Raw genomic sequence first — 57,671 nt, forward strand, 5'->3', positions numbered from 1 at the left:
TATAAATAAACGTTTCAAATTAAGTAGATTTAATAAAGTGCAAAGCTATTTGCGGGATATTAAACCGTAATTTGATGTCTGTTAGAAACGAGTAAGAGTTGGATTAGAAAACGATTAGAGTTTCGGAAAAACCAGTGTTACGGTGGTTCCAACGCCTTTTTTGGACGTAATGGTAAACTCAATATTATTTTGTTTGAAGATCACATTGGCCAAAGTCAAACCGATGCCACTTCCTTTTATATCACTCACATTCTTACCTCTGTAAAAGGTTTGTTTGATAAATTGAAGATCGTCTTCGCTAATGCCTTTTCCCTGATCTTCAACGACAATTTTTAATTGCTCATTTTGTTCTAATAAACTGATTTTTATCGGATTTCCATCTGAATATTTAACGGCATTTTCGATGATATTGAATAAAGCGATTTTGATTTCGTTTGAATTTCCTTGTATCGAAAGCAGTTTGTCGTTGCCAACTTCTAAGGCAATTTGAATCTGACCTTTTAAATGATAACTCGCAGACAATTGATCGTTGATGTCCCAAACCAATTCGTCGACTCTGAAAATTTCGTTGAGTTCCATATTCTCGCGAAGACCCGAAAGCATCATCAAAGTATTCATCGTGTCTTCAATTTGATAGACGTTTTCTAACACTTTCTGAGACATTTCTTTGTATTCGGCACTAGTTCTGTCTTTTTGGGCAAAGACTTCGAGATTTCCAGAAATAGCCGTCAAAGGCGTTTTAAACTCATGCGAAACATAATTGATGAAGTTTTTCTGAATGATAAAAGTATCCGAAAGACGTTTCAGCAGATTGTTGTACGTTTCAATTAATTCCTGAACATCGTCTTTGGTATTAGGAGAAACAATTTGTTTGTCTAGTGACGAAGCCTGAATCTCATTTACCTGATTGATAATATTTTTAATCGGACTGTAAGCCAAATTAGAAAGCACTCGGCTAACCAAATAAATACTGACCAATCCCGAAATTAAAACCAAAATCATGATGATTAATAATCGATCGGTCATGGTCTTGAAATCGGTGTCATTTTTTTTAACGAAAACCACAAAATCTCCCTGATTGTCATGGTAATAACTACCGAAATAAAAATGATGTTTGGACTTGAAACTTAGTTTTCTGTTTTTTCTAATGTAATCTAGTTTTGAAGCATTGATATTGTTATCTGAAGTTTTATCGCCGTATACAATTTGGTTTTCTTTATTGTAAACGCGTGTTACGATTTCAAGTGAATTTTCTCGGAATTGCTGTCCAATAATTAAATGCTGATTTTCTGGAAGTTCGTCTTTTTCTAAATAGAAAATACCCGTCAACAAACAGGTTTTCTGCAATTCGTTATACACGATTTTTTCCGAATAGCTGTAGAAAGAAAAATACGTGATCAGCGAAGCAATGACAAACACGACGCTGAATGTCAAAGAAGAAATTAAAGTAAAGCGATTACGGATTTTCATAATTATTCTTTTAGCATGTAACCGATTCCTTTTATGGTGTGAATGAACTTATGATTGCGTTCGATTTTGTTTCTTAAATACGAAATATACACATCGACAACATTGGTGTTATTGTCGTAATTAATTCCCCAAACCGCAGTTAGAATCTGAGTTCGTGACATCACTTTATTTCGGTTTTCTAATAAATACAAAAGCAGTTTGTATTCTCTTGGCGAAAGATCGATCAGTTCGTTATTTTCGGTGACTTTATGTTCGTCTGGATTGATGGTTAAAGTTCCGCAGGTGTATAAAGTTTCGGGTTCGTTGTAATTGAATTTCGTTCTTCGCGTAAGCGCATTGACTCTCGAAATGAGTTCTTTAAAATGAAAAGGCTTTACGAGATAATCATCGGCGCCAGAATCTAGTGCAGTAACTTTATCATCGGTATTACTCAAAGCGCTTAGCATTAAAATTGGAGTATGAATCTTTTTAAAACGCATTAATTTCGTCAGCTGAATTCCGTCAATTCCCGGAAGCATAATATCCATAAGGATAATATCCCAAGTGTTTTCCTGAACAAGGTCGCGTGCCATTTCGCCCGTTTCGGCAAGATGCACGGTAAAGTTGTTTTCTTCTAAACCTTTTATAATAAATTCGCTAATGCGTTTATCATCTTCAATGAGTAAAACATTCATAAATGGTAAAGTATTATTGATTTTTGATTAAAATGGGGTGTTTTTAATCACAAGACGCTTTTGAAAGAGTAACAAAAATAGCATTTATTTTTGAACCATATAAGTTCAGGTAAGTAATTGAAGGTTTTTCTTATGTCTTTTGAATTATTGCAGATTAAATAATTCGATCCTATGGATCTTTTTTTCGGGATTCTTAGACCCGGGATTAAAATCCCAGATTACAAAATAAACCGAGCCAATGGCTCCTTAAAAATTCCGTTAGGAATGAAAAATATTGTAGCAACGGATTTTAATCCGTTGAAGGAAATGATTCGATTTATGGATTTTTTTTTCGGGATTCTTAGACCCGGGATTAAAATCCCAGATTACAAAATAAACCGAGCCAATGGCTCTTTAAAAATTCCGTTAGGAATGAAAAAAAATAATGTAGCAACGGATTTTAATCCGTTGAAGGATATGATCGATGTCAAGAATTAGTTCCATAGGAACGATACATATCACCAAAAGATTCAACAATTAAAAATTCCAGAGGAATGAAATATTTATAGATCCACAAAACGCGCCCCACCAAAAGCTCCAGCGGAGCGACACATTGTAGACACTATTTCACCCCGCTGGGGCTCTTTTGGAATGGGATGTTTTTTTCTATAAATATTTCGTCCCTCTGGGACTTAATTTAATTAAGATTAATGAAATAAACCTTACGTTGAAAATGACGAAATGTTTAATATACTTTGCGTTCCTCTGGTTGAAACCAGAGGCTATGTTTTAAAATAAAAACGTAAAAACTGAGATTTACACACCTAGTTTGTCATCCCGACGAAGGAGGGATCTCCCTAAGAAACTCTACAAAGATTGGCGACATTCTGTACGGAGCTACTTACGAAGATCCTTCCTTCGTCAGGATGACAAGATTGTCTATGAAATGACAAAAATGTAATAAATGCTCACCAAAATATAGTTTTAGTATATTTGTTAAAGAACATAAAGTATTTGTAGCAAAAAGACTATAAATTAAAGATTTTTCCTATATTTGAAGCTCTTAAATCTTCACATTTAAAATAAAGTAAAATTTGCCTTTATGATTTGGTATTAGCTTTCTTAGCAAGATATCTGATCAAAAATAGGCTTTAAATTCTCTAAAAAAATGGAAGATAAAAACACCCTTTCCAAAGAAGTCGAAACAAGGCTAATTGATTTTTTTAACCATATTATCGATCCAGAAGATATGGCTAAAATCTTAAGACAAGTAAACTGCATTTTAGCGCTCGGCGTAATGCGACAGCACGAAACCCTCCAAATTGGACTAACAAATTTTGAAGACAATTATTATTGGGTCAATGAATTGGCGGAGATTTTGAATCCTTATTTGAGTGAGGAGTAAGGTTTATAAAATGGAAAAACCTCGATTTTTAAAGTTGGGGTTTTGTCATTTTTGAAATAGGTTATAAAGCCTCATTATAACTTTATTAATTTAGTGATTGCGGAAAACCGTAATTAGACTTAGACTAAATAGTTAATTTTGTTAAAAATAATGCTCATTTGTATATTAATATCTATTTCAATTTTATATTATTGTAGTAATTTTACTATTTTTCAAACAACCAAAAAAGAATAGAATTAATTGTGATATAGCTTATAATAGAATGGAAAATCAAATAACTTTTTATGGCAAAAAATCATTTTAGAAAACCTTTTGATGATGGAACAAAAGCAAAACTAGAAATTTTTAGAAATTATTTAGTTGAATGGTTACCAGTCTTTATTTCTTCATATGAAACTACTCATTGGGAGAATATTTTTATATATGATTTTTTTTCTGGGGAGGGAAAAGATGTAAATGGTACAATAGGTAGCCCATTAATAATTTTAGATGTTTTAAATGAATATGAAGAATTAATCTCTAAAACTAAGGTAAAAATCAACATAATATATAATGAAAAAGATGAAAAAACATTTTCAATCTTGTCAAAACATATAGATGATTTTGGATACAATAAAGATAAGATCTTTGTTCATCTATATAACAAACCATTTCAGGACTTATTTCTTGAACTGTATCCCAAGATGATTATTCATAATAATCTACCTAAATTAATGATTTTAGATCAGTTTGGAATTAAAGAAATTACAAATGATATTTTTAAAAAATTAATAAGTTTCAAAAGAACTGATTTTATTTTTTTTATATCGTCTTCATTTGTCAGAAGATTTAATGAACTTCCGGAGTTTAAATCTTATTTGACTATCACAAAAGAAAATTTTGAAGATTCAAAACCATTTCATTCGCATAAAGTTGTTTTTGAATATTATAAATCTTTAGTTGACACAAATTATATGTTAGCACCATTTTCCATAAAAAAAGGTATAAATATATATGGACTTATTTTTGGATCAAACCATACTTTAGGATTGGAAAAATTTTTAAAAGTAGGTTGGAAAATTAATCCACACACTGGTGATGCAAACTATAATATTGATGAAGAAAAAATTATTGATGGACAATTGTCAGTCTTTGAAGAAGAGAATACGATAAAAAAGTTAGGACTTTTAGAATTGATGTTAAGAGATTTGATATTAAACACTAAAGAAACTTCATTGTATAGAATTTACTTAAGGACATTAGATTTTGGTTGTTTGCCTAAGCACTGTAATGAAGTTTTAAAAAAACTTGAAAAGGAGAATAAAATAACAAGCGTTAAAACTAAGACTGAAAAAATACATAACTTAGCAACTATAAATGATATCAAAATAAATTTAAAGTGAAATATTCTAAAATAGAATGGACTGATGCCACTTGGAACCCTTCAACAGGATGTAATAAAATTACATCAGGTTGTAAAAACTGTTATGCTGAAGTTATGGCAAAAAGACTTCAAGCAATGGGAGCTCCTGGATACGAAAATGGGTTTGAGTTTACTTTAATGCCAGATCGATTAGAGCTTCCAAAAAAAACAAAGAAGCCTACAAAGTTCTTTGTGAATTCAATGAGTGATTTATTTCATGAAAAAATGCCTTACGATTTCCTAGATAAAGTTTTTGAAACAATAGAAGTTACTCCAAAACATCAATATCAAATACTAACGAAAAGAGAGTATATTCTAGAGGATTATTTCAAAACAAGAAAAGTACCTAAAAATGTTTGGTTAGGAGTAACAGTTGAAAATGCAAAGTGCAAAAATAGAATAGATATTCTAAGAAATATTGATGCTGAAATTAGATTTTTATCTATTGAACCTTTGATTGGAAGTGTAGGTAAATTAAATTTAAAAAATATTCATTGGGTTATTGTTGGTGGTGAAAGTGGACATAAAGCTAGGCCAATGAAACCTGAATGGGCAATTGATATTCAAAGACAATGTGATGAACAGGGGGTAGCTTTCTTTTTTAAACAATGGGGTACATGGGGAGAAGATGGAGTTAAAAGAAGCAAAAAGGCAAATGGAAGAATTTTGCTTGGTAAAGAATGGAATGAAGAGCCAGAAGTAGAGCTAGCTTTATAATTCAAAACATTCAATTTTAATTAAAAAAGGACAGCTCCCCACAAATCAGAGGGAACTGTCCTAAGGCAAATTTTAGATTTGCACTCCGAAGAATGCGTACAGTAATTGGTAATCTACTAAAAAGAAGACTAAACGCAGGTTATTAATGCCGATATAGTATGAAAACAGTCTAATTTTTATTAGACTGTATTGAATACATAATCGGTATTATTCGTTTATGACATCGCCTTCTTTAGTTTCTTCGCTGGCAATTTTTACCAGTTTATCTTGTGGGTTTAAGTCACCGAAAATTTCGATTTTATCTTCGATTTCTCTTCCTTTTTTAATGTCAACTCTTGTTGCTTTGTGGTTTACTACTTTTACCACATACAAACCTTCCGCAGAATTCACCACCGCCGATTTCGGAACTACATAGGTGCTGTCTTTCGCGTTAAGCGGTAAAATAACTTCGGCAACCATTCCTGGCAATAAATTTCCTTTGGTGTTGTGCACGTCCATTTCGACTCTTTCAGAACGTAGTTTCAAATCTAAAGCGCCAGACATTCTGGTAATTTTAGCGGTGAAAGTATCAGGTAACGATTTTACATTAAAACTCATTTCGTCTCCTTCATGCAAATATCCGGTGTACAATTCTGGAACAGAAACCGCCAAACGTAATTTAGATTGTTCCTGAATCGTTAATAAAGGCAAATCTGAACCTTTTCCTGCAGGGCCAACAAATGTTCCTAAATTGACATTTCTAGCGGCAACAACACCATCAAAAGGAGCACGGATTTCTAAATATCCTCTTATTATCGCTACTTCTTTATGGGCCGCAATTGCAGCTTGTAATTGAGCGTAATCAGAATTCTTTTTTCCGCTTGCCATTTCTAAATCGTTTTTAGAAATCGTTCCTTCTACTTTGCTGGTTTCGTACAAACGATTGTAGGTACTTTTACTGGTTGCGTAAATCGCTTCCATAGATTTCAATCTAGATTCGGCAGCAGCCAATTGAGAACTGATTTCTGGTGCTTCTAAAACAATTAAAAGCTGTCCTTTTTTTACTTTAGTTCCAATATCAACTTTTAAAGTTTTTACGAAACTGCTCACTTTTGCATACAAATCAACTTGTTGGAAACCTGTTAATTCAGCTGGCAAGCGTAATTCTGTCGTTAGTTTTTCTTTCGATAAAAGGAAAGTTTCAACCTTAGGTTCGATTTCTGCTTTCGCAGTTTCTTCTTTTTTCTTTTCGCAGCTGCTTAATACAACTAGTGCTGTAAATAATAATGCGATTGATTTTATATTATTTTTCATTTTTTGGTTTTATATAATGAATATGTTTTAAGCTTTTGGATTAATTATTTTAACACATAGAATCATAGCTCTTCTTTACGAATAAAGGCGTTTCACTTGTTTCAATTCATCCCGATAGCTATCGGGACTATGTGTGAAAACTAGTTTTTTCTTTTACCTTTTTTTTTAATACTAAAATCTATGTTTCTATGTGTTAAAAAAATAATTACACTCAACGAGTTATGACTTTCGACTTACGACTTTCCAACTTTCGACTTATTGATCGATGAGATATAATGGATGCTTTCTTCGTCTTCAGGATCTAAAGAAACCGATTGTGTCGTTGTTTTTTCTTGTGCCCATGCAAATATTTGCGGCAAGATTAAGAGTACGGCAAAAGTAGAAAATAATAGTCCACCGATAACCGCTCTTCCTAACGGAGAAACCTGATCGCCTCCTTCGCCGTGTCCGATTGCCATTGGCAACATACCCATAATCATCGCAACCGAAGTCATGATAATTGGACGAAGACGTAACGCCGCGGCCTCACGAGCCGATTCTAAGGCATTACCGTTTATCTTACGCAACTGTTCGGCATTGGTCACCAAAAGTACGGCGTTGGCAATAGAAACCCCAACCGACATGATGATTCCCATATACGATTGCAAGTTTAGCGTTGAACCTGTAAGCGTTAGCATTAATAAAGATCCTAAAACTACGGCTGGAACCGTTGTTAAGATGACCAGCGAAACTTTAAAAGATTGGAAATTAGCAGCCAACATTAAGAAGATTACAAATACGGCAACCAATAACCCCGTTTGTAAACTGCTTAATGTTTCTGTCAATACAGTACTTAGTCCAATTGGCGTTATGAACAAACCACGTGGCAGTTCGCCAAGAGAGCTAATCGTTTTGCTTACATCTTTAGTAGCCGTCCCCAAATCGGTTTTATAGATGTTTGCTGTAACGGTAATGTATGGCATGGCCCCTAAGTTATCGTTTTCACCGCTTACAAAGCCTGGTGTAATTTTGGCAACGTCACTTAAAACAGGACGAAGTGAATTTTTCAGTACAGGAATTTCTCCAATATCGGTTTTACTTTTCATTTTGTTTAAAGGCACTTGTACCTGAACAGAATACGATAATCCTGCTTTTTCATCGACCCAGTTATTTTTTTCTGTATAACGAGAAGATGAGGTAGAAGCAACCAGTGAACGAGAAATATCATTCATATCAACTCCTAATTCGGCAGCACGCGTTCTGTCAATATCAATATTCATTGCTGGATAATGAATTGGCTGACCAATTTGTACGTCTCTGAAATACGAAATCGCTTTTAGTTTGTCAACAATTTGAGTCGCATACAATTCGTTTTTCTTTTTGTCTTTTCCGGCAATTCGAATCTCGATTGGAGTAGGAGAACCTTGGCTCAACACTTTATCGGTTAATTCGATTGGCTCGAAAGAAAGCTTAGTATCTGGAAGCACTTTTTTAAGTCTTGCTCTAAATTCATCTTTAAAGTCATCCATGTCTGCTTCATAGTCTTTTAAGCTCACTTGGAAAACCGCTTCGTGAGAACCTGCCATGAACAAGTAAATTGGGTTGATCGAGAATAGAGAAGGGTGTTGGCCGACATAAACAGAAGAAATTCCGATATGCTCTTTTCCAACCATTTTTTCCAATTCTTTCAAAACAATTCTTGCTTGTTCTTCTGTTCTTTCCAAACGTGTTCCGTCAACGGCGCGCATTCTCAATTGAAACTGACTTGAATTGGTTCTCGGGAAAACATCTTTTCCGATAAAACTAATAAACAAAACAGCTAGAATTATCGAACCTGTTAGATAAATAACAGTTGTTGCTTTTTTATGAACAAACAAACGATCTAAAAGTCGCATGAAACGATTTCTGAATCTTTCGAAACCACTTACTTTTCCATCATTATTGAAATCTTCTCTTTCAACAAGATCCTTTTTCTGACCAATTAAATTTTGTTCCGATTCAGGCGTTAATCCGCAAGCATTAAATTCTGCTTCGTCGTCAGTAATTTCAGGAGTATGTGCATGTTTGTCGTGTCCTTTCATCATCCAGTTGGCCATTACAGGAACAAAAGTTTGAGATAATAAGAACGAAATCACCATTGAGAAACCAATTGCTAAAGCCAATGGCAAGAACAATGCTCCGGGAATACCAACCATTGTAAATGCTGGCGCAAATACAGCTAGAATACAAAGTAAGATCAATAATTTAGGTAAAGCAATTTCTTTACAGGCATCCCAAATAGCGAGTGCTTTTGGTTTTCCCATGTCGAGATGCTGGTGAATATTTTCGATGGTTACAGTACTTTCGTCCACCAAAATACCAATCGCAAGAGCCAGTCCTGATAATGACATTAAGTTGATCGTTTGTCCGAATAATTTCAGGAATAAAACCCCAGAAATAATCGAAATCGGAATCGTCATAATTACTATCAATGCTGCACGGCGGTCACCTAAGAATAACAATACCATCAATCCAGTTAAAACCGCACCAATGATACCTTCTGTAATCAAACTTTTTACCGAGTTGATTACATAAACTGACTGGTCAAATTCATAAGATAATTTTACATCTTCAGGAAGTGTACTCTGAATTTTAGGCAATTCTGATTTTAATTTCTGAACCACATCCCAAGTCGAAGCGTCTCCTGCTTTTGCAATACTAATGTAAACCGAACGTTTTCCGTTTACTAAAGCATAACCTGCAGTAATATCGGCACCGTCTTTTACAGAAGCAACATCGCCCAGTTTTAGGTTTTGAACACCGCCTTTGAATAACGGAATCTGTTCAAAATCTTTAACTTCTTTAATAGTGTTGTTCGTTGGTGTAATAAAGTTTTTATCGCCCATTCTAACGTTTCCTGAAGGAGCCGTTTGATTGTTTAAACGAATGGCTTCTACAATCTGATCTGGTGTCATATTGTGCGAACGCAATAAGTCTGGATCTACGTTAACCTCTATCGTTCTTGGGCTTCCCCCAAAAGGAGCGGGAGATAATAAACCTGGAATAGAAGTAAAGGAAGCACGAACATAAACGTTGGCTAAATCCTGTAATTCGTTGTTAGATCTTATTTTACTGCTCAAAACCAATTGTCCGATTGGGAGTGAAGAAGCGTCAAAACGAATGATAAACGGCGGTTGTGTTCCTGGAGGGAAAACCGCTTGGATTCTGTTTGAAAGCGCACTTAACTCGGCAGCTGCCTGAGCCATGTTGGTTCCTTCATAGTAGGTTAATTTCATAATCATTAACCCTTGAATATTTTTAGTTTCTACCGATTTGATACCGTTCGAGAAAGGCAAAACGTTAACGTAGTTTTTGGCAAAATAAGCTTCCATTTGGTCTGGCGTATAACCTCCAAATGGGTGTGCGATATAGATAACCGGCAAATTCATTTTTGGTAAAATATCTACCTTAATGTCTTTGATGGCACCAATTCCGAAGAAAAATAGACCCGCAACCAGTACTAAAATGGAAATGGGTTTGCGGAGTGCAAAACGTATTAAATTCATTACGATTTAGAATTAAAATTCATTTATAAATAAGTCAAAATTTCCTGTTGCAGCAACTTTCAATAAGTACGACTGCCACACGTTGTTGTTGACAATATCTCGATCGATTTCAGCACGATTTAAGGTATAAATAGTCTGGGTTAAATCGGTTAAATCGGTTAAACCATTTTTGTATAATGCCGATTTTTGAGTGTAAGCTCTTTGCGCGGCATCAACTTGAATAGGTGCTTCGGCATAGTTTTCCAAAGTGATTTTGATTTTATCTTCGGCGAAAGCCAATTGAGACTTTAATTCGCGATCAGCTTGATTGTATTCTTCTTGCAAAGCTTGAGAAACAAATTTCTGAGCGCTTACCTGTTTGCTAGATCTAAAAGGTGTAGTCAAATTCCAAGTAATTCCAACTCCAACTAAGTAATTGGTGCGATCTGGATTTACGCCGTCCCAATAATTTCTGCTAAAGTTCGATTGATCAACAGAATAACCCGCTTCAAAACCCGAAGCTCTAGTCTGTAAAACCCCAAAGGCACTCATCGTTGGATAATAAAATCTCTTATACAATTTAACCTGCTGATTGCTGTAATCGATTTTCGTTTTATAGAATTGCAATAAAGGGTGAAGACTGTCTCCCACAATTTCTTTCGTTACTAATTCTTTTGGAATTTGCGTTACAAATAAAGTGTCGGTAACAAAATCTTGCGGAGCAACTCCCATTAAATCGACTAATTTGTTGTTTTGTTCCTTAACGAAGTTTCGCGCCAAGTTTAAAGCCATTTTAGCTTTAGAAACTTCAGCAGTTGCCAAGGTAGAATCAACTCCGGCCAATAAACCGTTTTTAACTCTTGCTACCGCTGTTTTCTTGAAAATCTCTGCACGTGAAAGATTCTTTTCTTGCGAAATGAGTAATCGCTGACTTGCCAATAGATTTAGATAAGCGGCAGAAATTTTAATTTCCTGTTGAAATTTTTCCTGCTCTAAATCTTTTTCTTTAGCCTGAACATCAATTTTAGATAAATTGATTTTTTCCTGTGTTTTTCCAAAAGTGAAAAAATCCCAGTTCATGTTGACTAAATAAAGTGCGCCAAAAGCTGAATTCCAATTCTGTTCTGGAAGAGGAAGACCAGATGAAGCAACTCCTAAACCTCCAAATCCGTAAAGCGGTCCGTTTTGTCCGTTTACGGTTCCGTAATCCTGCTGAGCCGATAAATTTAAGTTGGGCAGATAATCGCGGCGAGATTGTTTTAGAGTTTCTTTTGATGCATTGGCATAATTGTTTTTTGCTCGGATAGAACCGTAGTTTTCAAGACCTATCTTTAGAGCTTCTTTTAAAGATAGGGTTTGAGCATAACCGATTGAGGCAAAAATCAATAAAAATAAAAAGGTAATTTTTTTGAAATACATAAACTCAAGGTGTGATATAAAAATGTTTTTTGATGCGACAAATTTATTTCTCTTATGCTGATAAAAGTCAGGTTAAGTGATGTACTGCACTAGTAAATGACGAATTGAATTGGTCATTTTTTGAAAAAAATAATTAAATATTTGTTCGTACTTTGTAAACTATTTCACAATTAAGAATGAACAAAAGAATTGATAACATATTGGATAACAAATGGTGGCAGGAGGTTGCCGTTATCCTTTTCTCTTTTACAATTTATACCCTAAAAAACGATTGGATGTTGATTAGCTCATTCACTTCTATCTTAATGGGTATATTTTTCTATTGCATTTTGTACATGCATGCGCAGTTTAACCGCTTTTTTTTACTTCCCATTTTATTCAAAGGCAATAAACCGGTTACTTATATAATTCTTACGCTTTTTGGTGTTTTTGTCTTTTCTGTCGTTTTGTACGAGATTACCATGATGGACTTGTTTAGTAAATGCCTTTTGTACCAAAATTCACATCAAAGAAGTTATTTATACCAATTGGCAAGTGTTTTAGGAACTTTGGTCTGCATTCTCAGTCCGATTATTGTTTTTAAGTTTTATCGTATTCACAGAAAGCAAACCGATGCGGCTTTATTGTTCAATCAAATGCAATTAAATTCATTAAAAGGACAATTAAATCCGCATTTTTTGTTTAATACATTTAATACGCTTTACGGAATCAGCCTTCAGTTTCCAGACCGAACACCCGATTTGATTATGAAGGTTTCGCAATTGATGCGTTACCAATTAGAAAGCAACAGCAAACAATGTGTTTCTTTAGAAGACGAATTGGAGTTTATAAACAGTTATGTGCAGCTAGAAAAAGAGCGTGTGGGGTACCGATGCGAGATTGAGTTTGAAAGCAAAGTGGATGTCGAGTACACGTATAAAATTTCTCCGATGCTGTTAATTGCATTTATCGAAAATGCTTTTAAACATGGAACCTGCGCTATCGAAAATTGCTTTGTAAAAATCACTATTACCGTCGAAAATGGATTGCTGCATCTTCATGTTGCCAATTCTATTCCGAAGAAAAATGATGTGATTTCGACTAAAATAGGTTTAAAAAATACTATTGAACGTCTGAATTTAATTTATGGAAAAGATTATAAATTAGACGTTCAAGACGACAAACAAGTTTATATTGTTGATTTAGAAATACAACTTAAAAAGTTTGTAGGATGAGAGAAACAAAGAAATGCATTATTGTAGATGATGAACCCGCTGCGCATTATGTTTTGGCCAATTATATCAAACAGAATCCGCAGTTAGAATTGGTTTTTCAGGGCTATAATGGCATTGAAGCAATGAATTATCTTAGAGAAAATCCAGTCGATTTAATGTTTCTCGATATCAATATGCCTGAGATTTCGGGAATGGAATTGCTTAAAATCCTGCCGACGCATCCTAAAACAATTCTAACAACAGCTTATTCTGAATTTGCCTTAGAAAGCTACGATTATGGCGTAATTGATTATCTTTTAAAACCAATTTATTTTCCAAGGTTTCTAAAAGCAATCGACCGTTTTTTTGCCACTGAAAGCGTTAAACAAAAAACAGAAGAAACAATAAATTCTGTTAGCGTAAAAGTTGACGGTTATTTGATGGATATTGAGCTAGATCAGCTTTTGTTTGCCCAAAGTTTTGGAAACTATGTAAAGCTTCACACCACCAAAAGAACCTATTTGGCTTCTATAACAACAACAGAATTCGAAAAATGCCTGCCTGAAAAGAGTTTTATGCGTATTCATAAGTCGTATATCGTTGCGTTGGACAAAATTGATTCGACAGAAAAAGATTTTGTGGTCATTAAAAAGGAGCGAATCCCAATCGGAATTACCTATAAAAGAGAATTGACAGATCGACTAAAAAAGCTCGAATTGTAAATTCCATCTTAATTGAAGCTTAATTCTCAAAGAGTCTAATTTTTTTTACAAAATCATTTTCTCTTGCTGTTATTGTAATAAAAAAAGTATTAATTTTAATACGTTGTTTAAGTTTAATTAAAAAAATGAAACTATGAAAAACGTGCTTTTGTCTTTTACTTTTTTATGCAGTAGTTTTTTAATGGCACAAGAAGGAACCAATATGAAAAAAGTTGTCACTCCGCCAGAAGAGGTTAGACTAGCTTTTGAAAAAGAATATCCAGGAAAGGTGCCTGTTTGGTCTGAAGAATATGTTGGTGATGATGCAGATGAAATTAGATTTGAAGCGCGATATAATGTAAACGATACCACAAAAGCAGTTGCGATTTACGATAATCTGGGAAACATGAAAGCTTTTGAACTGCAGATTGCGTTTAGAGATCTTCCGGTTAAAGCTCAGTCTTATTTGAAAAAAAATTACAAAGCGAAAGCAATTCGAGAAATCGCAAAAGTAGTTGATGATAAAAACAAAACAACTTATGAAGTTGGTGTAACCAAAGACACTAAGTTTTATGACGTTGTATTTGATAAAGACGGAGGTTTTGATGTCTCCATAGAAAAGAATTAAAAGTTTACTAATTCAAATATTATTTGAAATGACAAACCCGATGAGTTTTTAAAGCTCATCGGGTTTTGTTTTTTATTTTTTTTGTTTCAGGTTTCAGGTTTCAAGTTTGAAGTTTGAAGTTCAAACCTGACAGGTTTTTAAAACCTGTCAGGTTTCAAAGTCCAAAAAGCTTTATGTAAAAAACTTTGCGAACCTTGCGTAAACCTTAGCGTTCTTTGCGGTTAAACTTGAAACCTGAAACTTGAAACGTGAAACCTCTTTTACAACATCATCCCACCAGAAGCTTCAATTCTTTGTGCGTTTATCCAGCGAGCATCTTCTGTACATAAGAAAGCTACAACGCCGCCAATATCATCAGGAAGACCAACTCTGCCTAGAGCCGTAACAGAAGCAATTTGCTGATTCATTTGTTCGTTGTCGCGAACTACACCGCCGCCAAAGTCAGTTTCTATGGCACCTGGAGCAACTATATTCGCTCTAATTTTTCTTGCGCCTAATTCTTTTGCTTGGTATTTTGTCAAAGTTTCCATTGCGCCTTTCATAGAAGCGTAAGCCGCATAACCTGGGAAAGAGAATCTAGCCAAACCAGTAGAAATATTTACAATTCCGCCGCCGTCGTTCATTACATTAAGCCCTTTTTGAGTTAAGAAAAACGGACCTTTGAATTGAATATTGGTCAATTGATCAAATTCGGCTTCGGTTGTTCCAATGAAAGAATTATGAATTCCGATTCCAGCGTTGTTTACTAAAAAGTCGAATCTGTCTGTTTTAAAAGTGTCTCTCAAAACTGTTTTTACTTGCTCAAAGAAAGCATCAAAAGTTCCTGAATCTGCCACATTTAATTGTAATGCTGCTGCTTTTTGACCCAAACCTTCAATTTCTGAAACCACAGCGTCAGCTTCTTCTTTTTTACTGTTGTAAGTGATAATTACATCTAATCCCTTTTTTGCAATTGCAATTGCCATATTTTTTCCTAAACCTCTGCTACCGCCTGTAACTAGAGCTATTTTTGTGTTTACTGCCATCTTTTTTAATTGTTTAATTTGTGAAATGTTAGTTGTAAAATGTGAAATGTGGATGTGAAATTTTTGTCATGTTTTTTATGTTGTCAAGGTGAAATTCTTTTTTTTTTACATTTCACATCTCACATCTCACATCAATCATTTTACATAGTTGGATGCATGGCATTAAAATGATTTCTCAAATCTTCTGCGCTTGCGTTTAGTCTGGTTTCGCTTGTTCCGAAAGTTAGTTCTTGTTTTCCTTCTTTCAATTGTTCGAAAATAGCTTCTATAAAACTGCTTACGCTTGGATGCGCGTCGTGAAGTCCGATTCCGCCTAAATCGGTGTTTAAGGCTGGAGGAATAATTTCGATTACTTCAATATTTTTTTCTTTTAATAAATGACGAAGCGAAAGTGTAAACGAACGGAAAAACGCTTTTGTAGCCGAATAAACGGGAACTTTTGCAAAAGGAGAAAATGCCAATCCAGAAGTGGTGTTCATTACCGTTTTAAGTGATGGTAATTGAATAAATAATGAAGTTAAATGCAAAGGAGCTTCGATATTGGTGGTAAGCTCATTTTTCATGTTTTCATAAAAATTAGCATCCGTTATTGTCATCCAATTTTGAATTCCGGCGTTGTTTACTAAAACATTTAAGTCAGGATGATTTACTTTTATCCATTCATAGAGAGCAATGCGTTCTGCTTCTACAGACAAATCGCATACTTTTGTAATAATCGAGGGAAATTTTGCTTTTACTTCTTCCAAAAGAGAAGCTCTTCTTCCGCAGATAATCACCGTATTATTTTCTTGAATGAATCGTTCCGCAAGTCCAAGTCCGATACCGCTTGCACCGCCAGTTATTAAGATTTTGTTGTTTGATAAATTCATTTTTTCGATCTTTTAATTTGATGAGACAAAGTTAGGAACGAAGCAGTGCTGGAGAATTGTAAATATCAAACCGATGTTTGCGAAATTCAAATCAAGTTGTAAAATTCCAATATTTAAATTCCAAATTCCAAAACTTTGTCAAAGTTTCGAACTTTGACAAAGTTCTGCTGAAACTTGAAACTTGAAACTTGAAACTTGAAACTTGAAACTTGAAACTTGAAACTTGAAACAAAAATTAACTCCTAAAAGCTAAAGGCGTATAAGTTGTTTGTTTTTTAAAGAAATTAGAGAAATGCGCCAGTTCTTCAAAACCAAGAGAGTAGGCAATTTCAGAAATATTCCAGTCTGTCTGCTTCAACAATATTTTGGCTTCGTTTGTTAAACGAGAACTAATTAATTCGGTGGTGGTTTTTCCGGTGTTTTCCTTTAAAACCTTATTTAAATGATTGACATGCACAGATAATCGTGCAGCAAAATCTTTTGCGGTTCGCAATTCTAATCGCTGATTTGGAGATTCTATGGGGAATTGCCTTTCTAACAATTCTGCAAATAAGGAAGAAACTCTCGCTGCCGAATTGTGCTTTGAATACAATGCCGTAATGGGCTGTAATTTTTGTCCGAAGTGAATTAGCTCTGCCACATAATTTCGAATCAAGTCGTATTTATAAATATAATCGGAGTTGATTTCTTTTTGTATTTTGTTGAAAATCAAAGAAACTTCTTCTACTTCTTCGTCGGAGAGTTGAAAAATAGGATAGCCGTCAGAAGCGAAAATAGGAAGTTCGTCTAGATCGATCCCGCTTTTGTTTTTAGATAAAAATTCGCTTGTAAAAACACAGAATTGCCCGCCTTGATTGGTGTCTTGAGGCAAATAGTTGTACGGAATTTTTGGCGTTGCAAATAATAATCCTTGCTTTTCGATTTCGATTACTTTATCGGCATATTCAGCTTTATTATGCCCTCTGATCAAACTTATTTTGTAATAAGCTCTTCTGTCATAAGGCATTCCAGGTTTTCCTTTCATACGCTCCAAAAGCTCTTTTATATCGAAAACATTAAAATGTCCGATTTCTTTCTGAATGTCATTTGGAAGCAAAGAATTCGGATCAACAGTAGATCCTTCTGTAATCTCTTTGTAAAACGAATCTAGGGATTTCATATTGCGGGTGAATTGTAAAATTCAAATATACGAAAAAATGAAGATTGGTTTTTGTTGATTTAAAGTTTAATGTTTCAAGTTTCAAGTTTCATGCTAGTTTAACCGCAAAGTTCGCTAAGAATTACGCAAAGCACGCAAAAGTTTTTATTGATGTGGATTGGCTCGCAAAGACGTGAAGTCGCTAAGTTTTTTATTCGCATTTTTTGTCATTTCTCATTCCGAAATGATAAAAAAATCTACTAAACCTTTGCGAACTTTGCGTTACGCTTGCGTCTTTGCGGTTAAAAAAAATCAAAACAAACTTCCCTGCACGAATTCAGGCTCTGGATTGTTTCCAAATGCAATTGAATCAATTACAAAAAACTGTTTTTTTATTGGATCAAATTCTCTTAGAATAATTTCATTGCATAGAAAATTAATATCTATAGTAGTGAAAAGTTGCGATGCGATTTTTAGATTTTCAGGAGTTAATCGTCGTCCGATTGACAGGTGAGGATCGTCACTTTTTTTGAGATTTAAAGATTTCAGGGTTTCGTGAATCTTTTTCATTATAGGTTTTAGATTGTTTTTAGATTCTTCGTTTGGAGCAATAAAAAAAGCTCCTACATTGTCATAAGAACCAAAATGATCTAAATATACTTGAGATGGTGTAAACGCATCGCAGATTTTAATAAGCTTTTGTTTAATGGAATCAAGTTGAGAATCGTCAATTTTGAATTCGCAAATTGTAATATGCGCTTCAGAATTACAGCTGTTGTACCAGTTGATTTTGCTTTTCAAAAAATCTTTCATTTTTTTGACCGTATCAACAACTGATTTCGAGTAGAATACTACAGAATACGTTTTCTCCATTTTTAAGGGCTTTGAAATACAAATTTAAAGTTTTCCCTTCAAATGCAATCGGTGCAGAATTTCAGATTTCAGCAAACCGCTTCCGCCTCCGAAATGCTCAATTACTTCCACGTCTGGCTGATGTTTTAGACAGAAAGAAGTAAATTCTTTTTCGACATGATCTTCGATGGCAGAACTCAAAAGAACAATATCGATTTTATTGTTTTGAAAGTATTCTTGTGCTTCTTTTTCGTTATTGAAAGCTACAGCATTCCAGTTTTCATCTGCGTTTACAAGACGAAGTAAAATAGCCAAAATAGCTTCGTTTTTTCCGAGTAATAAAAATTGTAGCGTTTTCATTTTTTGAGGTTCTAAGGTTCTGAGATTCTAAGATACTAAGTTCTGAGTTTTAATTGACATATTATCTAATTGCCACATTGTCTAATTCTCACATTCTCTAATTAGTTTCACTTGCAAAGGTACGCGCGGTTTGAGAAAAAGAAACTTAATCTAGGATAAGAAAGGAGTCTTTTTTTTCCTTTTTTTACTGAGGTTTTTGTTAATAATCTAGTATTTTCTTTTACAAAATTTCGTTAAAGTCAATTTCGACAATCTTGTGCGGTACAATTACTTAAGGTTTTTGGCTTCGCTTTAGGTTGTTAATTTTTTCATACAATGTGGAAAACCGTAAGGTTATCTCTTTTTAGGCTTTTAATTTTGGCCCGTTGAAACTGAAGAACAATGCTGTTTTTACCTTTTTTAGAATATCATTTTAAAGTTTTAACATGTTTTTGGAGAAACATTTTTTTTGAATTAAATTGACATATTCATTTGATCGTGGGTACTTGTATAAGAGTTTGCATTATACATTAATGTCTGTTTTTAGGGTTTTAAAAAGAAGTCGACGGACTGAATTTTAGAACCCTTTTTTAATTGTAACCGTTTGCTTTAAGCCATTCGGCACAATCTCTAGTCCAGAATTTGCTGGTATCGTTAACGCCTAATCCAAATCCGTGACCGCCTTTTTCGTAAATATGTAACTCTGCTGTAACTTTGTTTTTCTTTAAAGCTAAATAGTAATTGATACTGTTTTCTGGAAGAACAACAGTATCATCTGTAGCATGAACTAAGAAAGTGGGAGGAGTTTTTGACGTTACTTTTTTCTCATTCGAATACAGATCTATCAACTCTTTTGATGGATTTTCTCCAAGTAAATTGGTTTGCGAACCTTTATGTGTAATTTCATTTTCCATTGAAATCACAGGATATATCAATAGCGAAAAATCTGGGCGTGCACTCACTTTATAGGCAGATTCGTAAACATGATCGTCATAATGGGTTGACGCAGTCGAAGCCAAATGTCCTCCCGCAGAAAAACCTAAAATTCCAATCTTATCAGGATCTATACTCCATTTTGTCGCGTTATGCCTCACATAGCGAATAGCTTCTTGAGCATCTTGCAATGGTCCGATATTTTTATTTTTCATGGTTAAATCGCTAGGCATTCGATATTTTAATACAAAAGCGGCAATTCCTAAACTGTTAAACCATTCAGCGACTTTTGTTCCTTCTTTTTCAAAAGCCAAATGTGAGTAACCGCCTCCAGGACAAATAACTACTGCAGTCTGATTTGGTTTTGTCTCCTTTGGGATAAAAATACTTAATGTTGGAACCGAAACTTGGCTTGTACTCTGCATTTTACCCTCTTTTAAAATTTCTTTTTCTTGATAATTGGGTGCTTTTATTTCGTCTGGAATTTTATTCCAAAGCGGAATCACCTGATTCTGTGCGCTAACACTAAATACTCCAGAAAAAAGAAGAAAACTAAAGGCAATTCTTTGTAACGATATTTTTTTTGTTGTTTTCAATTTTGTTTTAATTAATTGTTTTACAGTTGTTTAGTTTTTATAAGGAAGAATTTCGAATGCTGGTCTTATAAGCTAATAATAAATAGAAACAGCTTTGTGGAACATAGGTCTCAGGACAATTTTACTCCAAAAAAGGATAAATTTCACCTATTAGCTTTTAACAAATATATTGTTTAATGTGTAATTTTGTATTCCTTTTTTTATGCATTATGCTTATTTTAGGAGGTAAAATATTTTTTTATATAATATTATTTGGATTGTACGGATTAAAAACTATATTTGTGCAATCGATTACATTGAGTTTCTTTAGAGGTGTTAATTTATTGATTATGCTATTTTTAGAAAGCAGTAAATATAGTCTTTTAAGGGAGTGCCAAAAATTACAAAACTATAATACCCACTTACTATGAATCAAACCGAAACTGTTGCAGTAAACCAGAACATAAAAACTACAGGAAAATACCGTTGGAGTATTTGCGCATTGCTGTTTTTTGCAACGACGATTAATTATCTAGACCGACAAGTACTTTCTCTAACTTGGAGTGATTTTATTGCGCCAGAATTTCATTGGACCAATAACGATTACGGAAATATTACGGCTTTATTTTCTATTTTTTATGCAGTTTCTTTATTGTTTGCAGGAAGGTTTGTGGATTGGATGGATACAAAAAAAGGATTCCTTTGGGCAATCGGAATCTGGTCTGTGGGAGCTTGTCTTCATGCATTCTGCGGTATTGCAACTTCAGGAATTATTACAGGAGAATGGTTTGTGAGTTTTCATGGTTCGAAAGAAATAATCAGTACAATAAGCGATACAGCATTGGTTATCAATGTTAGTGTGGCTTTATTTATTTTTGCTCGTTTTGTTTTGGCGGTTGGAGAAGCAGGAAATTTTCCAGCGGCAATTAAAACAACAGCAGAGTACTTTCCTAAAAAAGATAGAGCCTTTGCAACAAGTATTTTCAACGCAGGTGCAACGGTTGGAGCTTTAGCGGCGCCAATTACAATTCCGTTTATTGCAAAATCTTTTGGATGGGAAATGTCATTTATTATCATAGGAGCCTTAGGATTTGTTTGGATGGGATTCTGGATGTTTATGTATGATAAACCAGAAAAACATTCGAAAGTCTCACCAGAAGAATTAGCTTATATTCAGCAAGATGATATTGAAGATATTAAAATAGGCTTTAAGCCTGAAGCTAAAGGAAAAGTATCTTTGGCAGATTGCTTTAAATACAAACAGACTTGGGCGTTTGCCTTTGGCAAATTTATGACCGATGGGGTTTGGTGGTTTTTCTTATTCTGGACACCAGCTTATTTAAGTTCTGTTTACGGAATGGATTCTACAGAAGCAGCTTTGCCATTATTTGTGCTTTATTTAATTACATTATTGTCTATTATCGGAGGATGGCTTCCAACATATTTTGTGGAGAAAAAAGGCATGAACCCGTATGAAGGAAGAATGAGAGCGATGCTAATTTTTGCTTTTTTTCCTTTATTGGCATTAATAGCGCAGCCATTAGGTTACATTAGTTACTGGGTTCCTGTAATCATTATCGGAATTGCGGGTGCAGCGCACCAATCTTGGTCGGCAAACATATTTACAACGGTGGGAGATATGTTTCCTAAAAAGGCAATTGCAACCATTACAGGAATTGGAGGTTTAGCAGGCGGATTAGGTTCAACCCTAATTAATAAAGGATCTGGAGTTCTGTTTGATTACGCTAAAGAGTCAGAAATGGTATTTATGAGGTTTAAAGGAATTGAGGCTGGATATTTTATCATATTTTCTATCTGTGCAGTTTGTTACTTGACAGGCTGGATTGTAATGAAAACACTAGTTCCTAAATATGCTCCAATAACAGATCTTTAAAGAAAAGTTAGTTCAATTGAAATAATTTTTCCATTTCAATTATGCTATTTAAATATAAAAATATAATTTTGTGCAATCGATTACATTAATTTAAAATTATGACAAAATATAGTTCAAGATACGCGTCAAGCCCAGAAGCCGTAAAAAAATATGATACGCAGCAATTGAGAGAAGAATTCTTAATTGATGATCTAATGCAGGAAGATGAAGTGGTATTGGTTTATTCTCATTACGACAGGTACATTGCAGGTTCTGCAGTTCCTGTAAAAGGTGATTTGGCTTTAGAAACTATAGATCCGCTAAAAGCGCCTTATTTTTTAGAGCGTAGAGAGTTAGGGATTATCAATGTTGGAGGAAGTGGTTCTGTTGTGGTTGAAGGAACAGCTTATGCGTTAGGTTTTAAAGATGCTTTGTATATCGGAGCTGGAAATAAAGAAGTAATCTTCAAAAGTGACGACAGCAGCAATCCTGCTAAATTTTATTTGAACTCGGCACCAGCTCATACAACTTACCCAACTAAAAAAGTAAGTTTAGCTGAAGCTAATAAATTGCAATTAGGGACAATGGAAACGGCAAACCACCGTACAGTAAACCAAATGATTATTGGAAGCGTGGTTACTACTTGCCAATTGCAAATGGGAATGACAGAATTGAAACCTGGAAGTGTTTGGAATACAATGCCAGCCCACGTTCACGATCGTAGAATGGAAGTTTATTTCTATTTGGATATTCCAGAAAACCAAGCAGTTTGCCACTTTATGGGACAACCGCAAGAAACAAGACATATCTGGATGAACAATCATCAGGCTGTAATTTCTCCGCCTTGGTCTATTCACTCTGGTTCAGGAACTAGCAATTATACTTTTATCTGGGGAATGGCTGGTGAAAACTTAGATTACGGAGATATGGATGTTTGTAAAATCACTGATTTGAGATAAGATGGCAAATTTATTTGATATACAAGGAAAAGTTGCCCTTATCACAGGAAGTACACACGGTTTGGGAATGGCAATGGCAAAAGGATTAGGTCAGGCGGGTGCAACGATTGTGGTAAACGGAAATTCTTCTCAAGAAAAAATTGACAATGCTGTTAATGAATTAAAAGCGGAAGGAATCAATGCTGTTGGATATAAATTTAATGTAACGGAAGAACAAGAAGTAAAAACAGCTGTTCAGAAAATTGAGAGCGAAGTTGGACCAATTGATATCCTAATCAATAATGCTGGAATTATCAAAAGAATTCCGCTTCTGGATATGGAAGTTTCAGATTTCAGAGAAGTGGTTGATATTGACTTAGTAAGTCCGTTTATCGTTTCTAAACACGTTGCAAAAGGAATGATTGCAAGGAGACAAGGTAAAATCATCAATATCTGTTCGATGATGAGTGAGTTGGGTAGAAATACCGTTTCTGCTTATGCCGCTGCAAAAGGAGGTTTAAAAATGCTGACTAAAAACATGGCGACAGAATGGGCAAAGTACAATGTTCAGATTAACGGAATCGGTCCTGGATATTTTGCTACAGAACAAACAAAACCAATCCGCGTAGACGGACATCCATTTAATGATTTTATTATTAGCAGAACGCCAGCGGCAAAATGGGGAGATCCAGGTGATTTAGCTGGAGCAGCAATATTTTTATCATCAAAAGCAAGTGATTTTGTAAACGGTCACATTTTATACGTTGACGGAGGAATTCTTGCCACAATAGGAAAACCTTCAAACGAAGAATAATCTTCAAATTATATTAAAAAGACATGAGCCAGACTTTCATTAACGATAATTTTTTATTAGAAAATAAATATGCTGAAGAGCTATATCATAATTACTCTAAAAATCAGCCTATTATCGATTACCATAATCACTTAAATCCACAGTTTATTGCCGAAGATAAAATCTTTGAAAATATCACTCAAGTTTGGATTAACGGAGATCATTACAAATGGCGTGCAATGCGTACATTAGGGATCAACGAACAGTTTGTAACAGGAAACGGATCTGATAAAGATAAATTCTTAAACTGGGGAAAAACAGTTCCATACACTATGCGTAATCCATTGTACCATTGGACTCACTTAGAATTGGCTCGCTATTTTGATATTTATGAGTTATTGAATGAAAAGTCGGCGGAGAAAATTTATTTAGAAACATCTGAGAAAATCAATTCTCCAGCGTACAGCACGCAAAACCTTCTTAAAAAAGTAAACGCTGAATTAGTTTGTACTACAGAAGATCCAATTGACACGTTAGAATTCCACCAAAAATTCGCAAACAACTCAACTGGAATCAAGATGAGTACAGCTTTCAGACCTGATAAAGCCATCTTAATTGCTAATGATGGTTATAATGCATATCTGGACACATTAGGGGATGTGTCCGGACTTGCAATTAACACTTATGCCGATTTGCAGTCTGCTTTAAGAAAAAGAATCGAATTCTTTAATGCAAACGGATGCAAATTAAGTGATCACGGCTTAAACCAAATTGATTTTGAAAACTTTACAGAAAGTGAAGTAAATGCAATTTTCAAAAAGAAAAGAGAAAACGGCGAATTGTCTCCAGAAGAAGTTTTAAAATTCCATAGCGCTATTTTGGTTTTCTTGTCAGAAACCTATCATGAGTTTGGTTGGGTGCAACAATTTCATTTAGGTGCATTGCGTAACAACAATGCTCGTATGCACAGAATTTTGGGGCCAGATACAGGATGGGATTCTATTGGAGATTATCCGCAAGCACAAAAATTATCTGCTTTCTTAAATGCTTTAGACAGTAAAGATAAATTGACTAAAACAATCATCTACAACTTAAATCCAGCTGATAATGAAGTGATGGCAACGATGATTGGAAATTTCAACGACGGAAGCGTTCGCGGAAAAGTACAATTCGGTTCAGGATGGTGGTTCTTAGATCAAAAGGACGGAATGACAAAACAATTGAATGCGCTTTCAAATATGGGCTTAATTAGCTGTTTTGTTGGGATGTTGACAGATTCTAGAAGTTTCTTGTCATTTCCAAGACACGAATATTTCAGACGTATTTTATGTAATCTTTTGGGAGACGAAATCAAAAGAGGAGAATTGCCAAACGATATGGAATGGATTGGAAAATTAGTTTCTGACATTTCATACAACAATGCTAAAGAGTATTTCAAATTCTAACAAAAAGTTTTTTTGGAACCATTAAGACATTGAGAAAATTAAGTTTTTGGGGTAATAAATGATTGCTTAAATAAGGGTAATTAAGCAGGCAGGCTTAATAAGCTTAACTTTTACTAGCAAAGAAAACATATAGTAGAGCTTAATTTTCTTAATGCCTTAATGGTAAAATAAATATAAAAATAATATGAGTAGAGTAGTTGCATTTGGAGAAATCATGCTTCGTCTTTCGACAGAGAGACATTTACGTTTTTCACAATCTACAGCATTTGGTGCGACGTATGGAGGTGGAGAGTTTAATGTGTGCGTGTCGTTGGCAAATTATGGGATCAATGCTGAATTTGTAAGCCGTTTGCCTGAAAACGAAATTGGTTTTTCTGCATTGAAAGAAATGCGAAAAATGAATGTCGAATCTAAAAACATGGTTTTTGGAGGGGAGCGTTTAGGAATCTATTTCTTAGAAACTGGTGCAGGAACCCGTGGAAGTAATGTGGTTTACGACCGTGCGCACAGTGCCATGTCAACAATCCAGAAAGGTATGGTAGATTGGGAGAAAGTTTTGGCAGGAGCAGAATGGTTTCACTGGAGCGGAATTACACCAGCGATTTCTGAAAGTGCAGCAGAAGCTTGTTTAGAAGCAATTAAAGTCGCTCATAAATTGGGAGTTAAAATTTCATGCGACTTAAACTATAGATCAAAACTTTGGCAATACAGAAAAACGCCAAGCGAGGTAATGCCAGAGATGTTGAAATACAGCAATGTGATTTTAGGAGATATCGATACGGCTTATTTCATGTTAGGAATTCCAAAAGTAAACCCGAATTATCAGGACGAAAAATCACTTCCAACAGTGTACGATAAATTGTTTGAATTGATTCCGAACTTGAAAATTGCAGCAACAACACTTCGCTATTCTGTAAGTGCTTCACACCAAAGAATTGGCGGAATTTTATACGACGGAAAAGCAATTTATAGTGCAGCCGTAAAAGAAGTTACTCCTGTTGTAGACCGTGTAGGAAGCGGCGATGCTTTTATGGGCGGATTAATTTACGGTTTATTAGAATATCAAAACAACCACCAAAGAGCATTAGATTTTGCAGTGGCGGCTTGCTGTTTAAAACATACTATTGCTGGGGATTACAATTTGGTTACGCTAAAAGAAGTGGAGAATATGATTGATGGTGATGGTTCTGCATTAGTATCAAGATAAAAAAATAAAAATGGCAAAATATTCAAGAATTGAAGTGGCTCAGACAATGAAAGACAACGGAATGGTTCCTTTGTTTTTTCATTCGGATATTGAGCTAAGTAAAAAAGTTTTAAAAGCGTGTTACGATGGAGGTTCCAGATTAATGGAATTTACAAGCAGAGGCGATTTTGCTCACGAAGTTTTTGGAGCTTTAAACAAATATGCTTTAGCAGAACTTCCGGGAATGATTCTAGGAGTCGGTTCTGTAACAGATGCAGCTTCGGCTTCGTTATACATGAGTTTAGGAGCAAATTTTATTGTAACACCTGTTTTTAGAGAAGATATAGCAATTGCCTGTAATCGCAGAAAAGTGCTTTGGTCACCTGGCTGCGGGACTTTGACAGAAATTGCAAGAGCAGAAGAATTAGGTTGCGAAATCGTAAAATTATTTCCAGCTGATATTTATGGTCCAGAATTTATTAAAGCAATAAAAGGCCCGTGCCCGTGGACAAACATTATGCCTACAGGAGGAGTTTATCCAACGGTTGAAAGTTTGAATTCTTGGCTGAATGCTGGAGCAACTTGTGTTGGTTTGGGTTCGCAATTAATCTCAAAAGACATATTAGAAAAGAAAGATTTTGAAGGACTGACTGCAAAAGTGAAACAGGTTCTTGACATTATAAAAGATATTAGAAAATAGATTAAGGAGTAATCATGCCGACTCCTTATTTTATAAGTTTTTTAGATTTTTAGAGATTGTAATAGAACATTGCGCTTGAAAAATAAAGTTCGCCATTCCTCACAGCAGACTTTGTTTTACTCAATCGGGTGTGATGTTTCTTTTACAATTTTAAGGCAGAAATGAAGGAATAAGGTTTGTAAATGGTTATTTATAACGCATTAAAGAAAATTTAAAATGAAAAAATTAAATAGAATAAATACAGGATTAGAAAAGTTACAGCCAATTAAGGTAGTTCAGTTTGGAGAAGGTAACTTTTTAAGAGCCTTTGTTGATTATGCTTTTTACAGACTAAATAAAGAAGTTGATTTTAATGCCGGTATTGCAATAGTTCAACCTTTGAAAGACGGTATGGTAAATATGATTAATGATCAGGACGGTCTTTATACCTTATTTATGAACGGAATTAAAAAAGGTGAAAAAATACAAGATATTGAGTTAATTAATAATATCGTAAAAACTGTAAACCCATATACTGATTTTACAAATTATTTGGCTTTAGCTAAAGAAGAAGAACTTCAGTTTATTGTTTCTAATACTACAGAAGCTGGAATTGAATTTATTGAAAGTGATACTCCAGAGATGCAGCCACCAGTATCATTTCCTGCAAAGTTGACGGTTTTATTATATGAAAGATTTAAACATTTTAAAGGAGATGCTTCTAAAGGAGTTACAATAATTCCTTGCGAATTAATTGATTATAACTCTGAGACACTTAAAAAATATATTTTACAATATGTTGATTTATGGAAATTAGAAGATGCATTTAAAGCTTGGTTATCAGATGCTTGTACCTATCATAGTACTTTGGTTGACAGAATTGTTCCTGGATATCCAAGAGCTGAAATTGAAGAATACAATAGTAAATTAGATTATGAGGATAATTTAATTGTTGCGGCTGAACCTTTTTTCCTTTGGGCTATTGAAGGTGGAGATGATTTAAAAGCAAAATTGCCTTTTCACAAAACAGATTTGAATGTAAAAATCGTTGATGATATACGTCCTTTTAAAATGATTAAAGTTCGTATTTTAAACGGTGCTCATACGGCAATGGTTCCTTTTTCACTTTTGCATGGTAATAAATTAGTAATGGAAACTGTTAACGGAGATTTTACTGGAAAATTTGTAAATAGTGTTATCAGTGAAATTAGTGAAACTCTTGATATGGACAAAAATGAAATTACGGCCTATTCTGAGGAAGTAATGGACCGATTTAAAAATCCATTTATCAAACATGCACTTGCTGATATTGCATTAAATTCTGTATCGAAATTCAAAGTAAGAGTTTTGCCTAGTTTATTAGGATATTTTAATGCTAATAAAAAACTGCCTGTTAATTTGACTTTTTCATTTGCGAGTTTAATTCGTTTCTACAAAGGAACTTGGAATGGTCAAAGTTTACCGGTTAAAGATGGTGAAGATATTACAGCATTCTTCAACGGACTTTGGAAGTCTGATGATTATGAGAAAATCGCTCGTTTAACATTACAAAACAAAGGTTTCTGGGATCAGGATTTAACTGAAATTCCAGGATTAACTAAAGCGATTACAATTGCTTTAGAAGAAATAGATTCAAACGGAATTGAAACTGGTTTTGCTAAGTTTCAAGAAAGAATAAAATAAAAAAGAACAACACACAAAAAGAACAAAGGTTAATTATGGCAACGCAGAAAAAATTAATAAAAGTGCACCCTACAGACAATGTAGCGGTGGCTTTGGTAAATCTGTCAGCTGGCGAAGTGATTGATTTTGAAGGACAATCAATTACTGTTGAGTCTGATGTGAAAATGAAACATAAGATTGCAATGGTTCCTTTTAATGTAGGAGACAGAATCATTATGTATGGTGTTTTAGTAGGTAAAGCAAGTGCAAGAATCGAAAAAGGAGGATTGCTTTCTACTGCAAACGTAAAACACGAGAGTGATAAAGTTACAGGTAAAACTGAAACTATTGGCTGGACAGCTCCAAATGTAGATAAATGGAAAGATAGAACGTGGCAGGGCTATCACAGAGAAGATGGACAAGTTGGAACAGAAAATGTTTGGTTGTTTTTTCCATTGGTTTTTTGTGAAAACAGAAACATCGAAATCTTAAAAGATATTTTTGAGAAAGAATTGATGAAACCTAAAGAAAACGATTATCAATTATTGTTGCGTTCTTTAGTGAAATCAGAAACTGGTGGAGCAGGAAATCAAGAAGCTTCAAACGATGCTAACTTGTTCAATAATATTGAAGTTAAATTTATTACACACCAAGGTGGTTGCGGCGGAATTCGTCAGGATTCTCACAGTTTAGCGAAGCTTTTGGCGGGTTATGTAAACAATCCAAACGTGGCTGGAGCAACGGTATTGAGTTTAGGATGTCAGAATCTTCAAATTTCAATTTTCAAAGAAGCTTTAGATGCAATTAATCCAGACAGCAAAAAACCTGTTTTAATTTACGATCAGCAATCTATCGGAACAATTGAAACGATGTTGAGCAGTGTTGTAAAAGATACTTTTGAAGCGATTAAAAAAGCAAACGAAATTAAGAGAGAACCCGCTCCATTGTCTAAACTTAGAATTGGTTTAGAGTGCGGTGGATCTGACGGATTCTCTGGAATTTCTGCAAACCCAACTTTAGGAGTATTGTCTGATAAATTAGCGGCATTAGGAGGAACGACAATTCTTTCTGAGTTCCCAGAATTATGTGGAGTAGAGCAGGAGTTAGTAAACCGTTGTGTTGATGACGAAGACGGAAAACGTTTCTTGGATTTGATGAAATGGTACGAAAAAACAGTTGTTGATGCAGGTTCAGGATTTGATATGAATCCTTCTCCTGGTAACATTAAAGACGGTTTGATTACTGATGCCATGAAATCTGCAGGAGCAGCTAAAAAAGGAGGAACTTCTCCAATTGCTGGTGTTTATGATTACGGAGAGTATATTAACGAACCAGGATTAACCTTGCTTTGCACGCCAGGAAACGATGTAGAGTGCACAACCGCAATGGTAGGTTCGGGGGCAAATATGGTATTGTTTACAACAGGTTTAGGAACTCCAACAGGAAATCCGATCGCTCCAGTTGTAAAAATATCTTCTAACTCAGAGTTAGCGGCAAAGATGTCTGATATCATCGATATTGACACTGGAGGAATCATCAAAGGTGAAAAATCGATCGAAGAAATGGCGGATGAAATGCTTGAAACTATTATCGATATTGCTAGCGGTACGGTAAAAACTAAAGCAGCAATATTAAACCAGAACGATTTTATTCCTTGGAAAAGAGGGGTTTCTTTGTAAGTTTTTAAGTTACAAAGTTACAGAGAGACAAAGTAACAAAGGTTTATATGAAGAGGCGCACAGTAGTGCGTCTTTTTTTTTGAACCATATAAGTGATATAAGTTCATTTAATTTTTTTTTAGTTGCAGAGTTGCAAAGAGAAAAAGGTCTATTAGAAGATACACTTTATTGCATCTCTTGTTTTTGAGAAAGCTTCGGAGAAGCGAAATATTTATAGCAAAAGGTTAGGGGTTACAACATAAAGCTCCAGCGGAGCGACATATTTTTTGCAACCTAAATACATGCCACTCCGCTGGAGCTATATTCTTAATGAATAATTTTTATCTATAAATATTTCGCTTCTCCGAAGCTTGCATAAAAAAAGCCCATTCTAAAATGGGCTTATATGACTTATATGGTTTAAAGAGGATAGGATATACGGTAATGTAAAAGCTCCAGCGGAGCTGAATATTGGTAGAAACGATATCGCATCAAGATAAAAGCTCCGTAGGAGCGATATATTTTACGTTACAATAAAAAAAATAAGCTCACCTTTAAATGAGCTTATATGACTTATATGGTTTAAAATTAAACGGTTTTAAAATGCTTTTTTGTTGGCTAGAAATTGGTTCTTGTAGAAGATTTGCGAATATGCAATTCTGGGGCAAGGACTACCTTTTTTTCAATTTTAATGGCATCTGTTTTGTCTACTTGCTCTAAGAAAACTCGAGCAGACATTCTTCCCATTTCTAATGGCGACTGATCTACAGAAGTGATAGACAATTCCATGAATTTTGTAAAAGGTTCGTTACTAAAACCAGCAACACAAAACTCACTTGGAATACTAATATTCCTTTCTTTTAATTCTTGAATTGCTCCCAATGCTGCAAAATCACTTGATGAAAATATAGCATCTGGAGGAGTTTGCAATTGCAAAAGCTTATCCACAGCATCTTTACCAGCTTCTACGCTACTTTTAGTAAAGATAACATATTCTTCATTAAAAGTAAGTCCGTTGTCTAAAAGAGCCTGTTTGTATCCTAAAAACCTGTTTTTAAAAATATCCAGCGATTGATCTCCAGAGAAATGAGCAATGTTTCTGCAGCCTTCATCAATTAAATGTTTTGTGGCTAAATAACCGCCTTTAAAGTCATTAATCGTCACAGAACTTACGCCATCGATATGTTTGCTTCTATCAAAAAATATCAGCGGTACATTTTTTTCTAATACATTTCTGAAAGCACTATCATTTTCATCTGAAATACCCGTAACCGACATCATGATTCCGTCTACTTGTGCATCTACCAAGGTGTGGAGATTTTCATTCTCTCTTTTAATGCTTTCATGCGTCTGACAGATAATTACTTGGTAGCCGTGAGGATAAAGCTCTTCTTCGATTCCTCTAATTACTGAGGCGAAAAAGTTGCTGTCTATACGCGGAACAATAACTCCGATATTATTGCTTCGGCCACTCTTTAGTGCCAACGCCAATTTGTTTTGCTTGTAGTTCATCGCAGCGGCAGTCTTGATAACCAATTCGCGCGTCGCTTCCTTTATTTTAGGATTATTGTTTAACGCTCTGGAAACCGTTGCAGCTGTGATGTTTAATTTTTCAGCAATATCATAAATAGTTACTTTTTCACTCATTCAAAAAAAGTTTTTCGGATTATTTTAGACAAAAGTACATTTTTTTTCATTATGTAATAAAAATTGTTATCGATTACCATAATTATAATCTCTAACGTTTTAGCTTTTACAATGATAATAAATTATCAAAATTTTTGCATTAAATGTAATTAAAATTTCTAATAAAAATTAAATATATAATTTTTTTCTAAATTAATTTGGTCTCTTAGAACTATTTTTCTATTTTCGTGTAATCGATTACATAAATCAAGATGTTTTTAACACTGAAACAAGAAAAATCTGCGCAAATGATTACAAATAAGATAATCACACTTAAAAAGATTCTTTTTTTAGCCGCTTTAGGGTTGCTAATCTCATCATGCGTACGACATCTTTCTACTGCTTCTACAGAAAATCCGTGGCAAAGAATGGATCTGATTGTAAAAAATATTCCTCAGACGCATTTTACAAATAAAGTCTACAACATAAACGATTTTGGAGCTGTTGCCGATGGAAAAACGTTAAACACTTTGGCTTTCCAAAAAGCGATACAAGAATGCGCAAAAAATGGTGGAGGGCAAGTTTTGGTTCCAAACGGAAAATACCTAACAGGAGCTATCCATTTAGAAAGCAATGTCAATCTGCATTTGGAGGATAATGCTGAAATTCTTTTTAGCTTAAATCCGAAAGACTATCCTATTGTTCATACTTCTTGGGAAGGAACAGAAGTAATGAATTTCTCTCCGCTTATTTATGCAAAAAATAAAACCAATATTGCTGTTACGGGAAAAGGGACTTTAAACGGTCAGGCAGACAGCACCAATTGGTGGATTTGGTCTGGCGGAAAAGATTATGGCTGGAAAAAAGGCATTCCGTCTCAGAATGATCCAACCAATCGAGAGGTTTTGGTTGATATGGCAGAAAAAGGTGTTCCAGTATCAGAAAGAGTTTTTGGAGAAGGACGTTATTTAAGGCCAAATTTTATAGAGTTTTTTGAATGCAATACCGCTTTAGTAAAAGATGTAAAAATTATTAATTCCCCTTTTTGGATTTTACATCCAATAAAAACCAACAATATGATTATTGACGGAGTAACGGTTAACAGCCATGGTCCAAATAATGATGGCTGTGATCCAGAGTATTCCCAAAATATTTTAATTAAAAACTGCACTTTCAATACAGGAGACGATTGCATTGCGATTAAAGCGGGCCGTGATGCCGACGGAAGAAGAGTAGCCATATCAAGTAAAAACATTATTGTGCAGAATTGCAAAATGATTGATGGTCATGGCGGTGTGGTAATTGGAAGTGAAATTTCGGCAGGCGTAAATAATGTTTTTGTTGAAAATTGTGTAATGGACAGTCCGCATTTGGATCGTGCCATTCGCATTAAAACCAATTCCAGAAGAGGCGGAATCATTGAAGATATTTATGTGCGAAATCTGGAAGTGGGAACGGTAAAAGAATGTGTCTTAAAACTAAACATGTTCTACAATGTATACGGTTCTCAAACAGGCAACTTTATTCCAGTGATCAGAAATGTAAGCTTAGAGAATGTAACGGTAAAAAATGGCGGAAAGTACAGCGTTTGGGCCGAAGGTTATGCTGCATCTCCTGTGGAAAATATTACACTTAAAAATGTAAAAATCCAGAAGGTAGATTCGCTCTATTTATTAAAAAACGTAAAGAACATAAATTTTATTAATACCTATATCAATGAGAAAAAAGTAAAATCTATTAACAACTAAACACTATCAATTAACCAAACATTAAACCACATGAATATTAAACAATTATCTGAGAAAAAAGATAAATACGGCTTCGTGTTTTTCTTTTTCCTGAATTTTTTGCTGTGCAGTTCTATAAATGCTCAGACAACCACAATAGAAGGCAAGATTACCGATGCGACGGGAATGTCGCTGCCAGGGGTAAATATTAATGAAAAGGGAACTAAAAACGGAACTTCGACAGACTTTGAAGGAAGTTTTAAAATCAATGTATCAAATAGTAAAGCGATTTTAATAATTAGCTATTTAGGATTTCAAACACAAGAAGTAAGCGTTGCAGGAAAAACTAAAATTAACGTAAGTCTAGCCGAACAGTCAAACACATTAACAGAAGTTGTTGTAGTTGGATATGGCTCTGTAAAAAAGACCGACCTTACAGGATCTGTTAGTACCATTAGCGCGGCAACTATCACTGAAAGAAATACGACAAGTCCGCTTGAAGCAATTCAAGGAAGCACGCCTGGGGTTCAGATTTCATCTAGTTCAGGACGTTCTGGCGACGGATATAAAGTGGTAATTAGAGGAAACAATTCTTTGGTTGGATCATCACCTTTATATATTGTAGATGGCGTGCCAGTTGATAATATTGACTTTTTGAATCCGCAAGACATTTCAAGAATGGACGTTTTAAAGGATGCTTCTTCGGCAGCAATTTATGGTTCTAGAGGAGCAAGCGGTGTTATTATTGTAACTACAAAAAGTGGTGCCAATGCAAAATCTGGAATCAATGTAACATTTGATACTTCTTACGGAAATAAAACGGCTACAAGAATGCCGAAAATGATGTCTGGAGAAGAATGGTGGAAATTCCATCAAGTTGCTTATATGAGTGCAACGCCTCTTACGCAAACTCCAGCACAATTGGCTGCTTTAGCCGGAAATCAAAGCCCTTTACTGGTTTCTCGCGCCAACAGCGGTTACAGTTATGACTGGGCCGATGCTGTTCTTAAGCCAGGTATGACACAAAACAATTACTTAAATGTTACAGGACGTTCAGATTCTGGATTAAGCTACAATTTAGGATTTGGTGTTCAAAGCGATGAAGGACTTATCGAAAACGATTCTACTGATAAGTACTCTTTCAAATTAGGGTTAAACCATAAAATCAATGATAAATTTACTACTGGCGCGAACATTACAGTTGCACGTCTTGATACACAATTAGGAAGTGATTTAGCCATGCAGGATGCTTTTAGATTAAGTCCGCTAATGTCTCCATGGGCAGTTGATGCACAAGGAAATGAGAAAGTAGGAACATTGTTTTTTCTTCCAGGAAAACTAACTTATCCTGATGGTTCTTGGGCTATCAATAAAACATCAACCGTAAACCCTTTAATGGAAATTGCCAATTCTTCTCAAACAGAAAAAACATGGCAGACTGTTGGAAATGTTTTCTTCCAGTATCAGCCTTTAAAATGGCTTTCGTTTAAAACAACATTTGCAGGTGGTATAGAAAATACGGTTACTAGTACAGCTTATAAAGCACAGACTAATGCAGGTGTTACCTTAAATGGTAAAAACTCAGCATCGATTAAAAACTTCAACAACTTTAATTATACTTGGGATAACCAAATCGATTTAAAACATACTTTCAACGAAGTGCATGATTTTAGTGTTTTATTATTACAAAGTTTGTATTCAAACGTAGATGAAACTTCGTATCTGTATTCTAACAATCAGCCTTTTGATGTTGGGTCAAACAATATGGGATCTGGTGTTCAGACGAGTTATAATATAAGTTCAGGGTATCAAAAAAATACATTGAGTTCTTATGCTGTTCGTTTAAATTATGCTTTTAAAGACAAATATCTATTAACGGCTTCTACAAGATGGGATGGTTCTTCTGTTTTATCTGAAGGCAATAAATGGCAAAGTTTCCCTTCTGTAGCTTTAGGATGGAAAATTAGCAAAGAATCTTTCTTAGCAAACAGTACTGTAGTTTCAGACTTAAAACTTCGTGCGAGTTTAGGATATACAGGAAACGACAATGTTGCACCTTATACTTCTCAAGCGTTATTAAACCAGCAGACTTTTTACGCCAACGGAGCCAATGTGGTTTCGGGCTGGCAGTCTGAAAATTTAGCCAATCAAGCTTTAACTTGGGAAAAAACAAGAGAGATTAACCTTGGTCTTGATTACGGATTCTTAAAAAATAGAATTTCAGGAACAATAGATGTTTACGACAGATTATCTGATAAGCTAATTTATAAGCAAGAATTGCCTCTTGAAACAGGATATAAAAATACTTTTGCAAACGTTGGTTCTGTGAGCAACAAAGGGGTAGAAGTGCTGTTGACTACAAAAAATATTAAAAGTGCAAAAGTGAATTGGGAAACTACTTTTACATTCACTAAAAACGTAAACAAATTAGAGTCAATTTACAATCAAGATCAAGTAAGCGATATTGGTAATAAATTAATTTTAGGTTCTCCTTTAAATCCTAATTATAATTATGTTTACGATGGCGTTTGGCAAGAAAGTCAAGCGGCAGAGGCAGCAAAATACAATATGCTTCCAGGTCAGGCAAAACCAAAAGACTTGAACGGAGACGGCAAATTTAACAACGATGATAGAACAGTAATTGGTAATCCAAATCCAGAATGGCAAGGAAGTTTATATTCAAAATTAACTGTTGGACAGTTTGATTTCAACTTCTCTGTTTTAACCAGTCAAGGGCAAACCGTTTTGAGCACTTTCCACCAAAACTTTGCTGATGTAAGCGATAGAGGACGCCAAAAGTTAGCGATGGATTACTTTATTCCAACAAACGGAGCAGGAATCGAGGCTAATGCAAACAATACAAACCCAAGACCTGGACCAGTGGCAACAGGAGCAGGAGCTTATTGGACTTCATTATTTGCCTACTATAGAGACGTTTCTTACGTGAAAATTAAAAATATATCTTTAGGATACACATTAGATTCTGAATTACTAAAAAGATTAAAAATCAGTAATTTAAGAATTTATGTGAATGTTTTAGACCCATTTGTATTTACAAATTTTGATGGATATGATCCAGAATGGGCAGCTTCGCCTTTTGGAGTAAACCGTCCAGCATCCATAACAACGCAATTGGGATTAAGTGTTAAATTTTAATAAAGATATCAAATGAAAAAAATCATAATAATGTTAGGAATGATTGTTACAAGCTTAAGTTCTTGTAGCAATTATATTGAGGAGGAAAGTTTATCAAACGTACCTGCAGACGAAACTTATAAAACAGCATCTGGATTTCAGTTATTAATAAATACCAATTATGCTTGGCTTAAAAGCATTTACGGAGGAAATCCGTGGCTTTTTGAAGCAGGAACCGATATGTATGCCGAAGGAAGAACTCCAGAACCAGCTGGTTTGAGCCAATATTCGCTATTGATCCCGACATCAGATAACGTAGCCGATTTGTACCGACCTTGCTATCAGCTCATTCAATCGGTTAATAAAGCAATTTACTATTCGAAAGTCACAGAACAAACAGCTAATTTAAATACATTATTGGGGGAAGCAAGATTTTTAAGAGCTCAAGCTTATTTTCTATTAGTGCAAACTTATGGAGGCGTTCCAATTGTAGACGAGAATATTACCACTCCAGTTTTATCTTTTACAAGAAACAGTGCCGAAGAAGTGTATACGCAAATTATTGCAGATTTAGATTTTGCTTTAGCTAATGTTGGCACAGGAGCATATGCAACAAATGGAAAAGTAAACAAAAGAGCCGTAAACGATCTTTTGGCAAAAGTGTACTTAACAAGAGGTTATGAAACTTTTGCAAAACCAGACGATTTTTCAAAAGCAGCAGCTTACGCAGATGCAGCAATTGGTGGTCAGACTTTAGCATTGGCATTCGATCAATTATTTAAACCTGGAAATGATTTAAACGCAGAAACTATTTTTTCTGTTCAGTACGATAAGGCTTCAACAAGTACAAGTCCTACAACATTAGGAAACAATCAGTTTTACTATTTCAGTTCTTACTTAGGAGGTGCAGAAACAGGAGCGCCATTAAGAAGCTACAATTTATGTCCTACAGATTATGCTTTAGCTTTATACGATAAGGGCGATGCAAGATGGAATGCTACTTTTATGACAGAAATTTTAGAAGGGCCTGAAACTACAAACGGAGTTACAAAAACTATATTATATTATCCGTATTACAGAAGTTCAAATCCGGCTTCGTTAAAAGTGAGACATTTCTACGAACCAAAATGGTTTACGCCTGCAGATAAAACAGCTTGGATGACTGCAAACGCTTCTAGATTATCTTCTACATTTGTTTATCATCCTTGGGGAGAGTATTCTGCAGCTCACACCCTAATTAAAAACTTAGACTGTTACACTATTCCAGTTAAGAAATTTGACGATCCGGATCCAACTACACCATCAAGTACAGGACCTGTAAGCACAAGAGATATTATCGTAGCGAGATTAGGAGAAACCTATTTAATTGCTGCAGAAGCGTATTTAAAAGCAGGACAGCCTTCAATAGGATTAGACCGTTTAAACGAAGTGAGAAGAAGAGCTGGTGTTGCCAATGCGACTTTAGCTCAATTTAATATCGACTATATCTTAGACGAAAGAGGACGCGAACTATTAGGAGAATACAAACGCTGGTTCGACTTAAAACGTACAGGAACATTAGTAGCGAGAGCTTCGGCTTATAATTATAAAATTAAAGAAGCAAATTTTGTAGGTGTTGATGGTAAACTTAAAATTTTAAGACCAATTCCGCAATCTGCTTTAGATTTAAATCAGAATAAAGATTTCCCTCAAAATCCTGGCTATTAGTTAGTGGGTTAGTTTTTTGAGAACTATGTTTTTTGAAGTTGTTAAAAAGGGGTTTGACTATAAGTCGAACTCCTTTCTTAACTAAAAAGTAAAGAATAGAAATGCAAAAATTGAAATTAATCTTAGTGTTGTTTTTTAATGTTCTTGTGATGCAAAGTCAGCAATACAAGGTCGATACTTCGTATACTATCAAAAGCACTTACACTAAATTAATTAAGAAATATCCGTTTATCACAATTCCAGAAATAAAGGCAAATTCAGAGGTTAAAGAAACATTCGATCTAGTTTACAATCAAGATCAGGATCGTGTTTTGCATTTTGATGCATTTGTCAATACCAAAAAGAAAAAAAATCCTGCCGTAATTATGATTCATGGCGGAGGATGGAGATCAGGGAATAAAAGCCAGATGCAGTTTATAGGAAAAGAAATTGCAGCAAAAGGCTATTCTTGTTTTGCAATAGAATACAGATTATCATTAGAAGCAAAATATCCAACAGGAGTTATTGACGTAAAGAATGCCATAAAATTTATAAAAGACAATGCGGCAAAGTTTAATGTAGATCCAAACAAAATTGCGGTTCTAGGCTGTTCTTCGGGAGGGCAAATGGCAGCTTTGATTGGTACAACAAATAACAATCCGCTTTTTGAAGATAAAAGTTTTAAAAGCCGTTCTACTTCAAAAGTCCATGCGATAATAGATGTAGATGGTGTTTTGGCATTCAAACATCCAGAATCTTCAGAAGGAGATATGGCCGCATTTTGGTTAGGAGGAAAATCAGATGAAATTCCTGAAAATTGGAAAAATGCTTCGGCGTTGAGCCATACAGATCAAAATACGCCGCCAGTGTTATATATCTGCAGCAGCATTCCGAGATTTCATGCAGGACGAGACGATATGATTGCGATTTTGAATAATTATAAAATCTATAATGAAGTGCAGACTATTCCAGATTCGCCACACTCATTTTGGTTTTACAATCCTTGGTTTACACAAACAATCTCGTACAGCGTACGATTTTTAGATAAAATTTTTAAATAAATTAGAATAATAATGAAAGCAAAAATCACCACAGCAATTTTATTTTTCGCAGGTTTAGCCACTGTAAATGCACAAAAATATGATATTAAAAAAAATAAAACTTACGCCGAAATATCTGCAAAAACAGACGGAAAATGGGAAGGAAGAAAATATAAAGGCGGTACAGTTTTTAAAAATGTGGACCGATTAAAGCTGGCTCCAGAACATACCGATCACTCTTTTGACATTCGTTACGAGGGCCCAGGATGGGAGAATAACAGAATTGGCTACCGTTTGTATTTAGACTGGAGAAATGCGATTGATATCTTCGGAAAAAAGACTTCAGAAAATATTTTGCCAATCGTAGGGCAAGACGGATTCGATTCGTACCACAACATGAGCGATTGGGGAGCTGATATTTTGAAAGCGGGTAAAGGAATCGGAATTGGTTCTATCGACCGTTATTTAAACAACGAAAAATTACACTTCCGCGAAGTAGATTCGACAATTGCGACAGTGGCTAACAAAGCAAATGAATCGACGGTAAAAGTAAATTATTACGGATGGAAAACCGCTTCTGATAAAATTGATCTTGTTTCAGAATTAACGATTAAACCAGATCAATTATACACGCAGCATACCATTAAAGCATCGCAAGCAATACAAGGAATTTGTACGGGAATTGTAAAACAAAAAACGGCTGAATTGCTTAAAAAGGAAAGCAAAAATAAAAAATGGGCTTACTTGGCCACTTATGGAGAGCAATCTTTGGTGCCAGACAAGTTAGGAATGGCAATTTTTTATGAAATTAGTACTATCGAAAATAGTGCAGATACAGATCTAGATTATCTCTTAGTTTTTAAACCAACTACAAAAGCGGTGACTTTTTATCTTTTAGGCGCTTGGGAACAAGAAGTAAACGGAATTAAAACAAAAGAAGAGTTTACGAAATATTTAGACAAACAATTGGATGTGTTAAATAAAAAAGGCAAAATGTAAATTGATTTTGTCACAAATTATAAGACTTAAAAGATTTAAAAGATTTAAAAGATTTAAAAATAGTAGAATTTAAATATTTGTTGAAATGAAAAGTAGTATAAAGCAAAGTTATTTGATGTCGGTTTTAATGGCTTGCGTTTTGACCATTACAAGTTGTAAAGTAACCTCGCAAGAGCCAGCAAAAAAAGATATTGTAATTGGAAAAAACCTGAAATGGTCTGATAAAATGGCCTTAACCTTGATGAAACGCCATCCAGAAGCCTATATGATCGACGATGCTAAAAAGCCAAAGTGGGATTATGTTCATGCTTTAGTATTGCACTCTATCGAAGAACTGTACAAAAAAAATCCAGCCCCAAGATACAAAGCCTATATAAGGGGGTATGTAGATAATTTGGTTCAGGCTGACGGAAGCATTAATACGTATGAATTTGACAAATACAATATTGATTTAGTATTGCCGGGCCGTTTGCTTTTTGATGTTTATGCCACTTCAAAAGAAGACAAATATTTAAAAGCACTGCAATTAATTCGTAAGCAGTTGGCAGAACAGCCAAGAACACAAAGCGGCGGATTCTGGCACAAACAAATCTATCCAAATCAGATGTGGTTGGATGGCTTGTATATGGGAGAGCCATTCTATGCCCAATACACAGCTACATTTGAAAACGGAAAAAGCTTTGATGATATCGCAAAACAGTTTGAAATCATTCAATTAAAAGCTACAGATCCAAAAACAGGATTATTGTACCACGGATGGGACGAAAGCAAACAGATGCCTTGGGCAAACAAAGAAACAGGAAACTCGCCAAACTTCTGGTCTAGATCTTTAGGATGGTACGTAATGGCTTTGGTTGATGTTTTAGATTACATGCCGAAAGAGCATACAAAAAGAAAAGAGTTGATAAAGTATTTAAACAACGCTTCTGAGGCTATCCTGAAATTTCAAGATAAATCATCTGGTTTGTGGTATCAGGTTACAGACAAAGGTGGTGAAAAAGACAATTATTTAGAAGCTTCAGGTTCGGCTATGTTTGCGTATGCTTATGCAAAAGGAGCAAACAAAGGCTATTTGCCAGCCAAATTTAAAAAAGCAGCCAACAAAGCTTTTGACGGATTAACGACAATTTTGATCAAAAAAGTGGATGAAGATGGCGGAATCACTTTGACAAACTGCTGTCAAGTAGCCGGTTTAGGAGGAACTCCTTACCGTGACGGATCGTATGAATATTACGTAAACGAAAGAAAAAAAGACAACGATCCTAAAGCAACAGGACCATTTATTTTGGCAGCTGTAGAATTGAATAGATAATTGTTAATGGTTGATAGTTGATTGTTGATTGTTAATTGTTGATGGTTTGTCTTCCTGAGCGAAGTCGAAGGACTGCGCCAAAATTCTGAAAAAGCAAACATTAAGCTTACAAACCCGGCAGGTTTTAAAAACCTGTCTGGTTTTACTAAAAAGTAATAATTTCAAAAATGAAAAACATAAAAATCATCCTATTTCTGTTGCCTATTTTTTGTTTTCAGAAGAATACCGCACAAGTCTGGACATCAGATAATGGAGACGGAACTTATACCAATCCGATTCTTCATGCGGATTATTCAGATCCAGATGTTGTTCGCGTAGGCGATGATTATTATATGACAGCTTCTTCTTTTAACTGCATTCCGGGGCTTCCTATTTTGCATTCTAAAGATTTGGTAAACTGGAAAATTATTGGTCATGCTTTGGTAAAACAGCCGCCGTTTGAAACTTATGATAGTGTACAGCATGGAAATGGAGTTTGGGCACCAAGTATTACCTATCATAAAAACGAATTTTACATCTACTATCCCGATCCCGATTTTGGAATTTATATGATTAAAACTAAAAAAGCAGAAGGACCATGGTCTGAACCGCTTTTGGTAAAAGCAGGAAAAGGCTTGATTGATCCAAGTCCGCTTTGGGATACCGATGGTAAAGCATACTTAACTCATGCTTTTGCAGGAAGCCGAGCGCAGATTAAAAGTCTTTTAGTTGTCTGCACGATGAATCCAGAAGGAACCGTTGTCAATAACGATGAAGTAATGGTAATTGACGGACATAAAGGCGAAGAAACAATTGAAGGCCCGAAATTCTACAAACGAAATGGCTATTATTATATTTTTGCTCCTGCAGGCGGTGTTCCAACAGGTTGGCAGACGGTTTTAAGATCGAAAAATGTTTTCGGACCTTACGAAAAAAAGAAGGTGCTAGAACAAGGTTCGACCGCTATAAATGGTCCGCATCAAGGTGCTTGGGTAACGACTCAGACGGGCGAAGATTGGTTTTTTCATTTTCAAGACAAAGGCGCTTACGGGCGAATTGTACATCTGCAACCTATGAAATGGGTAAATGACTGGCCAGTAATGGGCGAAGATTTTGATAAAAACGGAATTGGCGAACCTATTACAACGTATAAGAAACCAAATGTTGGCAAAAAATATCCAATAGAAACTCCAGCAGAATCTGATGAGTTTAATGAGCCAAAATTAGGTTTGCAATGGCAATGGCAGGCAAACAGACAAATCAATTGGGGATTTCCAACCAGTTTAGGTTATCTGAATTTGTTTTGCAATACCACTTCTCAGAATATCTTTAATGCTCCAAATTTAGTATTGCAAAAATTTCCAGCAGAAGAATTTACAGCGACAACAAAACTGACTTTCAATTCGAGATTAAATAAAGAATCTACAGGTTTAATTGTAATGGGATTGGATTATAGTTTGCTGAATTTTAAAAATAATGGCGGGAAATTGTACTTAAGTCAGAAAACAGGAACGTTTGACAAAACGGTTTCGGAAACAGAAACTACTCCAATAGCAGTAGAAAGCAACACGATTTACTTGAGAGTACAAATAAGCAAAGGCGGAATGTGCAGTTTCTTTTACAGTCTTGACGATAAAAATTATCAAAAAGTTGGAAATGATTTTAAAGCTAAAGAGGGAAAATGGATTGGTGCTAAAGTTGGACTTTTCGCTTTAGGCGAAGAAGTGAAAAATGATTCTGGGAATGTTGAAGTAGATTGGTTTAGGGTTACAAAGTGACAAAGTGACAAAGTTGCAAAGTGAAATGTAAAATGTGAAATGTAAAATGTGAAATGTAAATGTGAAATGTAAATGTGAAATGTAAATGTGAAAAATATTGTAAAAAGTTTTTTTGACTTTTACTAAAAAACGGCTTTCATAATTTGATTCTATCAAGCGAAATAAAAAAAGTAATATCAAAATACATTTGCTAAGAAAAAGATGTTTTAAATAGGTGTTTAAATGATTTTTCTTACAATTTGTAAAAAAATAGGCTTGTTTTTCGCTTTTGAAAGTGGAGAATAAGGAAGCATTAAAACAAATAAAAAAATGGTGCAGTTAAAAAAAATAGCTTTTATCCTTCTTGTATTTTCAAGTATTGGACTTCATGCGCAAACTTCGTATAAAAAATGGTCTGAAATTATCAGAAAAAGCGATGCTTCTTGGTTTGCTTCGGCGGAAGCTAAAAAAATAGCAGAAAATGTACTATTGTACCAAAGAGATATTGGAGGTTGGCCAAAGAATATCCAGATGCAGGATGAACTGACCGAAAAGCAGAAAAAAGATTTAATTGCGCTCAAAAAAACAGCTGCAGAAACCACAACAGACAACGGAGCGACTTGTCAGGAAATGCTTTTTATGTCGAGAATGTATGCGCAGGTCAAGGACGAACGCTACGCAGCATCTTTCTTAAAAGGATTGAATTACCTTTTGGAAGCGCAATATTCCAATGGAGGTTGGCCACAGTTTTACCCGTTAAAAAAAGGATATTACACCCATATTACCTACAATGACGATTCGATGGTAAACATTATGAATGTTATAAAAGCTGTTGCAGACCAGACAGATTACTATAGCATAAAACCTTCGGCAGAAATGGTTGAAAAATGCAAAAAAGCATTTAATAAAGGAATTGATTGCATTTTAAAAACACAATATAAGCAAAACGGAGTTTTAACTGCATGGTGCGCACAGCATGATGAAGTTACACTTGCTCCTGCAAATGCGAGAGCTTTTGAACTCGCTTCTTTAAGTGGTTACGAATCGGCAAAAATTACATTGCTTCTAATGTCAATTGATAAACCTTCACCCGAAATTGTGACGGCTGTTAAAAGTGCTGCAACATGGTTTGAAAAAACTAAAATCACCAATTTAGAAGAGAAAAGAGTTCTAAACGAAGCTGGAAAAGTGGTAGACAAAAAGATGATTCCTGCCGTAAATGCAAAACCAATTTGGGCAAGATTTATGGATTTAGAAACCAACGAACCTTTCTTTTGTGATCGTGATGGAATCAAAAAGAAATCTTTAGATCAGATTGGTTCAGAGAGAAGAAATGGGTATTCTTGGTACTCAGATGCGCCTGAAGAAGTTTTAAAAAAATACCCTGATTGGGCAGTAAAAAACGGAACTAAAGTAGGAGCAGCAGAAAAGAAAAATGTAAACTATATTACAGTAGCGCAAGACGGCTCTGGAGATTATACCAAGATACAAGATGCCATTTATGCAACGCCTGCATTTCCGTATGAGAAGGTGACCATTTATGTTAAAAATGGAATTTATAACGAAAAAGTCCGAATTCCAGAGTGGAATACCAATGTAGTTTTGCAAGGTGAAAGCAAAGAAAAAACGATTATTACTTACGATGATAATTTCTCTAAAATTGGTTTAGGAAGAAACAGTACTTTTTATACCTACACACTTTTGGTGGAAGGAGACGATTTTGCAGCATCAAATCTGACCATCAAAAACACTTCTGGCGAAAACGGACAAGCAATTGCATTATCGGTAGTGGCAAATCGTGTCAAGATTTCCAATTGCAATCTTTTAGGCAATCAAGATACTTTGTATTTATCTGGAAAAGATGCCAAACAATATTTTAAAGATTGTTATATAGAAGGAACAACCGATTTTATTTTTGGTGGAGCAACTGCCTTATTCGAAAACTGTACCATTCACAGCATAAAAAGTTCATACATCACGGCCGCTTCAACGCCTGAAGGAACACCTTTCGGATTTGTTTTTAAAAATTGTAAACTCACTGCAAATCCAGATGCAAAAGACGTTTATTTAGGAAGACCGTGGCGCATTTATGCTAAATCCGTTTTTATGGACTGCGAAATGGGAAAACAGATTAAACCAGAAGGTTGGGAAAACTGGTCGAAACCAGAAGCAGAAAAAAAAACTTTTTATGCCGAGTATAATTGCAGTGGAGAAGGATTTCAGCCTTCGAAAAGAGTAAAATGGTCGCATCAATTAAGCAAAAAAGAAGCAGTACAATATTCAATCGAAAATATCCTTAAAGACAAGATTGCAAATTGGTATTTTTGATAAGGGACTAAGGTTCTTAGGGACTAAGATGCTAAGCTTCTATACTAAACCTAAAATACCACACAGTCTCGTCTCAAAAGAAAACCTCAGAACCTAAAAAAAATGAAATACCTCTTCATAATATTCCTTTCATGGGCTTCATTTGCACAGAATAGCGATTTTCCTTCTGCTAGAGTCGATTCTATTGTAAAACGAATTCAGCTCCCTGTAATTCCTAAATATCAAATCAATATATTAAAATTAGGAGCAAAAGGTGATTCTATTACCGACAACAAAAAGGTTTTTGATAAAGCGATGGCATTGTGTAAAAAGAACAATGGCGGAACGATTATAGTACCAAAAGGAATCTATAAAACCAACGGACCAATTCATTTTGTGAGCAATGTAAACCTGAAAATAGAAAAAGAAGCCAAAATTAAATTCAGCGACAATCCGAAAGATTATCTGCCAATGGTTTTAACAAGTTGGGAAGGAACAATGTTGTATAATTATAGTCCGCTTATTTATGCGAATAACTGTACCAATATTGCCATTTCGGGTGAAGGAACTATTGATGGAGAAGGGGGAAAGACTTGGAAAACCTTTAAAGCAAAAGAAAACGAAGGCAAAAACCGAAGCCGTGAAATGAATCATAACAACATTCCATTAGACGAAAGAAAATTTGGAGAAGGTTATTTCTTAAGACCGCAAATGATTCAGTTTTTAAGCTGTAAAAATATATTAGTAGAAAATATCAGAATAGAAAACTCGCCATTTTGGTGTCTGCACCTTTTAAAATCAGAAAGCATAACGGTTCGTGGAGTAAGCTATAAGTCGCTCAATCACAATAATGACGGCATCGATCCAGAATATGCAAAAGACGTTCTAATTGAAAATGTCACTTTCGATAACGGAGACGATAATGTAGCTATAAAAGCAGGAAGAGATCATGAGGGAAGATCCAATACAGCGACTCCAAGTCAGAACATTGTCATCAGAAATTGTAATTTTAAAGGTCTGCATGGCGTTGTAATAGGCAGTGAAATGTCGGCAGGCGTACAAAATGTATTTGTAGAAAACTGCAAAACAGTAGGCTATCTAAAACGTGGTATATATTTAAAAACCAATGCAGATCGAGGCGGATATATCAAAAATATATTTGTGAGAAACATTCAGTTAGATGAAGTCGAAGATTGCCTATACATCACAGCCAATTACCACGGAGAAGGCAAAGGCTTTCAATCGGATATATCAAATGTACATTTTTCGGATATTAGTTGTAATAAAGCATCAGAATCTGGAATCGTAATTCAAGGATTTCCAGACAAAAAAATCAGAAACATAACATTAAAAAACATAGAAATCAAACAAGCAAAAAATGCTCTATCTAACGAAAACGCAGAAAACGTGCTAATGACGGATGTTTTTATAGGACAAAAAGCGAGTGTGCCTACAGCGGTATCGAAGCACTAGAATTTACCGCAAAGCACGCAAAGTTTTTTTTTAAAGTAAAATGCCCATAGAAAACGCAAAGGACGCAAAGCTGTATGTACAAATATTTGCCGTGGAGGCACACTGCGTAACAGGTTCTGAGGTTCTAAGATGCTAAGGTTCTAAGGTTTTTAGGAACAAAGGGACAAAGCTTTTTTGCCAAAGATTTGCCGTAGAGACGCACTGCAGTGCGTCTAACACAAAGAATATCCACAAAGCTTAGCGCTCTTACGTCAAAGAATTAAAAAAAGAAAAACTTAGCGCTCTTTGCGTAGCCTTTGCGCACTTTGCGGTTAAAAAAATAAACTTTGCGGTTAAAAAAAACGAAAAAAAAAAATGAAAAAATACATTCTTCTAGCACTATTAATCAGCACAGCGGCAGTAGCCCAAAAAACAACCCTATACTGCATTGGTGATTCTACAATGGCAAACAAAAAAGATCCAGATAAAAATCCGGAACATGGATGGGCACAAGTTTTACAGCCTTTTTTTACCAATAATGTAACGGTAGTGAACAAAGCCGTAAACGGCCGAAGCACTAGAAGCTTTATAGCAGAAAAACGCTGGGATTCTATTTACACTAAACTTAAAAAAGGAGATTACGTTTTTATAGAATTCGGACATAATGACGCTAAAATAGAAGACCCAAGCCGATACACAAATCCGCACACTGCTTACAGATACAACCTGATAAAGTTTGTAAAAGAAAGCAGAGCAAAAGGAGCTATTCCCGTTTTGCTGACTTCGATTTCGAGGCGTAACTTTAATGAAAAAGGAGTTTTAGTGCCAACACATGGTAATTATCCATTAGAAACCCGTTTGGTGGCACAAGAATTAAATGTGCCTTTTATAGATTTGGAGTATTACACCGAATTGCTAGAGCAGTCATATGGACCAGAAAAATCAAAAGAACTGCATTTGCATTTCAAAGCAGGAGAAAATCCTTATTATGATAAAGATAAAGCAGACGATACACATTTATCTTTATTAGGAGCAACTAGCATTGCCAAGATTGTAGTCAATCAAATAAAAGAATCGAATGAGCCTTCTTTAAAAACGCTGCAAAAAGAAATCAAATAAGCAAATGTCTTAAGTTGATAGTATAAAACCCTTTTAGGGATATGTACAACTACTATATGCCATACATTTGCCGAAGATAATTCTCTTAAATATTACTTGGTTGTTAATGTTTAAGGAATTGTAATAGATAATTCATCTTTAGAAAAGAGAAAACTCCAGTTTTCTCTTTTTTTCTTGTAAAAACCCTTTTTGCCCACATAAATTTGTAGTTGGATAAAGAATCCCTATTTTATTGAGTTCTTATTTTGAGATTTGATTCAATGAAAAAAGGGATTCTCATCCAGACACACGCAGATTATCTTTTAGAAAACTGTTTGATGGCATAAAAAAGAATGAAGTTTTAATTATCCCTAGAAATGTACAAATACCCACTTTTCTCAATTGTTTCATTATCTTTTTTATATTTCAAAATGTAGAAATAAGTCCCACTCGGCAAACCGGCATTTCTATTCACTGTAGTTCTGCCATCAGAGTATCCTTTAAACATGACATCACTTTCATTATAAGAATCGGCCTCATAAACCTTAACTCCCCAACGATTATAGATCTCCACTCTGTTATCAGGATAATTGTCAATTCCTTTAATATGAAAACTGTCATTTATGCCGTCTCCGTTTGGTGAAATTGCATTGTAAATTATTAAATCACCCGTTGGCACATTATTTTGTTTTTCTACTATAGCAATTGTAAATATACCATAGCCACTAACTTGAGTAGTTACTATTTTGGTATAGTCGGCTCCATTTAATAGATCAGTTGTAGAGCCTTTTTCATTTATCCATTTTGCTGTACTATCGTCCCAACGTACGATGCCAAGCGTTGTATTTTCAGTTTCCTGAAAAAACAGTGGAGGAGTTGTATTGGTATCTAAAGTAAGAGTTAGAACTATTTTTTCGGTTCCTTTATTTTGACTGAGGTTCCAATATTCTTTTTCATCAATAATTAAAATGCCAGTTTCTTTACTGGTATAAGGATGTTGCGGTCCCGCATTTTTTAGAAAATATTGCGTGGTATAAGCATTTTGTATGTCGGCAGCCTTTTCATGTAAGGATGGTCTGAAATAAAGATCATCACCAATAGGAAATTCAAATTGTAGGTTTCCTAAGTTTTCTACCTTTCCGTCAACAAAACTAAGATTACTGGCATCAGTATGAAAAGCATTTTCTTCAAAAACCATTTTGCCGTTAAAGCTTTCGGCATCAATTATTCCTTTTTTGAATGCAGAATTTTTCCCGATATTAATGATAGTTGCCAGATGAAAAGGAACGGTTGACGAAATGTTATCGAAAACGACATTTTGAAAGTGAGCAGTTTGAGTTCCATTTATTAACTGAATTTGTTTTCCAGAAAAAAAAGTTGTGCCATTTGTAGTATTGGTATAGGTTATTAATCCATCGTTTTTGAAATTGGCGTAGGCGTAAAAATTCCCGTCCTGTAAAAGATCTCCGTTTATAGTATTTTCAAAATCAGATAAAGTTGAAAACTGTGTGTTGGGTGCAACAGTTAATTCGCCAATATTCACGGTTTGAGAAGCTAATTTGTTTATCAAAAAGATTAGCAATACAATCGATATTAAATTTTTCTTAGCCATATTTTTTAAATTAAACGTAGGTTAGCTTTTTACGGAATCACATAACTAGAGTCTGTATTATTTTGAACATATTGAATTGCCCAAGCGATTGTATTGGCATAAAAAATACTATTATAAACAGTTGTACTTGAAGTATAAGCTTTTGATAATGGTAATCCTGTTGCTGAAATTTTAGCAGGGTAAATTGTTGTTGAGGTATCGGTAGAATTACCAGCTACCATTCCGCCATCTCCACAAAACAGATAACCTAAAGTGTTATGCCTGAATGTACTTATTCGAGAGGTGTTGCCGCTTATTGTGGCTAAACTCACGATATTTGAGATTGTAGGAACATAATAAGAATTATTGTTATCGCCACCTATACTTAATCCTTGAATGTTTCCAAATGGGCCATTTAAAATTGGATCGGCAATATTGGCAAGAGGGTTTATGTATGTGGCACCAGAACTATTAATGTCGGAGGCAGTCAAAGCGCTACCGCAAATAGAATTTATTAGTGTTGCTAAGCCAGTATTTCCATTTTCCTGAGCCTGAATTAATACTCCTTTTTTGTTTTTAACAAAATCGCTTAATATAGTCAAGGTTGTGGCATCATTAGTATTATAGTTATAACCGATGTAAATGATATCAATATTATTTGAATTGATAAGATTTTTTAAACTTGTGCCGGTATTATAAGCCCCATTAATAATAGTTATTCCTTGTACTTGTACAGTACCTGTAGGGCCAAAATTTGCTGCGGAAGCTAATATTGCTCTTCCCGCTTGTGAAGTGCTTGCCGTAGCTGGTTGATAGAGATTTTCACCAAGCCCTAGAAGTTTCATAGTTCTAAAAGCAAACACTATGCTTTTATTGCAGGCAGTGCTTCCATTTGTGCTGTTGGCAGTAATGGCATAGGAGAATGTTCCACCACTTGTTGGTGTACCTGTTGCAGTAAGAATTACATTTTGAGATCCTGTTGAGGCAAATGTCCCGTTTCCAGAAAAGCTTATGCCGTTTACAGAATTGGTTGAAATATTATATGCGCCAACATAGGTCACATTAACAGGAATGGTCATCGTATTTGAAGCTGTCATTGCAGTTCCAGGCGCATAGGTTCCGCTGGTAGTTATTCCCGCACAGTTTGTAGTATAAGATACAGGCTGTGCAGCGATCGTTATGTTTAGTGAACAAGTTGCTGCAGCACCTGGAGCTCCAGTCACTGGGATTCGGATTGTAAAAATCGATCCGTTAGGAAAATTATCTTGGAGCGTAATTTCTCCATTATGATTTTTAACGATGCCATGAACTACGCTCAAACCAAGTCCGCAACCATAATTGACGGGTTTGGTTGAGAAAAAAGGCTCAAATATTTTTTGCTTTATAGAATCTGGAATTCCAGTTCCGCTGTCCTCGATTTTTAGATATAAATTACTTTCGTCGTTATCTACAATTATTTTGATAGTGCTTTTTTCTGGCGAAGCATAAATTGCATTTATAAGCAGATTGAAAAGAACCTGAGTAATTTGAACAGAATCTATTTTAGCTATAATATTTTCATCTTTGAAGACTAGTTCATGTCGGATTGATTTTTTTTGAAAATTGGATTTTAAAAATGACAAAGCAAAAATGATGATAGGTTTTAACTTCTGTAATTCCAATTTCTGAGGCATTTCGCAAGAAAAGTACATGAGCTTTTTGACAATTTCTCGAGCATAAATAACCGAATTGATAACAATTGAAATATCAGCGTCTATTTCTGAATTTGAATTTTCTTCTTTAATAAGTTCAGCAAAGCCTAATATATTCCCTAGCGGAGTATTTAATTCATGTGCAATTCCAGCAGTCATTTCGCCAAGCAGAGATAGACGTTCTATACGCTCTATAGTTCGTCGTAAAGCGGCCTTTCTTTCTAAAATTTGATATTTGTCGACATAATTTCCTATTTCTATAGCAATAGTATCCAGAAGCTGTTGCTCATCGCTACTAAAGTCACTCAAATTGTATTTTGTTGCAGGATAATGCACTTTAATGTGGCCATAGTTGGTTTGGTTTACGATTATGGTGCTAGACTGAAAAACGGTTTTATCCATTTCTTCTGAAGTGGACAAATGGTAATCTTTAATATGAAGTTCAACCACGCAATCGGCACAATAACGCCATGCATTTTTTACGCTTACAATAATATCGTATAAGGTTTGAATATTTATAGAGCTGGATTTTGAGATAGTTTTAGAGATCTCATAAAGGCAAGAAAGTTCCTTAATTTTTTCTCTTAATTCTTCTTCTGTTGACTGTAAATTCATTGTAGGAAAATATTCTCAATAACTTAGATTAGTCGCAAAAATAGATAAATAATTTCGGCGAATAATTAAAACTTTTGTTAATGTTAACTATTTGAAAATAAAATAAATAAGTATTGGTTTTTGTGTCTTATACTGTTGTTTATTTGTCTTTTTGAAGCTTTTTTAATGATAATTTTTCATATAAAAAAAGGTAATTTTCTCTTTTAAAAAAACCTACAAAATAAAGTTTTTAAAAAGTCTTATTTTGATAGTTTAAAAGCTTAGAGGTCTTCTCTACTGGAAATCTTAAGAATAACTTTGTGTTACGATTAAAATCTGAAACAAAATCATGAATGCCACAAATTTTTCTTTAGAATTTCCGTTAAACCTTTCAGAAATAAGAAAGCTAAACAAAATGTACTTTAAACATTTATTTAGGCAGCGAATTGTTTTTATTTCAGTAGGGATTTTGCTTTCCGTCATTTTTTTTGATTTTACCAATAGTAATTTAGAAGATGATTTTTTTCTTTGGATAATAAGAAGCCTAGTTGTTGTTGTCTTTTTTATTATTATCGAAAATTCTTTTGTTGATGTGGTCTCAAAAGCGACATTTCAGTTAGCTAGGAAATTTTTAAGGTTTAAAAAATTAAACAATAGATATAAGTTTGTTTTTACGGGTTCTAAAGTCTGCATTAGATTTCCGTTAGGGAGATTAACTCATAAATGGACAACAATAGAAAAGGCAATTTTAACCAAGAACTTTTTATTCTTATACATAAAAGAGCAAAACAATTATATTATTTCGATTTCTAGAAAAGATTACGATCGCAGAAAAATGGAAGAACTTTTGAGATTTGTGGAACAGAATGTCACGCATATTATAAAAGTTTAAAGTTTACCTTATAATATCAGTTTTATGGCATTTTAAGGCTATTCCAGATTATTTGCCAATTTAACTTTGTAATGTTTCTAAAATTACGAGTTATGAAGAAGGAAAAAGTTTTGGTATTTGATAGTAAAGGGGCATTCTTAAAGATGTTTAAGAGAAGATATAAAGAAACATTCGATTTTATTGAAGATTCATTTTTTAATGAAACAGTAAAAGAAGCAGACCGCATAGTTTATGTAATACACAATCATAGCGAGTTGCTTAACTTTTTATCTCATGGCAAAAAAGGCTCAAATATTTTAGTTTGTTTGTTTAATACTCAGTTTTACAGAAGCCTTTCGTTTTTAGAAGTGACAAAAAATCTGATGCTTTTTGATGAGTCAAAAACAAGAACTGAAATTTTAAAAGAACTAAACACCTTTTTTAACAGTAGGTTGGAATTTAAAATAGAGAATAAATCTTTTAGAACTTCAAAAATTTCTCAAAAAAAATTTCAAGAGTATTACAAAGCTATGTACTTTTTAATGTAATATATTTTATTTTTTTATATTTTTTCGCAAGCACATTTTTAGCAGAAAATGTGGCTCCTTAAAAGCAGGATAAATGTTGTTCTTTATCCTGCTTTTTTATTGATGTTTTGGATAATGCTTTTTGAACAAAGTTCTTCTCTTAAAGTGTTATTATAACAATTAAAACACTTAAATTGTTCAGAAAAAATAAAAAATGAAAAAAAGAGTATCATTTTATCTTCCCATTACTTTAGTAGTCACTTTATTGGTAAGTTGCAAAGTTTCTCAGAATAAGTCAGAAAAAACGATTGTTTTAAAAAACAGCAGTTCTCTAGCGCTTTCGCAAAAGGCATTTTCTATAAAAAGAGAGAATATTGGCGAAAGCAATATAAAAGGAGATTTTCCGATTTTGCTGTTTAAAACAGATACAATTCCAGCACAGACAAATGATCTTAACGGTGACGGAAAATGGGACGAACTTTTTTTTACTGCCGATTTCCAGCCTAAAGAAGAGAAAATAGTGCAATTAAAATGGTCAAATACAGATCCTAAATTTACAGTAAAGACCAGTGTTCGTTTTGGGAAAAGAGAAGGAAAGAATCTTCCTGTTCATCCTGATACGCAAGAAATTTTAATGGCAGATCAAGTTCATAAAAAATTAGGTTACCAAAAATACCAAACTGATGGACCAACTTGGGAAAATGACAAAGTTGGCTTTAGACACTATTTGGACGGAAGAAATTCTAAGGATGTTTTTGGAAAGAAACTACCGGGCATAACTCCAGAAAATGTGGGTATAAATAGCAAAGGAGCAGTCGAAGATAACTATCATGTCATGTACGATTGGGGACGAGATATTTTTCCGGTTGGAAATTCTGTTGGGTTAGGAGGTTATGCTTTATTAATCGATAATAAAATAAATAGACTTGGAATTCTAGGAAACGACACGATCAATACTATTGAAAGGACGACTTTTAAGATTGTTGCAGAAGGTCCTGTAAATTCCGTTTTAAGTTACCACTACCAAAATTGGAATGCTTCTGGAAACCTTTATCAAGTGCAGGAAACTACTTCGATTTGGCCAGGAATGTATGGCTATAAAAATACAGTTTCGATAGATGGTATTAAAGGAAAAGAAACTTTTCTGGCTGCGATTTCTAATTTAAACAATAAGAATCCGCTTCAGGTTATTAAAGCTGGAGATTGGATTTGCTTGATTCAGCATGATTATCTGACTTATGAGCGCCAATGGATTTTAGGAACAGCAATTTTAGTTCCGGCAAACATATATCAAGGCTGCATTGAAGCTCCTAAAACAGGACAGCTGACCGATTCGTATTTGGCAAAATTAAAAGTAGATAACAAAAAAGAAATTAGCTATTATGCAATTGCAGCTTGGGAGTTGAGCGTAGATAAAGGTTTCAATGATTCGGCTTTTTTTACCAATTATGTGACCAATTTAGCCAAACAGCTTTCTGCGAAAGTTAAAGTCGAAATTAAATAGAAAATAGACGAATTCATAATTTAATAGACATAGAGAATTTAAATCAAGCGATTTTACTTTACAAGTTTCTCAATTCTGTGGTTAAAATTGAGGAGTTTTAAGCAAACTGCTGAGGATTTTTTCCTTTTTAGAACGTGGTTTTTCTGTCAGAAATTAACAAATAGAAGTACTTTCAGACAACATTAGAAAAAAAATAATAGTAGGCAAAACTTTTCTACAAAGCTTTAAAACAGGTGTGGTAAAAACACTTTTGTTAATAAGTGTTTGATTGTTAATGTATTGTGTTTGTTGGGGATTTTAAAAAAATAGAAGTCAATTTATTGTAAAGGAATTGAATGAAAAACTGCATTAAATTTAACAGCAAAATTGTTGTAACTATCACACAAACTTTTATTTTTGTGGCTTAATTTAACAATATATAAGCATGAAAGATTTATTAGTAAAAATCAACGCCGAAATTGAAACATTCAAAGCTGAAGCTGAATCTTTGACTGAGAAAGGAATTAAAGCTGCTGGACCAAGAGCACGTAAATCAACTTTAGAAATTGAAAAACTTTTAAAAGAGTTCAGAAAAGTTTCTATCGAAGAATCAAAAAAATAATACAACTAAACCCTGCTTTATAGCGGGGTTTTTTTATTTTACCAAAGTGCAAAGTACAAAGTACAAAGTACAAAGAATATAACTTATAAGAGCAAAGTTTAAGACAAAGAGAAAAAAACTTAGAACCTTAGCATCTTAGAATCTCAGCATCTTAAAAAAAAACTATATCCACTTCAATTTTGTAGCAATTGAGCAGGCTTCGGCCGTATTGCTAACTTTCATTTTCTCAAGAATATTTTGTCGATGTCGGCTAACAGTATTAACGCTAATAAATAGGAGAGATGCGATTTCTTTGCTTTGTTTGCCTGCTTGAAGCATTTTAAGAATTTCTTTTTCCCTTACCGAAAGAAAAAACTCATTCTCTTTTTCGTTTTGTTTAATAATATTTCCAGTTGCAGTATTTAGAATTGCACCTTCATATTGCTGTGCCAGAGAAAAATCAAAATTATAAAGGCAAAGCGCTAATTCTACATCTTGATAGTCATTTGAAAAATAAAACATTTTGTGCAGTAAAGATTTTGTAGCTGTTTTATCGTTCATTCTTAGTTTGCTAATGACACAAAAGTCTTTTCTGTCTTCTACTGGAATTGTTTTTATAAACTGAAAAAAATGAAGTTCTAAAAGATATTTCTGCAATACATCATCAGGATTTAATTTGCCAAAAAGTTCTTCTTCCCAAATACTTTCAATTTCTTGAATCTGATCTTTTTTAAAAATAGCAAGCTCATCTGCAATTTTGCCTGAGTATATATAGCTTTTATTGTTATATAAATCGCTTAGAACAGCAATGCCGTTTTCTAAATGGGCAAAATTTTGAGCAATTTCTTGGCATGTTTTTAAGACTTGCTTATTATTTAAGTTTCCCGAGTTTTTTTGCTCCAGAAGCTTTTTGCTCAAATCATCTTTTATGTCTTTCATAAAAATGGTTATTTATAAGTATTGTCTTGTGCTTTTATGGCGAATATATTTGTATGGTTATATGGACTGAAATATAATAAAAAATGGGATTTAAAATCATTATAAAATTCTTGATCATTTTACTTGACTTATTATCAAGCTGTTTTGCATAAAATGAATGCATAAAGAAGTTTGATAAAAGCAGGAGTAGCTTAATAATTGTTGAATAAACGTAAACTATGAAAAACCTACTTTTAATTATTTTTTTGATTAGTGCCATCTCTGCTCAAGGACAAAATTCTATTATAAAAAGGCTTGATGGAAGCACAATCTCGTCAGATAGTTTGACAAATGCAATCGAAAGTCTCATAAGTAAAGCAGATGTAAAAGGATTGGCTATAACGGTTTTTAATGCTAAAAAACCTGTTTACATGAAAACTTTTGGCTATAGCAATGTCGAAGCCAAGAAGAAGTTAGAATTGCAGACCAATCTTTATGGAGCTTCTTTAAGTAAAGCTGTTTTTGCAGTTTTGGTGATGAAATTGGTAGAAGAGGGTGTAATAAGTTTAGATAAACCGCTTCAAGATTATCTTCTTAAACCTATTTACGAATATGATTTTAAAGTCTGGCACGAAGATTTTAAAGAATTAAAGTCCTATCCAGAATATAAAAAAATTACGGCGAGAATGTGTTTAGACCACACTTCGGGATTACCTAATTGGCGCTGGTTTGAATCTGACGAAAAACTGAAGATTAAGTTCGAACCAGGAACAAGATACAGCTATTCTGGCGAAGGGTTAACTTACCTTCAGGTTGTGTTAGAAAAAATTACAGGCAAGACTTTGGAAGAAATGGCACAGGAAAAGATTTTCAGGCCACTTGGCATGACTGCGTCGAGTTATAAATGGCAGGAAAAATTTGAAAAAGA

The 57,671-nt window shown here is 34.4% G+C and carries 46 protein-coding genes (2 of these 46 cut by a window edge); 30 read left to right on the top strand and 16 right to left on the bottom strand.

The window, feature by feature from the left end:
* From J7574_RS19350 to J7574_RS19360, 3 genes are all read right to left on the bottom strand, one after another.
* Positions 1 to 18, bottom strand: partial view of a TolC family protein gene (locus J7574_RS19350; protein ID WP_290972534.1) — the start only. 1,266 nt of this gene lie to the left of the window's left edge; 18 of the gene's 1,284 nt are visible here — the first part of the coding sequence; it begins with the start codon at positions 16 to 18; the stop codon falls past the left edge of the window.
* Between the two features lie 96 nt (positions 19 to 114).
* Positions 115 to 1,470 (bottom strand): HAMP domain-containing sensor histidine kinase, encoded by a 1,356-nt coding sequence (locus J7574_RS19355; protein WP_290972536.1) that lies wholly within the window; start codon positions 1,468 to 1,470, stop codon positions 115 to 117.
* A 2-nt stretch (positions 1,471 to 1,472) separates the two neighbouring features.
* Entirely contained in the window at positions 1,473 to 2,144 is a 672-nt protein-coding gene (locus J7574_RS19360) for a response regulator transcription factor (RefSeq protein ID WP_290972538.1), read from the bottom strand.
* Between the two features lie 171 nt (positions 2,145 to 2,315).
* Between J7574_RS19360 and J7574_RS19365 the strand changes: the two genes are divergently transcribed.
* The 4 genes from J7574_RS19365 to J7574_RS19380 all read left to right on the top strand — a co-directional run bounded on the left by J7574_RS19365 (position 2,316) and on the right by J7574_RS19380 (position 5,647).
* Positions 2,316 to 2,621: a hypothetical protein gene (locus J7574_RS19365; protein ID WP_290972540.1), complete on the top strand. Its 306-nt coding sequence runs from the start codon at positions 2,316 to 2,318 to the stop codon at positions 2,619 to 2,621.
* A gap of 670 nt (positions 2,622 to 3,291) precedes the next feature.
* The gene (locus J7574_RS19370; RefSeq protein WP_290972542.1) at positions 3,292 to 3,528 is read left to right on the top strand and encodes a hypothetical protein; all 237 of its coding nucleotides are present in this window, start codon (positions 3,292 to 3,294) and stop codon (positions 3,526 to 3,528) included.
* A gap of 284 nt (positions 3,529 to 3,812) precedes the next feature.
* Complete coding sequence (tcmP, locus tag J7574_RS19375) at positions 3,813 to 4,910, top strand: three-Cys-motif partner protein TcmP (protein WP_290972544.1); 1,098 nt, start codon at positions 3,813 to 3,815, stop codon at positions 4,908 to 4,910.
* The gene (locus J7574_RS19380; protein WP_290972546.1) at positions 4,907 to 5,647 is read left to right on the top strand and encodes a DUF5131 family protein; all 741 of its coding nucleotides are present in this window, start codon (positions 4,907 to 4,909) and stop codon (positions 5,645 to 5,647) included. The genes tcmP and J7574_RS19380 overlap by 4 nt, the downstream gene beginning before the upstream one ends.
* Before the next feature lie 207 nt (positions 5,648 to 5,854).
* On the opposite strand, the gene J7574_RS19385 is transcribed toward J7574_RS19380, so the two are convergent.
* From J7574_RS19385 to J7574_RS19395, 3 genes are all read right to left on the bottom strand, one after another.
* Positions 5,855 to 6,940 (bottom strand): efflux RND transporter periplasmic adaptor subunit, encoded by a 1,086-nt coding sequence (locus J7574_RS19385; protein WP_290972547.1) that lies wholly within the window; start codon positions 6,938 to 6,940, stop codon positions 5,855 to 5,857.
* A gap of 233 nt (positions 6,941 to 7,173) precedes the next feature.
* Entirely contained in the window at positions 7,174 to 10,464 is a 3,291-nt protein-coding gene (locus tag J7574_RS19390) for an efflux RND transporter permease subunit (RefSeq protein ID WP_290972549.1), read from the bottom strand.
* A 12-nt stretch (positions 10,465 to 10,476) separates the two neighbouring features.
* Positions 10,477 to 11,862 carry a TolC family protein gene (locus tag J7574_RS19395; protein ID WP_290972551.1) on the bottom strand — a complete coding sequence of 462 codons (1,386 nt, stop codon included), beginning with the start codon at positions 11,860 to 11,862 and terminating at the stop codon, positions 10,477 to 10,479.
* 176 nt (positions 11,863 to 12,038) lie between these two features.
* Here J7574_RS19395 and J7574_RS19400 point away from each other — a divergent pair, with 176 nt between their 5' ends.
* From J7574_RS19400 to J7574_RS19410, 3 genes are all read left to right on the top strand, one after another.
* Positions 12,039 to 13,076 carry a sensor histidine kinase gene (locus J7574_RS19400; RefSeq protein ID WP_290972553.1) on the top strand — a complete coding sequence of 346 codons (1,038 nt, stop codon included), beginning with the start codon at positions 12,039 to 12,041 and terminating at the stop codon, positions 13,074 to 13,076.
* The gene (locus tag J7574_RS19405) at positions 13,073 to 13,777 is read left to right on the top strand and encodes a LytTR family DNA-binding domain-containing protein (RefSeq protein WP_290972555.1); all 705 of its coding nucleotides are present in this window, start codon (positions 13,073 to 13,075) and stop codon (positions 13,775 to 13,777) included. Before J7574_RS19400 ends, J7574_RS19405 begins: the two co-directional genes overlap by 4 nt.
* 133 nt (positions 13,778 to 13,910) lie before the next feature.
* Positions 13,911 to 14,384, top strand: a complete 474-nt coding sequence (locus tag J7574_RS19410; RefSeq protein ID WP_290972557.1) for a hypothetical protein — start codon at positions 13,911 to 13,913, stop codon at positions 14,382 to 14,384.
* Between the two features lie 260 nt (positions 14,385 to 14,644).
* Here the strand turns inward: J7574_RS19410 and J7574_RS19415 are convergent, their stop codons facing one another.
* The 6 genes from J7574_RS19415 to J7574_RS19440 form a co-directional block, all read right to left on the bottom strand.
* Positions 14,645 to 15,409 (bottom strand): SDR family oxidoreductase, encoded by a 765-nt coding sequence (locus tag J7574_RS19415; protein WP_290972558.1) that lies wholly within the window; start codon positions 15,407 to 15,409, stop codon positions 14,645 to 14,647.
* A gap of 140 nt (positions 15,410 to 15,549) precedes the next feature.
* Positions 15,550 to 16,278 carry an SDR family oxidoreductase gene (locus J7574_RS19420; RefSeq protein ID WP_290972561.1) on the bottom strand — a complete coding sequence of 243 codons (729 nt, stop codon included), beginning with the start codon at positions 16,276 to 16,278 and terminating at the stop codon, positions 15,550 to 15,552.
* A 235-nt stretch (positions 16,279 to 16,513) separates the two neighbouring features.
* Positions 16,514 to 17,437, bottom strand: a complete 924-nt coding sequence (locus J7574_RS19425) for an AraC family transcriptional regulator (protein WP_290972563.1) — start codon at positions 17,435 to 17,437, stop codon at positions 16,514 to 16,516.
* Positions 17,438 to 17,728: 291 nt separating this feature from the next.
* On the bottom strand, positions 17,729 to 18,289 hold the full coding sequence (locus J7574_RS19430; protein ID WP_290972565.1) for a 2'-5' RNA ligase family protein: 561 nt from the start codon (positions 18,287 to 18,289) through the stop codon (positions 17,729 to 17,731).
* Between the two features lie 24 nt (positions 18,290 to 18,313).
* Positions 18,314 to 18,628 (bottom strand): hypothetical protein, encoded by a 315-nt coding sequence (locus J7574_RS19435; protein WP_290972568.1) that lies wholly within the window; start codon positions 18,626 to 18,628, stop codon positions 18,314 to 18,316.
* Positions 18,629 to 19,197: 569 nt separating this feature from the next.
* Positions 19,198 to 20,136: an alpha/beta hydrolase gene (locus J7574_RS19440; protein ID WP_290972571.1), complete on the bottom strand. Its 939-nt coding sequence runs from the start codon at positions 20,134 to 20,136 to the stop codon at positions 19,198 to 19,200.
* Between the two features lie 406 nt (positions 20,137 to 20,542).
* On the opposite strand from J7574_RS19440, the gene J7574_RS19445 reads away from it, so the two are divergent.
* From J7574_RS19445 to J7574_RS19480, 8 genes are all read left to right on the top strand, one after another.
* The gene (locus J7574_RS19445; protein WP_290972574.1) at positions 20,543 to 22,009 is read left to right on the top strand and encodes an MFS transporter; all 1,467 of its coding nucleotides are present in this window, start codon (positions 20,543 to 20,545) and stop codon (positions 22,007 to 22,009) included.
* Positions 22,010 to 22,107: 98 nt separating this feature from the next.
* Positions 22,108 to 22,947, top strand: a complete 840-nt coding sequence (gene kduI, locus J7574_RS19450; RefSeq protein WP_290972577.1) for a 5-dehydro-4-deoxy-D-glucuronate isomerase — start codon at positions 22,108 to 22,110, stop codon at positions 22,945 to 22,947.
* A 1-nt stretch (position 22,948) separates the two neighbouring features.
* Positions 22,949 to 23,740: a gluconate 5-dehydrogenase gene (locus tag J7574_RS19455; RefSeq protein WP_290972580.1), complete on the top strand. Its 792-nt coding sequence runs from the start codon at positions 22,949 to 22,951 to the stop codon at positions 23,738 to 23,740.
* 23 nt (positions 23,741 to 23,763) lie between these two features.
* Positions 23,764 to 25,164 carry a glucuronate isomerase gene (gene uxaC, locus J7574_RS19460; protein ID WP_290972583.1) on the top strand — a complete coding sequence of 467 codons (1,401 nt, stop codon included), beginning with the start codon at positions 23,764 to 23,766 and terminating at the stop codon, positions 25,162 to 25,164.
* A gap of 184 nt (positions 25,165 to 25,348) precedes the next feature.
* Positions 25,349 to 26,371, top strand: a complete 1,023-nt coding sequence (locus J7574_RS19465) for a sugar kinase (RefSeq protein WP_290972586.1) — start codon at positions 25,349 to 25,351, stop codon at positions 26,369 to 26,371.
* Between the two features lie 10 nt (positions 26,372 to 26,381).
* On the top strand, positions 26,382 to 27,050 hold the full coding sequence (locus J7574_RS19470; RefSeq protein WP_290972589.1) for a bifunctional 4-hydroxy-2-oxoglutarate aldolase/2-dehydro-3-deoxy-phosphogluconate aldolase: 669 nt from the start codon (positions 26,382 to 26,384) through the stop codon (positions 27,048 to 27,050).
* 216 nt (positions 27,051 to 27,266) lie between these two features.
* Positions 27,267 to 28,712 (top strand): tagaturonate reductase, encoded by a 1,446-nt coding sequence (locus tag J7574_RS19475; protein WP_290972591.1) that lies wholly within the window; start codon positions 27,267 to 27,269, stop codon positions 28,710 to 28,712.
* 35 nt (positions 28,713 to 28,747) lie between these two features.
* On the top strand, positions 28,748 to 30,370 hold the full coding sequence (locus tag J7574_RS19480; protein ID WP_290972594.1) for a UxaA family hydrolase: 1,623 nt from the start codon (positions 28,748 to 28,750) through the stop codon (positions 30,368 to 30,370).
* A gap of 597 nt (positions 30,371 to 30,967) precedes the next feature.
* Here the strand turns inward: J7574_RS19480 and J7574_RS19485 are convergent.
* A complete protein-coding gene (locus J7574_RS19485) occupies positions 30,968 to 31,996 on the bottom strand; it encodes a LacI family DNA-binding transcriptional regulator (protein ID WP_290972597.1) in 1,029 nt (342 codons plus the stop codon).
* Between the two features lie 287 nt (positions 31,997 to 32,283).
* On the opposite strand from J7574_RS19485, the gene J7574_RS19490 reads away from it, so the two are divergent.
* The 10 genes from J7574_RS19490 (at position 32,284) to J7574_RS19535 (ending at position 48,488) form a co-directional block, all read left to right on the top strand.
* Positions 32,284 to 33,723: a glycoside hydrolase family 28 protein gene (locus tag J7574_RS19490; protein WP_290972600.1), complete on the top strand. Its 1,440-nt coding sequence runs from the start codon at positions 32,284 to 32,286 to the stop codon at positions 33,721 to 33,723.
* Between the two features lie 30 nt (positions 33,724 to 33,753).
* Positions 33,754 to 36,858, top strand: a complete 3,105-nt coding sequence (locus tag J7574_RS19495; protein WP_290972602.1) for a TonB-dependent receptor — start codon at positions 33,754 to 33,756, stop codon at positions 36,856 to 36,858.
* Positions 36,859 to 36,870: 12 nt separating this feature from the next.
* On the top strand, positions 36,871 to 38,544 hold the full coding sequence (locus tag J7574_RS19500) for a RagB/SusD family nutrient uptake outer membrane protein (protein ID WP_290972605.1): 1,674 nt from the start codon (positions 36,871 to 36,873) through the stop codon (positions 38,542 to 38,544).
* Positions 38,545 to 38,645: 101 nt separating this feature from the next.
* Positions 38,646 to 39,584 carry an alpha/beta hydrolase gene (locus tag J7574_RS19505; RefSeq protein ID WP_290972608.1) on the top strand — a complete coding sequence of 313 codons (939 nt, stop codon included), beginning with the start codon at positions 38,646 to 38,648 and terminating at the stop codon, positions 39,582 to 39,584.
* A 12-nt stretch (positions 39,585 to 39,596) separates the two neighbouring features.
* Positions 39,597 to 40,562 carry a DUF4861 family protein gene (locus J7574_RS19510; protein ID WP_290972610.1) on the top strand — a complete coding sequence of 322 codons (966 nt, stop codon included), beginning with the start codon at positions 39,597 to 39,599 and terminating at the stop codon, positions 40,560 to 40,562.
* A gap of 85 nt (positions 40,563 to 40,647) precedes the next feature.
* Complete coding sequence (locus J7574_RS19515) at positions 40,648 to 41,874, top strand: glycoside hydrolase family 88 protein (protein ID WP_290972613.1); 1,227 nt, start codon at positions 40,648 to 40,650, stop codon at positions 41,872 to 41,874.
* A gap of 167 nt (positions 41,875 to 42,041) precedes the next feature.
* Positions 42,042 to 43,631 carry a glycoside hydrolase 43 family protein gene (locus tag J7574_RS19520; RefSeq protein WP_290972616.1) on the top strand — a complete coding sequence of 530 codons (1,590 nt, stop codon included), beginning with the start codon at positions 42,042 to 42,044 and terminating at the stop codon, positions 43,629 to 43,631.
* Positions 43,632 to 43,940: 309 nt separating this feature from the next.
* Positions 43,941 to 45,938, top strand: a complete 1,998-nt coding sequence (pelA, locus tag J7574_RS19525) for a pectate lyase (protein WP_290972619.1) — start codon at positions 43,941 to 43,943, stop codon at positions 45,936 to 45,938.
* A 102-nt stretch (positions 45,939 to 46,040) separates the two neighbouring features.
* Positions 46,041 to 47,390 carry a glycoside hydrolase family 28 protein gene (locus J7574_RS19530; protein WP_290972621.1) on the top strand — a complete coding sequence of 450 codons (1,350 nt, stop codon included), beginning with the start codon at positions 46,041 to 46,043 and terminating at the stop codon, positions 47,388 to 47,390.
* A 354-nt stretch (positions 47,391 to 47,744) separates the two neighbouring features.
* On the top strand, positions 47,745 to 48,488 hold the full coding sequence (locus J7574_RS19535; protein ID WP_290972624.1) for a rhamnogalacturonan acetylesterase: 744 nt from the start codon (positions 47,745 to 47,747) through the stop codon (positions 48,486 to 48,488).
* Between the two features lie 340 nt (positions 48,489 to 48,828).
* Here the strand turns inward: J7574_RS19535 and J7574_RS19540 are convergent, their stop codons facing one another.
* Positions 48,829 to 50,079: a gliding motility-associated C-terminal domain-containing protein gene (locus J7574_RS19540; RefSeq protein WP_290972627.1), complete on the bottom strand. Its 1,251-nt coding sequence runs from the start codon at positions 50,077 to 50,079 to the stop codon at positions 48,829 to 48,831.
* 29 nt (positions 50,080 to 50,108) lie between these two features.
* Positions 50,109 to 52,364 carry an ATP-binding protein gene (locus tag J7574_RS19545; RefSeq protein WP_290972629.1) on the bottom strand — a complete coding sequence of 752 codons (2,256 nt, stop codon included), beginning with the start codon at positions 52,362 to 52,364 and terminating at the stop codon, positions 50,109 to 50,111.
* 328 nt (positions 52,365 to 52,692) lie between these two features.
* Between J7574_RS19545 and J7574_RS19550 the strand changes: the two genes are divergently transcribed.
* The 4 genes from J7574_RS19550 to J7574_RS19565 all read left to right on the top strand — a co-directional run bounded on the left by J7574_RS19550 (position 52,693) and on the right by J7574_RS19565 (position 55,846).
* Positions 52,693 to 53,235, top strand: a complete 543-nt coding sequence (locus J7574_RS19550; RefSeq protein WP_290972632.1) for a hypothetical protein — start codon at positions 52,693 to 52,695, stop codon at positions 53,233 to 53,235.
* 92 nt (positions 53,236 to 53,327) lie between these two features.
* Entirely contained in the window at positions 53,328 to 53,762 is a 435-nt protein-coding gene (locus J7574_RS19555; protein WP_290972634.1) for a hypothetical protein, read from the top strand.
* A gap of 193 nt (positions 53,763 to 53,955) precedes the next feature.
* Entirely contained in the window at positions 53,956 to 55,245 is a 1,290-nt protein-coding gene (locus J7574_RS19560; protein WP_290972635.1) for a DUF4861 family protein, read from the top strand.
* Positions 55,246 to 55,669: 424 nt separating this feature from the next.
* On the top strand, positions 55,670 to 55,846 hold the full coding sequence (locus tag J7574_RS19565; RefSeq protein ID WP_008467640.1) for a histone H1: 177 nt from the start codon (positions 55,670 to 55,672) through the stop codon (positions 55,844 to 55,846).
* A 162-nt stretch (positions 55,847 to 56,008) separates the two neighbouring features.
* On the opposite strand, the gene J7574_RS19570 is transcribed toward J7574_RS19565, so the two are convergent.
* Positions 56,009 to 56,764 carry a response regulator transcription factor gene (locus J7574_RS19570; RefSeq protein WP_290972641.1) on the bottom strand — a complete coding sequence of 252 codons (756 nt, stop codon included), beginning with the start codon at positions 56,762 to 56,764 and terminating at the stop codon, positions 56,009 to 56,011.
* A 218-nt stretch (positions 56,765 to 56,982) separates the two neighbouring features.
* On the opposite strand from J7574_RS19570, the gene J7574_RS19575 reads away from it, so the two are divergent.
* Positions 56,983 to 57,671: the 5' portion of a serine hydrolase gene (locus J7574_RS19575; RefSeq protein ID WP_290972643.1), read on the top strand. It continues 493 nt past the right edge of the window; only the first 689 of its 1,182 coding nucleotides appear in the window; the start codon lies at positions 56,983 to 56,985; its stop codon lies beyond the right edge, outside the window.

This window comes from Flavobacterium sp., assembly GCF_017744675.1.
Taxonomy (GTDB): Bacteria; Bacteroidota; Bacteroidia; order Flavobacteriales; family Flavobacteriaceae; genus Flavobacterium.

Coding starts and splice junctions, on each gene's coding strand:
- J7574_RS19355 (WP_290972536.1), bottom strand. CDS start 1,470: ATGAAAATCCGTAATCGCTTTACTTTAATTTCTTCTTTGACATTCAGC.
- J7574_RS19360 (WP_290972538.1), bottom strand. CDS start 2,144: ATGAATGTTTTACTCATTGAAGATGATAAACGCATTAGCGAATTTATT.
- J7574_RS19365 (WP_290972540.1), top strand. CDS start 2,316: ATGGATCTTTTTTTCGGGATTCTTAGACCCGGGATTAAAATCCCAGAT.
- J7574_RS19370 (WP_290972542.1), top strand. CDS start 3,292: ATGGAAGATAAAAACACCCTTTCCAAAGAAGTCGAAACAAGGCTAATT.
- tcmP (WP_290972544.1), top strand. CDS start 3,813: ATGGCAAAAAATCATTTTAGAAAACCTTTTGATGATGGAACAAAAGCA.
- J7574_RS19385 (WP_290972547.1), bottom strand. CDS start 6,940: ATGAAAAATAATATAAAATCAATCGCATTATTATTTACAGCACTAGTT.
- J7574_RS19390 (WP_290972549.1), bottom strand. CDS start 10,464: ATGAATTTAATACGTTTTGCACTCCGCAAACCCATTTCCATTTTAGTA.
- J7574_RS19395 (WP_290972551.1), bottom strand. CDS start 11,862: ATGTATTTCAAAAAAATTACCTTTTTATTTTTATTGATTTTTGCCTCA.
- J7574_RS19400 (WP_290972553.1), top strand. CDS start 12,039: ATGAACAAAAGAATTGATAACATATTGGATAACAAATGGTGGCAGGAG.
- J7574_RS19405 (WP_290972555.1), top strand. CDS start 13,073: ATGAGAGAAACAAAGAAATGCATTATTGTAGATGATGAACCCGCTGCG.
- J7574_RS19410 (WP_290972557.1), top strand. CDS start 13,911: ATGAAAAACGTGCTTTTGTCTTTTACTTTTTTATGCAGTAGTTTTTTA.
- J7574_RS19415 (WP_290972558.1), bottom strand. CDS start 15,409: ATGGCAGTAAACACAAAAATAGCTCTAGTTACAGGCGGTAGCAGAGGT.
- J7574_RS19420 (WP_290972561.1), bottom strand. CDS start 16,278: ATGAATTTATCAAACAACAAAATCTTAATAACTGGCGGTGCAAGCGGT.
- J7574_RS19425 (WP_290972563.1), bottom strand. CDS start 17,437: ATGAAATCCCTAGATTCGTTTTACAAAGAGATTACAGAAGGATCTACT.
- J7574_RS19430 (WP_290972565.1), bottom strand. CDS start 18,289: ATGGAGAAAACGTATTCTGTAGTATTCTACTCGAAATCAGTTGTTGAT.
- J7574_RS19435 (WP_290972568.1), bottom strand. CDS start 18,628: ATGAAAACGCTACAATTTTTATTACTCGGAAAAAACGAAGCTATTTTG.
- J7574_RS19445 (WP_290972574.1), top strand. CDS start 20,543: ATGAATCAAACCGAAACTGTTGCAGTAAACCAGAACATAAAAACTACA.
- kduI (WP_290972577.1), top strand. CDS start 22,108: ATGACAAAATATAGTTCAAGATACGCGTCAAGCCCAGAAGCCGTAAAA.
- J7574_RS19455 (WP_290972580.1), top strand. CDS start 22,949: ATGGCAAATTTATTTGATATACAAGGAAAAGTTGCCCTTATCACAGGA.
- uxaC (WP_290972583.1), top strand. CDS start 23,764: ATGAGCCAGACTTTCATTAACGATAATTTTTTATTAGAAAATAAATAT.
- J7574_RS19465 (WP_290972586.1), top strand. CDS start 25,349: ATGAGTAGAGTAGTTGCATTTGGAGAAATCATGCTTCGTCTTTCGACA.
- J7574_RS19470 (WP_290972589.1), top strand. CDS start 26,382: ATGGCAAAATATTCAAGAATTGAAGTGGCTCAGACAATGAAAGACAAC.
- J7574_RS19475 (WP_290972591.1), top strand. CDS start 27,267: ATGAAAAAATTAAATAGAATAAATACAGGATTAGAAAAGTTACAGCCA.
- J7574_RS19480 (WP_290972594.1), top strand. CDS start 28,748: ATGGCAACGCAGAAAAAATTAATAAAAGTGCACCCTACAGACAATGTA.
- J7574_RS19485 (WP_290972597.1), bottom strand. CDS start 31,996: ATGAGTGAAAAAGTAACTATTTATGATATTGCTGAAAAATTAAACATC.
- J7574_RS19490 (WP_290972600.1), top strand. CDS start 32,284: ATGATTACAAATAAGATAATCACACTTAAAAAGATTCTTTTTTTAGCC.
- J7574_RS19495 (WP_290972602.1), top strand. CDS start 33,754: ATGAATATTAAACAATTATCTGAGAAAAAAGATAAATACGGCTTCGTG.
- J7574_RS19500 (WP_290972605.1), top strand. CDS start 36,871: ATGAAAAAAATCATAATAATGTTAGGAATGATTGTTACAAGCTTAAGT.
- J7574_RS19505 (WP_290972608.1), top strand. CDS start 38,646: ATGCAAAAATTGAAATTAATCTTAGTGTTGTTTTTTAATGTTCTTGTG.
- J7574_RS19510 (WP_290972610.1), top strand. CDS start 39,597: ATGAAAGCAAAAATCACCACAGCAATTTTATTTTTCGCAGGTTTAGCC.
- J7574_RS19515 (WP_290972613.1), top strand. CDS start 40,648: ATGAAAAGTAGTATAAAGCAAAGTTATTTGATGTCGGTTTTAATGGCT.
- J7574_RS19520 (WP_290972616.1), top strand. CDS start 42,042: ATGAAAAACATAAAAATCATCCTATTTCTGTTGCCTATTTTTTGTTTT.
- pelA (WP_290972619.1), top strand. CDS start 43,941: ATGGTGCAGTTAAAAAAAATAGCTTTTATCCTTCTTGTATTTTCAAGT.
- J7574_RS19530 (WP_290972621.1), top strand. CDS start 46,041: ATGAAATACCTCTTCATAATATTCCTTTCATGGGCTTCATTTGCACAG.
- J7574_RS19535 (WP_290972624.1), top strand. CDS start 47,745: ATGAAAAAATACATTCTTCTAGCACTATTAATCAGCACAGCGGCAGTA.
- J7574_RS19540 (WP_290972627.1), bottom strand. CDS start 50,079: ATGGCTAAGAAAAATTTAATATCGATTGTATTGCTAATCTTTTTGATA.
- J7574_RS19545 (WP_290972629.1), bottom strand. CDS start 52,364: ATGAATTTACAGTCAACAGAAGAAGAATTAAGAGAAAAAATTAAGGAA.
- J7574_RS19550 (WP_290972632.1), top strand. CDS start 52,693: ATGAATGCCACAAATTTTTCTTTAGAATTTCCGTTAAACCTTTCAGAA.
- J7574_RS19555 (WP_290972634.1), top strand. CDS start 53,328: ATGAAGAAGGAAAAAGTTTTGGTATTTGATAGTAAAGGGGCATTCTTA.
- J7574_RS19560 (WP_290972635.1), top strand. CDS start 53,956: ATGAAAAAAAGAGTATCATTTTATCTTCCCATTACTTTAGTAGTCACT.
- J7574_RS19565 (WP_008467640.1), top strand. CDS start 55,670: ATGAAAGATTTATTAGTAAAAATCAACGCCGAAATTGAAACATTCAAA.
- J7574_RS19570 (WP_290972641.1), bottom strand. CDS start 56,764: ATGAAAGACATAAAAGATGATTTGAGCAAAAAGCTTCTGGAGCAAAAA.